At 71.2% G+C, this 55,616-nt stretch carries 54 protein-coding genes (1 of these 54 cut by a window edge); 25 read left to right on the top strand and 29 right to left on the bottom strand.

Annotated features, from left to right (window positions below; genetic code table 11):
- A protein-coding gene (locus ACFU97_RS01635) for a beta-galactosidase (RefSeq protein ID WP_384249381.1) crosses the window boundary here: on the bottom strand, nt 1-754 show its 5' portion. Its footprint begins 2,192 nt before the window's first position; only the first 754 of its 2,946 coding nucleotides appear in the window; its start codon is at nt 752-754; its stop codon lies beyond the left edge, outside the window.
- A gap of 75 nt (nt 755-829) precedes the next feature.
- On the opposite strand from ACFU97_RS01635, the gene ACFU97_RS01630 reads away from it, so the two are divergent.
- The 3 genes from ACFU97_RS01630 to ACFU97_RS01620 all read left to right on the top strand — a co-directional run bounded on the left by ACFU97_RS01630 (nt 830) and on the right by ACFU97_RS01620 (nt 3,199).
- Nucleotides 830-1,288 carry an RrF2 family transcriptional regulator gene (locus tag ACFU97_RS01630; RefSeq protein ID WP_384249379.1) on the top strand — a complete coding sequence of 153 codons (459 nt, stop codon included), beginning with the start codon at nt 830-832 and terminating at the stop codon, nt 1,286-1,288.
- A gap of 141 nt (nt 1,289-1,429) precedes the next feature.
- Nucleotides 1,430-2,338 (top strand): sulfite exporter TauE/SafE family protein, encoded by a 909-nt coding sequence (locus ACFU97_RS01625; RefSeq protein WP_384249376.1) that lies wholly within the window; start codon nt 1,430-1,432, stop codon nt 2,336-2,338.
- A 210-nt stretch (nt 2,339-2,548) separates the two neighbouring features.
- Nucleotides 2,549-3,199 carry a DUF4360 domain-containing protein gene (locus ACFU97_RS01620; RefSeq protein ID WP_384249373.1) on the top strand — a complete coding sequence of 217 codons (651 nt, stop codon included), beginning with the start codon at nt 2,549-2,551 and terminating at the stop codon, nt 3,197-3,199.
- A 54-nt stretch (nt 3,200-3,253) separates the two neighbouring features.
- Here ACFU97_RS01620 and ACFU97_RS01615 read toward each other — a convergent pair whose 3' ends face one another.
- Nucleotides 3,254-4,024 carry an intradiol ring-cleavage dioxygenase gene (locus ACFU97_RS01615; protein WP_384249371.1) on the bottom strand — a complete coding sequence of 257 codons (771 nt, stop codon included), beginning with the start codon at nt 4,022-4,024 and terminating at the stop codon, nt 3,254-3,256.
- A gap of 206 nt (nt 4,025-4,230) precedes the next feature.
- On the opposite strand from ACFU97_RS01615, the gene ACFU97_RS01610 reads away from it, so the two are divergent.
- Both ACFU97_RS01610 and ACFU97_RS01605 read left to right on the top strand, forming a co-directional pair.
- Nucleotides 4,231-4,557 carry a hypothetical protein gene (locus ACFU97_RS01610; protein ID WP_384249368.1) on the top strand — a complete coding sequence of 109 codons (327 nt, stop codon included), beginning with the start codon at nt 4,231-4,233 and terminating at the stop codon, nt 4,555-4,557.
- A 170-nt stretch (nt 4,558-4,727) separates the two neighbouring features.
- The gene (locus ACFU97_RS01605; RefSeq protein WP_384249366.1) at nt 4,728-5,696 is read left to right on the top strand and encodes an ArsR/SmtB family transcription factor; all 969 of its coding nucleotides are present in this window, start codon (nt 4,728-4,730) and stop codon (nt 5,694-5,696) included.
- A gap of 225 nt (nt 5,697-5,921) precedes the next feature.
- Here ACFU97_RS01605 and ACFU97_RS01600 read toward each other — a convergent pair whose 3' ends face one another.
- The gene (locus ACFU97_RS01600; RefSeq protein ID WP_384249364.1) at nt 5,922-6,347 is read right to left on the bottom strand and encodes a DUF4328 domain-containing protein; all 426 of its coding nucleotides are present in this window, start codon (nt 6,345-6,347) and stop codon (nt 5,922-5,924) included.
- A gap of 158 nt (nt 6,348-6,505) precedes the next feature.
- On the opposite strand from ACFU97_RS01600, the gene ACFU97_RS01595 reads away from it, so the two are divergent.
- The 3 genes from ACFU97_RS01595 to ACFU97_RS01585 all read left to right on the top strand — a co-directional run bounded on the left by ACFU97_RS01595 (nt 6,506) and on the right by ACFU97_RS01585 (nt 10,514).
- Nucleotides 6,506-7,504: an arabinan endo-1,5-alpha-L-arabinosidase gene (locus ACFU97_RS01595; protein ID WP_384249362.1), complete on the top strand. Its 999-nt coding sequence runs from the start codon at nt 6,506-6,508 to the stop codon at nt 7,502-7,504.
- A 112-nt stretch (nt 7,505-7,616) separates the two neighbouring features.
- Entirely contained in the window at nt 7,617-8,792 is a 1,176-nt protein-coding gene (locus ACFU97_RS01590) for a 4-hydroxybenzoate 3-monooxygenase (RefSeq protein ID WP_384249360.1), read from the top strand.
- A gap of 81 nt (nt 8,793-8,873) precedes the next feature.
- A complete protein-coding gene (locus ACFU97_RS01585; protein WP_384249357.1) occupies nt 8,874-10,514 on the top strand; it encodes a methyltransferase in 1,641 nt (546 codons plus the stop codon).
- A gap of 79 nt (nt 10,515-10,593) precedes the next feature.
- On the opposite strand, the gene ACFU97_RS01580 is transcribed toward ACFU97_RS01585, so the two are convergent.
- From ACFU97_RS01580 to ACFU97_RS01545, 8 genes are all read right to left on the bottom strand, one after another.
- A complete protein-coding gene (locus tag ACFU97_RS01580; RefSeq protein WP_384249355.1) occupies nt 10,594-12,216 on the bottom strand; it encodes a pyridoxal phosphate-dependent aminotransferase in 1,623 nt (540 codons plus the stop codon).
- Nucleotides 12,217-12,403: 187 nt separating this feature from the next.
- Entirely contained in the window at nt 12,404-13,558 is a 1,155-nt protein-coding gene (locus ACFU97_RS01575) for an aldose epimerase family protein (RefSeq protein WP_384249352.1), read from the bottom strand.
- A 60-nt stretch (nt 13,559-13,618) separates the two neighbouring features.
- Complete coding sequence (gene mmsB, locus ACFU97_RS01570) at nt 13,619-14,863, bottom strand: multiple monosaccharide ABC transporter permease (protein WP_384249350.1); 1,245 nt, start codon at nt 14,861-14,863, stop codon at nt 13,619-13,621.
- Nucleotides 14,860-16,410 carry a multiple monosaccharide ABC transporter ATP-binding protein gene (gene mmsA / locus ACFU97_RS01565; protein WP_384249347.1) on the bottom strand — a complete coding sequence of 517 codons (1,551 nt, stop codon included), beginning with the start codon at nt 16,408-16,410 and terminating at the stop codon, nt 14,860-14,862. Before mmsA ends, mmsB begins: the two co-directional genes overlap by 4 nt.
- Nucleotides 16,411-16,455: 45 nt before the next feature.
- Entirely contained in the window at nt 16,456-17,562 is a 1,107-nt protein-coding gene (gene chvE, locus ACFU97_RS01560) for a multiple monosaccharide ABC transporter substrate-binding protein (RefSeq protein WP_384249345.1), read from the bottom strand.
- 128 nt (nt 17,563-17,690) lie between these two features.
- Nucleotides 17,691-18,671 (bottom strand): hypothetical protein, encoded by a 981-nt coding sequence (locus ACFU97_RS01555; protein ID WP_384249343.1) that lies wholly within the window; start codon nt 18,669-18,671, stop codon nt 17,691-17,693.
- Between the two features lie 114 nt (nt 18,672-18,785).
- A complete protein-coding gene (locus tag ACFU97_RS01550; RefSeq protein WP_384249341.1) occupies nt 18,786-19,790 on the bottom strand; it encodes a zinc-binding dehydrogenase in 1,005 nt (334 codons plus the stop codon).
- Complete coding sequence (locus ACFU97_RS01545) at nt 19,787-20,950, bottom strand: mandelate racemase/muconate lactonizing enzyme family protein (RefSeq protein WP_384249339.1); 1,164 nt, start codon at nt 20,948-20,950, stop codon at nt 19,787-19,789. Before ACFU97_RS01545 ends, ACFU97_RS01550 begins: the two co-directional genes overlap by 4 nt.
- A 312-nt stretch (nt 20,951-21,262) precedes the next feature.
- Here ACFU97_RS01545 and ACFU97_RS01540 point away from each other — a divergent pair, with 312 nt between their 5' ends.
- Nucleotides 21,263-22,066 carry a hypothetical protein gene (locus ACFU97_RS01540; RefSeq protein WP_384249336.1) on the top strand — a complete coding sequence of 268 codons (804 nt, stop codon included), beginning with the start codon at nt 21,263-21,265 and terminating at the stop codon, nt 22,064-22,066.
- A gap of 131 nt (nt 22,067-22,197) precedes the next feature.
- On the opposite strand, the gene ACFU97_RS01535 is transcribed toward ACFU97_RS01540, so the two are convergent.
- Complete coding sequence (locus ACFU97_RS01535; RefSeq protein WP_384249334.1) at nt 22,198-22,635, bottom strand: MarR family winged helix-turn-helix transcriptional regulator; 438 nt, start codon at nt 22,633-22,635, stop codon at nt 22,198-22,200.
- A gap of 99 nt (nt 22,636-22,734) precedes the next feature.
- On the opposite strand from ACFU97_RS01535, the gene ACFU97_RS01530 reads away from it, so the two are divergent.
- A complete protein-coding gene (locus ACFU97_RS01530; RefSeq protein WP_384249331.1) occupies nt 22,735-23,733 on the top strand; it encodes an NADP-dependent oxidoreductase in 999 nt (332 codons plus the stop codon).
- 97 nt (nt 23,734-23,830) lie between these two features.
- Nucleotides 23,831-24,250, top strand: a complete 420-nt coding sequence (locus tag ACFU97_RS01525) for an organic hydroperoxide resistance protein (RefSeq protein ID WP_384249329.1) — start codon at nt 23,831-23,833, stop codon at nt 24,248-24,250.
- 80 nt (nt 24,251-24,330) lie between these two features.
- Here ACFU97_RS01525 and ACFU97_RS01520 read toward each other — a convergent pair whose 3' ends face one another.
- Nucleotides 24,331-25,482, bottom strand: coding sequence for a serine hydrolase domain-containing protein (locus tag ACFU97_RS01520; RefSeq protein WP_384249327.1), 1,152 nt, complete (start codon nt 25,480-25,482; stop codon nt 24,331-24,333).
- A gap of 197 nt (nt 25,483-25,679) precedes the next feature.
- On the opposite strand from ACFU97_RS01520, the gene ACFU97_RS01515 reads away from it, so the two are divergent.
- Both ACFU97_RS01515 and ACFU97_RS01510 read left to right on the top strand, forming a co-directional pair.
- On the top strand, nt 25,680-26,543 hold the full coding sequence (locus ACFU97_RS01515; RefSeq protein ID WP_384249324.1) for a hypothetical protein: 864 nt from the start codon (nt 25,680-25,682) through the stop codon (nt 26,541-26,543).
- 43 nt (nt 26,544-26,586) lie between these two features.
- Entirely contained in the window at nt 26,587-27,372 is a 786-nt protein-coding gene (locus tag ACFU97_RS01510) for an EI24 domain-containing protein (RefSeq protein WP_384249321.1), read from the top strand.
- Here the strand turns inward: ACFU97_RS01510 and ACFU97_RS01505 are convergent.
- Entirely contained in the window at nt 27,362-28,603 is a 1,242-nt protein-coding gene (locus ACFU97_RS01505; RefSeq protein ID WP_384249318.1) for a pyroglutamyl peptidase, read from the bottom strand. The genes ACFU97_RS01510 and ACFU97_RS01505 overlap by 11 nt on opposite strands.
- A 75-nt stretch (nt 28,604-28,678) precedes the next feature.
- Complete coding sequence (locus tag ACFU97_RS01500; protein ID WP_384249315.1) at nt 28,679-29,635, bottom strand: LysR family transcriptional regulator; 957 nt, start codon at nt 29,633-29,635, stop codon at nt 28,679-28,681.
- A gap of 49 nt (nt 29,636-29,684) precedes the next feature.
- Here ACFU97_RS01500 and ACFU97_RS01495 point away from each other — a divergent pair, with 49 nt between their 5' ends.
- A complete protein-coding gene (locus tag ACFU97_RS01495) occupies nt 29,685-30,074 on the top strand; it encodes a RidA family protein (RefSeq protein ID WP_384249312.1) in 390 nt (129 codons plus the stop codon).
- A 24-nt stretch (nt 30,075-30,098) separates the two neighbouring features.
- Complete coding sequence (locus ACFU97_RS01490) at nt 30,099-30,428, top strand: YrdB family protein (RefSeq protein ID WP_384249309.1); 330 nt, start codon at nt 30,099-30,101, stop codon at nt 30,426-30,428.
- A gap of 9 nt (nt 30,429-30,437) precedes the next feature.
- Here ACFU97_RS01490 and ACFU97_RS01485 read toward each other — a convergent pair whose 3' ends face one another.
- Nucleotides 30,438-31,016, bottom strand: coding sequence for a TetR/AcrR family transcriptional regulator (locus tag ACFU97_RS01485; protein WP_384249306.1), 579 nt, complete (start codon nt 31,014-31,016; stop codon nt 30,438-30,440).
- A gap of 105 nt (nt 31,017-31,121) precedes the next feature.
- Here ACFU97_RS01485 and ACFU97_RS01480 point away from each other — a divergent pair, with 105 nt between their 5' ends.
- Entirely contained in the window at nt 31,122-33,566 is a 2,445-nt protein-coding gene (locus ACFU97_RS01480) for a beta-glucosidase (protein WP_384249303.1), read from the top strand.
- Nucleotides 33,567-33,645: 79 nt separating this feature from the next.
- Here the strand turns inward: ACFU97_RS01480 and ACFU97_RS01475 are convergent, their stop codons facing one another.
- Complete coding sequence (locus tag ACFU97_RS01475; protein WP_384249301.1) at nt 33,646-34,626, bottom strand: aldose epimerase family protein; 981 nt, start codon at nt 34,624-34,626, stop codon at nt 33,646-33,648.
- Nucleotides 34,627-34,676: 50 nt separating this feature from the next.
- Nucleotides 34,677-35,564 (bottom strand): SGNH/GDSL hydrolase family protein, encoded by an 888-nt coding sequence (locus ACFU97_RS01470; RefSeq protein ID WP_384249298.1) that lies wholly within the window; start codon nt 35,562-35,564, stop codon nt 34,677-34,679.
- Between the two features lie 257 nt (nt 35,565-35,821).
- On the opposite strand from ACFU97_RS01470, the gene ACFU97_RS01465 reads away from it, so the two are divergent.
- A complete protein-coding gene (locus ACFU97_RS01465) occupies nt 35,822-36,316 on the top strand; it encodes a DUF3145 domain-containing protein (protein ID WP_384249295.1) in 495 nt (164 codons plus the stop codon).
- A gap of 96 nt (nt 36,317-36,412) precedes the next feature.
- On the opposite strand, the gene fabF is transcribed toward ACFU97_RS01465, so the two are convergent.
- The 5 genes from fabF to ACFU97_RS01440 form a co-directional block, all read right to left on the bottom strand.
- A complete protein-coding gene (gene fabF / locus ACFU97_RS01460; protein ID WP_384249292.1) occupies nt 36,413-37,684 on the bottom strand; it encodes a beta-ketoacyl-ACP synthase II in 1,272 nt (423 codons plus the stop codon).
- Nucleotides 37,685-37,762: 78 nt separating this feature from the next.
- On the bottom strand, nt 37,763-38,011 hold the full coding sequence (locus tag ACFU97_RS01455) for an acyl carrier protein (protein WP_015660680.1): 249 nt from the start codon (nt 38,009-38,011) through the stop codon (nt 37,763-37,765).
- Between the two features lie 106 nt (nt 38,012-38,117).
- A complete protein-coding gene (locus ACFU97_RS01450) occupies nt 38,118-39,149 on the bottom strand; it encodes a ketoacyl-ACP synthase III (RefSeq protein ID WP_384249289.1) in 1,032 nt (343 codons plus the stop codon).
- Nucleotides 39,150-39,170: 21 nt separating this feature from the next.
- Nucleotides 39,171-40,115 carry an ACP S-malonyltransferase gene (locus tag ACFU97_RS01445; RefSeq protein WP_384249286.1) on the bottom strand — a complete coding sequence of 315 codons (945 nt, stop codon included), beginning with the start codon at nt 40,113-40,115 and terminating at the stop codon, nt 39,171-39,173.
- 89 nt (nt 40,116-40,204) lie between these two features.
- Nucleotides 40,205-41,410: a PucR family transcriptional regulator gene (locus tag ACFU97_RS01440; protein ID WP_384249283.1), complete on the bottom strand. Its 1,206-nt coding sequence runs from the start codon at nt 41,408-41,410 to the stop codon at nt 40,205-40,207.
- A 95-nt stretch (nt 41,411-41,505) separates the two neighbouring features.
- Here ACFU97_RS01440 and ACFU97_RS01435 point away from each other — a divergent pair, with 95 nt between their 5' ends.
- On the top strand, nt 41,506-42,162 hold the full coding sequence (locus ACFU97_RS01435) for a pirin family protein (protein WP_384249497.1): 657 nt from the start codon (nt 41,506-41,508) through the stop codon (nt 42,160-42,162).
- 31 nt (nt 42,163-42,193) lie between these two features.
- Here ACFU97_RS01435 and ACFU97_RS01430 read toward each other — a convergent pair whose 3' ends face one another.
- Complete coding sequence (locus ACFU97_RS01430) at nt 42,194-43,012, bottom strand: serine hydrolase domain-containing protein (RefSeq protein WP_384249280.1); 819 nt, start codon at nt 43,010-43,012, stop codon at nt 42,194-42,196.
- Between the two features lie 133 nt (nt 43,013-43,145).
- On the opposite strand from ACFU97_RS01430, the gene ACFU97_RS01425 reads away from it, so the two are divergent.
- Nucleotides 43,146-43,616, top strand: coding sequence for a MerR family transcriptional regulator (locus ACFU97_RS01425; protein WP_384249277.1), 471 nt, complete (start codon nt 43,146-43,148; stop codon nt 43,614-43,616).
- Complete coding sequence (locus tag ACFU97_RS01420; protein WP_384249274.1) at nt 43,613-44,629, top strand: aldo/keto reductase; 1,017 nt, start codon at nt 43,613-43,615, stop codon at nt 44,627-44,629. The genes ACFU97_RS01425 and ACFU97_RS01420 overlap by 4 nt, the downstream gene beginning before the upstream one ends.
- A gap of 22 nt (nt 44,630-44,651) precedes the next feature.
- Here the strand turns inward: ACFU97_RS01420 and ACFU97_RS01415 are convergent, their stop codons facing one another.
- The 3 genes from ACFU97_RS01415 to ACFU97_RS01405 form a co-directional block, all read right to left on the bottom strand.
- Complete coding sequence (locus tag ACFU97_RS01415) at nt 44,652-45,509, bottom strand: DUF4429 domain-containing protein (protein WP_384249271.1); 858 nt, start codon at nt 45,507-45,509, stop codon at nt 44,652-44,654.
- A gap of 57 nt (nt 45,510-45,566) precedes the next feature.
- Nucleotides 45,567-46,784 carry an alpha/beta hydrolase gene (locus ACFU97_RS01410; protein ID WP_384249268.1) on the bottom strand — a complete coding sequence of 406 codons (1,218 nt, stop codon included), beginning with the start codon at nt 46,782-46,784 and terminating at the stop codon, nt 45,567-45,569.
- A gap of 101 nt (nt 46,785-46,885) precedes the next feature.
- Complete coding sequence (locus tag ACFU97_RS01405; RefSeq protein ID WP_384249265.1) at nt 46,886-47,512, bottom strand: TetR family transcriptional regulator; 627 nt, start codon at nt 47,510-47,512, stop codon at nt 46,886-46,888.
- A 66-nt stretch (nt 47,513-47,578) separates the two neighbouring features.
- Between ACFU97_RS01405 and ACFU97_RS01400 the strand changes: the two genes are divergently transcribed.
- Complete coding sequence (locus tag ACFU97_RS01400) at nt 47,579-49,198, top strand: MFS transporter (protein ID WP_384249262.1); 1,620 nt, start codon at nt 47,579-47,581, stop codon at nt 49,196-49,198.
- A gap of 290 nt (nt 49,199-49,488) precedes the next feature.
- Nucleotides 49,489-49,797, top strand: a complete 309-nt coding sequence (locus ACFU97_RS01395) for a small hydrophobic protein (RefSeq protein ID WP_384249494.1) — start codon at nt 49,489-49,491, stop codon at nt 49,795-49,797.
- A gap of 53 nt (nt 49,798-49,850) precedes the next feature.
- Here the strand turns inward: ACFU97_RS01395 and ACFU97_RS01390 are convergent, their stop codons facing one another.
- The gene (locus tag ACFU97_RS01390) at nt 49,851-50,597 is read right to left on the bottom strand and encodes a potassium channel family protein (RefSeq protein WP_384249260.1); all 747 of its coding nucleotides are present in this window, start codon (nt 50,595-50,597) and stop codon (nt 49,851-49,853) included.
- 69 nt (nt 50,598-50,666) lie between these two features.
- Complete coding sequence (gene aceE / locus ACFU97_RS01385; protein WP_384249257.1) at nt 50,667-53,414, bottom strand: pyruvate dehydrogenase (acetyl-transferring), homodimeric type; 2,748 nt, start codon at nt 53,412-53,414, stop codon at nt 50,667-50,669.
- Nucleotides 53,415-53,799: 385 nt separating this feature from the next.
- On the opposite strand from aceE, the gene ACFU97_RS01380 reads away from it, so the two are divergent.
- From ACFU97_RS01380 to ACFU97_RS01370, 3 genes are all read left to right on the top strand, one after another.
- A complete protein-coding gene (locus tag ACFU97_RS01380) occupies nt 53,800-54,231 on the top strand; it encodes a DUF3052 domain-containing protein (RefSeq protein WP_181362360.1) in 432 nt (143 codons plus the stop codon).
- A gap of 108 nt (nt 54,232-54,339) precedes the next feature.
- Complete coding sequence (locus ACFU97_RS01375) at nt 54,340-54,798, top strand: peroxiredoxin (RefSeq protein WP_384249253.1); 459 nt, start codon at nt 54,340-54,342, stop codon at nt 54,796-54,798.
- A 114-nt stretch (nt 54,799-54,912) separates the two neighbouring features.
- A complete protein-coding gene (locus tag ACFU97_RS01370) occupies nt 54,913-55,488 on the top strand; it encodes a calcium homeostasis/redox stress adaptation protein (RefSeq protein WP_384249250.1) in 576 nt (191 codons plus the stop codon).
- Nucleotides 55,489-55,616: the final 128 nt, after the last annotated feature.

Below are 55,616 nucleotides of genomic sequence, written 5' to 3'. Positions count from 1 at the left end.
GGATCCAGTAGCCGTTCCTGCTCTTGTCGTTGTGGAAGAGGGGCACGTCGATGCCGTCGGCGCGCACCTTCCGGTACAGGTGCGCCATGTAGTCGCGGCCGGCCGGCTCGGTGACGTGGGAGTCGTACTCGTTCTCGATCTGGTAGAGCAGGACCGTGCCGCCGCCGTCGGTGAGGAGGTGGCGGGCGACGATGGCGTTGACCTGGGTGAGCCACTCGTCGACGTACGACAGGTAGGTGGGGTCGGCCATCCGCGCGCTGCCCTCGGTGGCGCTCAGCCAGCCGGGGAAGCCGCCGCCGTCGAGCTCGGCGTTGCAGTAGGGGCCGGGCCGCAGGATGACGTAGAGGCCGGTCTCGGCGGCCGTGCGCAGGAAGAGGTCCAGGTCCCGGACGCCCGTGAAGTCGTAGTGGCCGGGGGCGGGGGAGTGGTAGTTCCAGGGCACGTAGATGCTGACCGTGTTGTAGCCGTGGGCGCGCATCTTCTGCAGGACGTCCCGCCACAGGGACGGGCTCGGCAGCCGGCAGGGGTGCAGCTCGCCCGACCAGACGACCAGGCGCCTGCCGTCGACGAGGAGCGAGTAGCGGTCGTAGCCGATGGTGTGCCGGCGGCCGTCCGCGCGCGGCGGGGCGGGAGCGGGGCCCGTCGGGACGGTGTGGGCGGCGTAGGCGCAGCTCGCCGCGGCGCTGCCGCCGAGGGCGAGTCCGAGCGCCGTGGTGCCGGCGAGCGCGCTGAAGGTACGTCTGCTGAGCCCCATGGGAGCCTCCCGTCGTGCCGGTCGGTCGGCGCGTGCGAGGTCATTGTGTACGGCTCCAGCCAGCACAATGGTCGTATGAGGATCTCGGCACGGGCGGATTACGCGGTACGGGCGGTTCTTGAACTCGCCGTTCGGCAGGACGGCGGACCGGTGAAGGCGGAGGCGATCGCCGCCGCGCAGGACATTCCGCACAAGTTCCTCGAGGGCATCCTCGGTGACCTGCGGCGGGGCGGCGTCGTCGACAGCCGGCGCGGCGGCAACGGCGGCTACCGCCTGGCGCGCGAGGCGTCGAGGATCACGGTCGCGGACGTCATCCGCGCCGTCGACGGCCCGATCGTCTCCGTCCGCGGCGAGCGCCCCACAGGTCTGGAGTACACCGGCTCCGCCCAGCCGCTGCTCCCGCTGTGGATCGCGCTGCGCGCCAACGTGCGCCGCATCCTGGAGGGCGTCACGATCGCCGACATCGCGGCCGACGCCCTGCCCACGCAGGTGCGCGAGCTGGCCTCGGAGCCCGCGGCGTGGGAGAACCCGTAGGCGCCGTGTGCGCCGGCGCACCGCCGCCGTCTCACAGTGTGTCCTCAGCTTGACGTCCTAGCATCGGGCGGCGTTGATTCCTACTTGGCCGATGGGAAAACCAGGGAATCAACGGGACGACGACACACGACGGGACCTCCTATGCAGACGCTGATCCTGCTCGCTCTCGCGGGGTTGGGCGCCCAGCTCGTCGACGGCAGCCTCGGGATGGCGCACGGGGTGATCTCGACCGTACTGCTGCTGGGGCTGGGGGCGAGCCCGGCCGCCGCCTCGGCCGTCGTCCACTTCGCGCAGATAGGCACCGGGCTGGTGTCGGGCGTCTCGCACGCGCGGTTCGGGAACGTCGACTGGAAGGTCGTGGCGCGGATCGGGGTGCCGGGGGCGGTGGGGGCGTTCGTGGGGGCGACCCTGCTGGCGGGGATGTCGACGGCGGTCGCGGAGCCCGTCATGGCTGTGATCCTGCTCGCACTCGGCCTGTACGTGACCTACCACTTCACCGTGCACGGGGTGCCGCGCGGCAAGATCGGCCGGCCCCTGCGCAAGCGGTTCCTCGTCCCGGTCGGCCTCGCCGCCGGCTTCCTCGGCGCCACCGGCGGGGGCGGCTGGGGGCTGATCGGCACCCCGGCCCTGCTGGCCAGCGGTCGGCTCGAACCGCGCAAGGTGATCGGCTCCGTCGACGCCAGCAAGGCGCTGGTGGCCGTCGCCGCGAGCCTCGGCTTCCTCCTCTCCCTCGGCTCGCACGGGGTGAACTGGTCGTGGGTGCTCGCGTTCCTCCTCGGCGGCATGGTCATCGCCCCGGTCGCCGCCTGGCTGGCCCGCTTCGTCGCCCCGCGCATCCTGGGCTCGGCGGTCGGCGGCCTCATCGTGCTGCTCAACGCCCGCACCCTGCTGGACGCCTGGGGCGCCGCGTCCGGCGCGCCGAGCGTGTGCGCGTACGTCGTCCTCTACGCCCTGTGGGCCGCCGCCCTGATCCACTCGGCCCGCGCCCACCGCAGGGAGAAGGCGCGCCGCAGCCGGCCCGCCGACGAGCGCGAGCCCGTCGTCGCCTAGCCGTTCGAGGCGTCAACTGCCTCTCGTTCCAACACAGTTCGGTCACACCGGCGTTCTGTGAAATGCGCGTTTGTGAATGGCTTGAGTTCACCCTGACCGCTCCTTCCGCGCTTTCCTACGATGCGTTCGCCTCCGGTCTTCACAGGAACCTCACGGGTTCTCCATAGGCCGCGGGCGAGCCACCCCCCACTCACAGAAGCCGGAGAGACCATGGCTGGTGGACTCCTTCTGAGCGGCGCGGTAGCCGCTCTGCTCGCCACCGCGATACCCGCGCACAACCCTTCGGGCGGGTTCGACGACCCGCCCCCGGACAAGATCATCATCAAGGTCGCCACGGTGAACGGCTCGGGCTGCCCGCAGGGCACGACGGCGGTCGCCGTCTCCGAGGACAACACGGCCTTCACGGTCACCTACAGCGCGTACCTCGCCCAGGCGGGCGGCGGCTCCGACCCTACGGCGTTCCGCAGAAACTGCCAGCTCAACCTGGTCGTGCACGTCCCGCAGGGCTTCACCTACGCGATCGCCAGCGCCGACTACCGGGGCTTCGCCTCGCTCCAGTCCGGTGCGAACGGCACGCAGAAGGCCTCGTACTACTTCCAGGGCTCACCGAACACCGCGCAGAAGACCCATCCCTTCAACGGCCCCTACGACGACAACTGGCAGGCCACCGACTCCACCGACTGGGCCCAGCTGGTGTGGGCGCCCTGCGGGGTCCAGCGCAACTTCAACATCAACACGGAGCTGCGGGTGACGGCCGGCTCCACCTCCGCGGACAAGGTCAGCTTCATGACCATGGACTCGACGGACGGTGACATCAGCACGGTCTACCACCTCGCGTGGAAGGAGTGCCCGGGTTCCTGACGCACGGCGAAGGGGTGGCCCGCGCGCCGCGGGCCACCCCGGCCGGATGCCGGCTCAGGACCGTTCGACGCCCAGGGTCAGGGCGGCGCGGTACCCGGCGGAGGGGGTGCTGCCCACGGGGGTGAGGGTGAGCAGACCGGAGGAGGCACCTGCGTCGTCGTAGATCCCGTCCTGCGCGAGGGTCGTGCGGGTGACCGTGTTGGTCGAGTACGGCGAGACCTTGGCGACCTGGGCCGTGATCGTCTCGTCGCAGAAGAGCTGTCCGGTGTGGAGCTCCTGACCGCCCTCGAACGAGCCGTCGGAGGTCAGTGTGACGCCGGTGTGCACCTTGACGTGGATGTGGACGCACCGGCCGCGGTACCAGCCCGGGTAGACGGTGGTGAGGCTCGCGACCCCGGCGGAGTCGGTGAGCACGCCGCCGCGCAGGAAGGTGCCGTCGTCCGGCTCGCTGTGGCCGTTGTTGCCGACGTAGCCGGAGTACTCGCCGAGGGCGTCGCAGTGCCAGATCTCGACCAGCGCGTCGGCGATGGCGGCGCAGGTGTCGTCGTCGACGACGGTGAGGGCGAGCTGGAGGGGGACGCCCGCCTTGCCTTCCGTGACGTCGGAGCGCACGAGCGCTCCGTCGAGGTAGTAGGGGCCTTCGGTCATCTCCTTCGTGAGGGTGCAGACGGCCGCCGCGGCGGCGGGTCGGGTCTGGGCCGCGTCGGCCGCGGCCGCGGTGGGGGCCTCGGGCGCGGCGGCGGAGACGGCGAGGGTCGCGGCCGCGGCGCCCGTGGCGATCAGTACGGTTCTGCGCCCGATCCCGGGCTCTGTGGTTTCTGTCATGAGCACGGCACCGTAGGGAGCGAGCCTGTAGGCGAGCTGTCAGTTGGGCAAAGTGACGCGCCGTCAAGTTCCCTGCCGGTCATCCGGGCGGGTGCGCGGATTCGGCCGGGATCGAACCCGGGCGAGGGGATTCGACCCGGATCGAAGCCGGGTGCGGGCCGGGCCGCCGCGGCGCCAGGCTGGTCCCCGTTCGCGCGGGCGACCGCATGTGGTCGCCGGCGACCGCAAGCAACGGGGGAGGAAGACCACCATGGCCCTCGGCAAGAGTCGCCTCGCCCTCGGACCGGCCGCGCTCGCCGGGAGCGCCGGCTTGCTCGCGCTGCCCGCGTCCGCGCAGGCGGCCCCTGGCCTCCTCCGACCCGGCCACCTGGCCGTGCGACCCGTCGGAGTTCTGCATCCACCGCGACAATCAGGACCGCGGCGCCCACTCCTCGCTGGCGGACGGCGCCTCCAACCTGGGCGTCCTGGACGGCCAGGCCGTCGACCTCTCCTCACCCGTCCGCGACCAGGTCGGCTCCGTGGCGGAGTGCTGAGGAGGTTCCTCCGGGACCCCTCCCGGACACCTCCGGGACCCGGTCCCCGCCGCGCGCGTCCGCGCGGCGGGGACGGACGTGCCCGCGCCGACCCCCTGACATCTGAGGGTGGCAAGCGGCCCGCACGCGCCGATCATGTCAGTGACACTGCCGAACGGGGATGGCACGACATGGCGGTACGCATTCACTTCACCGACGACGACCTCGCCCAGACCAGGCTCGCGCAGGCGCCCGATCCCATGTGGGAGGCGCTGCTGAGCATGCACATGCTCCAGACGGACACCGCGTCCTTCGTCTTCGGCGGCTGGCGGCAGGCGGTACGCCGCCGCCTGACCGCCCCCTTGGGCGCGCTGCTCCGGTTCGCGCCGCCCGCCGGCTACTCGGCGGACTTCCTGACTCCGGCGGCCGGTGCGGGCGGCCTGGAGGCCGGGGCCGGCGCCCTGCTGTCCACACCGCGTCGGCGACTCGCGCACGATCTCGCCGAACTGGCCCGTGCGGGGCGCCGGTTGCCGTCCTGGGCCGGGCGCCTGGCCGCCGGGGACGCCGACGCCGTCAGGCACCTCGGCCGCCTGCACCGGCACTGGTTCGCGACCGCGCTGGCCCCCTGGTGGAGCCGGATCCGCAGCCGCTTCGACACCGAACGCGCCCTGCACGGACGCTACTTGGCCGAAGGCGACCTCGAGGGTCTGCTCAACACCCTGCACCCCGGGCTGGTCTGGCGCCGGCCGGTCCTGGAGCTCACCGGCCTGGGCGTCGACCGCGACGTGCACCTCGACGGGCGCGGACTGCTGGTGCTGCCCTCGTACTTCTGCTGGCGCCGGCCCACGCTGCTCAAGGACCCGGCGCTGCCGTGCGTCGTCGTCTACCCCATGCCGCACGAGTCGGCCCTGAACGCCACGACCGGCCTGCGCTCCCTGAACGCGCTGCTCGGCCGCACCCGCGCCGAGATCCTGGAGACGGTAGCCGGCCGGGGCGTGACGACGACCGAACTCGCCCACGACACGGGCATCGCCCCGGCCACCGCCAGCCACCACATCGGCATCCTGCGCAAGGCGGGCCTGCTCAGCACCTGCCGCGCGGGACGCGTCGTGCTGCACACGGTGACCCCACTGGGCCTGGCGCTGCTGGACGGCCGGTGACGCACCGACCTGACGGAGACGGCGGCCGACGGAACCTCGAGCCCCTTGTGGGACCGCCCGTTCGGCGCCGAACGCGCTGCTCTGCAGCGAGGTGATCCGCCGGACCACGCAGACGGCCAGGACCGCGGCGGTGATGTTCAGTGCCTGCGTCACGACCAGGAGGGGCAGCGAGGTGGAGGACCGGCCGAGCGTGGCGATCACCATGTGCGCCGCCCGTGCCGGCCATCAGGCGTTCACCAGTGTGTCGTCGCGGCCCTCGTCCATCTTCCGCGCGCCGCTTGCCCGTTGGGCGCCGAGGAGCAGTCCGCGCGGGACCCGCAGGTTGACCACCGGGACGAGCCACGCGACGACGGCCCAGAGGTCGGAGCCGAGGTCCGCGTCGGGTGAGACGAGCCGGGCGTTGCTCCGGCAGCGATGGAACCACGTCAGGAACAGGATCGCCGCCAGGGTGACGGCGTAGACGGACACCGTCGACACCAGCCCCGACCGGCTCACCGGGGTCTCCCCGGGATCCAGGAGATGAGCCCTCAACGTCACGGCCCGGACCACCTCCACGACGGCCGCCACGGCTATCGCGGCCTGCGCCAGACGGGCGAGGAGACGGGGTGTCCCGGAGGCGGCGGGGCCGACGGGTCTGGCGGGTTCGGTCATGAGGCGGAGCGTGTTCGCGCACAGGTTCGCCGGAGTTCGAATCGGCTGTTGCCGCGCGGGCCATTGACGCGCAAGTGGTTCGATTCTACGTTCCGTTCGAGCTTGCGAGCATCGTTCGAAATGTCGGACAGCGAACCCCCACCGCAAGGAGGATCCGCATGAGCCGCACCTCCGGCACCGCCCGCCCCGCCCGAACCTCCCGCAGGCGCACCGCACTTGCCGCCGTCCCCGCCGCCCTCCTGCTCGCCCTCATTCCGGGCACGGCCTCGGCGTACCCGAATCCCGGCGCCGTCACCGGGGACGTCGTCGTCCACGATCCGACGATGATCCGCACCTCCGCCGGCCGCTATCTGCTGTACTCCACCGGCGGCGGCCTCGGCCACAAGACCTCCACCGACCGGATCGCGTTCACACAGGGCGGCGACGCCTTCTCGGCCAGGCCGAGTTGGTGGTCGTCGTACGCCACCGAGGCGTGGGCACCCGACATCTCGTACCACGGCGGCAAGTACCTGATGTACTACGCCGTCTCGACCTTCGGCTCCAACAAGTCCGCTATAGGGCTGGCGAGTTCGCCGACCGGATTGCCCGGCTCGTGGACGGACTACGGCGCCGTCTACACCTCCACCACCTCCAGCGACTACAACGCCATCGACCCGAACCTCTTCGTCGACGGCAACGGCAGGTGGTGGCTGTCGTTCGGCAGTTGGTGGACCGGGATCAAGATGATCCAGATCGATCCGGGCACCGGGAAGCAGCTCGCCTCCGACACCACCCGGTACTCCCTCGCCTCCCGCCCGACCGGGACCAAGGCGGTCGAGGCGCCGTACGTGGTCAAGCGCGACGGCTACTACTACCTCTTCGCCTCCTACGACACCTGCTGCGCCGGCACCAGCTCGACGTACAAGGTGAAGGTGGGGCGGGCCACCGCTGTCACCGGGCCGTACTACGACAGGAGCGGCGTGGCGATGATGAGCAACGGCGGCACGCCGGTGCTGGAGTCGCACGGCAGCATCATCGGCCCCGGCGGCCAGTCGGTCATGAACGACTCCGACGGCGACCTGATCGTCTACCACTACTACGACGGCAACGACAACGGCACGCCCAAGCTCGGCATCAACCTGCTGAACTGGAGCAGCGGTTGGCCGGTGGCGTACTGACCCGCGGCCCGCGCTCCACCCTTACGGGTTAATCGGCCCGCTTTGTGTGCCTTCGGTGAAGAACAGGGTGATATGAAACCCTTTGGCCGAAAGCACAACTTCAGAGGCGGGCATGGGGAAACGGTTCGACACGGGGGAACAGTTCGGTGTGGTGATCGTCGGGGCCGGTCCCGCGGGGCTGGTCCTGGGGAATCTGCTGCTGGACCGGGGCGTCGACTGCGTGATCCTGGAGCGCCGGGACCGCGAGGCCGTGGAGGGGCGGGCCAGGGCCGGTTTCCTCGCGGCCCACTCCGTGCGCGTCCTCACGGAGAACGGCCTGGCCGCCGGGGTGCGGGCCCGTGGGCGGGAGCACGGAACCTGTCTGTTCCGCAGCGGGCAGGGGGAGTTCACCCTCGACTACGGGCGGCTCGGGCGCGGCGAGGTGCACACCGTCTACCCCCAGCAGGAACTGGTGCGGGACCTGGTGGCCGAGTATCTGCGGCGCGGCGGTGAACTCCGGTTCGGGGTCGAGGCCGAGGAGATCGCCGAAGGCCGGGTGCGGGTGCGCGGCGCCGCGGACGTGACCGGACGGTACGTCGCCGGCTGCGACGGCCATCGGGGCGTCGCCCGCCGGGCCCTCACCGCGCAGGGGGTGCCGACCGCCCGCCGGGACCACGGCGTCTCCTGGCTGGCCGTGCTCGCCGCGGCCCCGCCCAGCCTCTCGGCCGTCGGATACGCCCTGCACGAGCGGGGGTTCGCGGGACACATGGCGCGGACGCGGACCGTCACCCGCTACTACCTCCAGTGCCCGCGCGGCACCGATCCCGCCGACTGGGACGAGGACCGGATCTGGGCCGAGCTCGCGACGCGGATGCGGACCGCCGAGTTCGGTCCGCTCACCTCAGGCCGCGTCCTGGAGAGGGCCGTCGTCGACCTGCGCTCGGACGTGCTGCAGAGTCCGGGCGCCGGGCGGCTGTGGCTGGCCGGGGACGCCGCCGGGCTGATCAGCCCCTCGGCCGCCAAGGGTGCCAACCTCGCCGTGCTCCAGGCCGAGCGGCTGGCCCGGGCGTTCGAGGAGGCCCTGGTGCGCGGGGACGAGGGCGGTCTGGAGCGCTACGCCGCGGACTGCCTGCCCCGCGTCTGGCGGGCCCACGAGTTCTCGCACTGGATGAGCGGCCTGCTGCACGGGCCGGCCGGCGACGACGCCGAGGCGCGCTACGGGCGGGCCCTCCAGTACGCCCGTCTGGAGAGTCTGCGCACCTCCCGCGCCCACCAGGACCACTTCGCCGAGAACTACACCGGCATCTGACCCGCGGACCACCCACCGCGGAGCACGCGCCGCGGTGACGCGCCGCGGTCCACGCACCCCCCACGATCACCGGGAACCTCATTGAACCTCCCCGTCGTACAAGCACGCCTGGCCGAAGCCGATCTGGAGCGGATCTCCCGCGCGGCCGACCACGTCCGCACCCACGACACGGACCAGGTCCTGGGCGAACTGCTGCCCGACCTGACCGCGCGGGACCGGGCCGACGTCGCGCGGCACCTCGTCTTCGACCACACCGCCGTGCTCGTCTTCCCCGACTCCCTGGACGGGCTGTGCGAGGAACTGCGCGCCCGCGGCCTGGAGCCGGGGCCGGTCACCCCGAGCGTGGTGGTGCGCGAGCGGCTGGCCCGGCGCTACGGCGCCGTCGTCGGCGAGAGCCCGGTCGGCATCGTGCACGTGGCGGTCGGCGGGCGCAGCGTCGAGATCTTCGCCCTGCCCGTACCGCCCGGCTCCCCGCTGGAGGCCGTCGCCGCCGACGAGCGCGCCGCCGGGCACGAGGCGCACCACGCCTTCGCGCTGACCTCGCCGGGCGCGGTGGTGCCGGCCGGGCTGCGCACCCTGCTCCAGGAGCGCGGCGGCGCGGTGCCCGACGGCGGCGGCTACAACGGCCACGAGGACGTGACGGTCCTGTACTTCCGCAGCCGGCGCCACCAGCGCTTCGAGGTCCGCCTGCCCGGACGGCACGAGCCGCTGCCGGACCCGGCGGTCTCCCTGCTCGGCGTGCTGACCGGCGCCTGGGCCACCCAGGCGGTCGCCACCATGGCCGCACTGGGCATCGCCGACCACCTCGCCGAGCGGCCGGGCCTGGGCGCCGACGCCCTGGCCGGTCTCACCGGCACCGACCCGGACGCACTACGACGGCTGCTGCGCTATCTGGGCTCGCTGGGCCTGCTGACGTCGGCCGACAGCACCTACCACCTCACCGCGCTCGGCCAACTCCTGTGCACCGGCGCCGAGTTCTCCCTGCACCCGCTCGCGCTGCTGTACGGCGGCCTGTTCTACGACTCCTTCGCCGGCCTCACCCACTCCGTACGCACCGGCCAGGAGGCCTTCGCCCACCGCTACGGGCAGCACCACTTCCCCTACCTCGCCGAACGCCCCGAGCTGGGCGCGCTGTTCCACCGCGCGATGGCCGCGAGCGCGGAGATGTTCACGCCCGTTCCCGCGCTGGTGGACTTCTCCGGCGTACGGCGGGTGGTCGACGTCGGCGGCGGCAACGGCGCCCTGCTCGCCCGGGTGCTGCGCGCGCACCCCGAGGTGGAGGGCGTGCTGCTGGAACGAGCGCAGGCGCTGGCGGCGGCACGGACGGAACTGGCCGCGCTGGGCCTGGACCGGCGCTGCTCCTTCGTGCCCGGCGACTTCACCGAGCAGGTGCCGGCCGGCGGCGACGTCTACCTGCTCTCCCGGGTCCTGCACGACTGGGACGACGACCGCTGCCTGACCATCCTGCGCCGGTGCGCGCAGGCGATGCGCCCGGGTGCCCGGCTCCTCGTGGTGGAGCGCCTGCTGCCGGGGCGGGAGGGGGTCCCGTCCCCGGCGGTGGCGTGGGACGTCCACATGCTGTGCAACGTGGGCGGCCGGGAGCGGGACGAGCACCACTACCGGCGGCTGCTGGCCGCGGCCGGTTTCGAGCTCACGGACTGCCACGACCTGCCCCTGGGGGCGTCGCTGCTGCACGCGGTGCGCGGCGGGGCGGCCCGCTAGGGCCTGTTGAGACATCACGTCTGCCGCCCGGCCCGCTCTTCGGGCGGACGACGGGACGTTCGCGACAGGCCCTGGCGCGTCAGCCGGTCTGCCCCATCCCGGCCGCGTTGGGCCAGCTCTGGGCGTTGGGCCAGCCGGTCGCCGGGGCGGGGGAGAGGTCCTGCGGGGGGCCGGTGGTGCCCCGGACCTGGGCTGCCGTGAGCCCGCCGCGGGCCGGGACGCCGGGCGGGGTCGGGCCGGTCGGTATGACGGGGGCCATCGGCGGGGGCACCGGGGCCGGGGCGGGTGCCTGCGGCACGGGGGCGGGGGCGGGCATCGGCGCGGGTTGCGGCGCCGGGACGCCGATCACGGGCTGCGGTCCGGTCTGGGTCATCTGGGCGGCCATCGGCATGGGCATCCCCTGATCGACCGCCTGGTGCTGCGCGGCCGCCGGCATCGGCATGCCGCTCTCGGCGGGCGCACCGCCGGCCATCGCCGCGAGGCCGTGCATGCCGGCCCCGTTGGTGGCGCTGACCAGGCGGTCCACGGCCGCCGTGCCCGAGCTGTAGCTGGTCCCTGTGCTCAGCTCGGGCACGGCGGCTCCCCTCCTGGTCCCGTAGAGCACCTGTTCCAGGCCGGACACCAGGCGACGCACATCCACCTGGGGGCGCACCACGAGCCTCAGGAAGCGGCTGGACGAACCGATCTTGTTGCCGCACTCGCGGACCAGGATGCGGTGCTCGGTGAGCATCCGGTCCCGGACCACGGTGCCTTCGGCGCCCACGGGGAGGCGCACGAAGAGGAAGTTGCCCTGGGAGGGGTAGACGGTCAGGCCGGGCAGCGCCGAGAGCTGGCCGGCCATGTCCAGGCGGTCGCGGCGCACCTGCTGGAGGCTCTGCGCGTACTCGGCGCCGTGCTCCTTCAGCATGAACACCACGTGCTCGGCGAAGGAGTTGAGGTTCCACTTGGGGAGCATCGAGCGGACCCGGCCCGCGAGGGCGGGGTTGGCGACCAGATAGCCGAAGCGTATGCCGTGCAGGCCGAAGTTCTTGCCCAGGCTGCGCAGCACGACGACGTTCGGGCGGATCATCGCGTCCTGGACGACGGACGGTTCGGCCTCGGCGTCCGCGAACTCCAGGAACGACTCGTCGACGACGATCAGGTCCAGGTCGGCCATGGCGTCCATGAACTGCACCAGCGCGTGCCGCTGCAGATAGCCGCCGTCGGGGTTGTTCGGGTTGCAGATCACCGCGACCCGGGTGCCGCGCTTGCGGATGAACTCGGCGTACTGGGCGAGGTCCAGGGCGAAGCCGCTGGACTCCTGGAGCGGGAACATGTCGACCCGCTTGCCGGTCTCCATGGGCTGGTCGGTCCAGCGGCCGAAGGTGGGGACGGGGATGGCGAGCGACTCGCGGACCATCAGATGGTCGATCCAGGTGATCAGTTCCGTCGAGCCGTTGCCCATCGCCACGCACTGGGGCGGCAGCTGCAGCAGACTGCACAGCTCGGCGGTGATCGTGTCGGCGCTGCTCGGGTAGTACGTGACGATCTCGCGCAGCCGGACCGCCATCTCCTCGAACATGGCCGGGGTGGGGAAGTAGGGATTGCAGGGAATGCAGAAGTCGACCGGACCCGTGCCGTCGCCGCCCTCCCGTGTCAACGCCGCCATCGAAGGGCTGTGTGCCGCATTGCTGCGGAACAGCGAGGTGACGTTGTCGGCCATGGAACCTCCGTATGAGGCGGGCCCGGCGGTCGCGTCCGGGCCCGTCGTGTTTCGGGTGGCCCGCGCGGGGGAGCACGGGCCACCCGTACATACGAAGTGGTGCGTGGCGCTGTTCAACGGATGTGAAACTAGTGTGACTTCGGGAACCGGAAGGCCTAGCTCACCGTCCCCGCGCGAGTGCCCGGCGTCACACGCCGAACGAGTGCACCGTCGTGGTGCGGTACGTCTGCCCCGGACGCAGCACCGTGGTGGGCCACGACGGCTCGTTCGGGGAGTCCGGGAAGTGCTGCGTCTCCAGGCACAGCCCGTCGCCCTGCCGGTAGGTGCGGCCGGAGGTGCCGACGAGGGTGCCGTCCAGGAAGTTCCCGGAGTAGAACTGCAGGCCGGGCTGGTCGGTGGCGATCTTCAGGGTGCGGCCGGAGCGCGGGTCGCGCAGGGTGGCGATGTGTTCGGGCCGGGTGGTGACGCCCTTGTCCAGGACCCAGTTGTGGTCGAAGCCCTTGGCCTGCACCTGCTGGGGGTGGCCTGCGCGGATGTCCCGGCCGACCGGCTTGCCCCGGCGGAAGTCGAAGGGGGTGCCCGCGACCTTCGCCAGCTCGCCCGTGGGGATCAGCCCCGTGTCGGTCGGCGTGTAGCGGGAGGCGGCGATCGTGAGCTCGTGGTCCTCGATCGTGCCGTTGCCCTCGCCGGCGAGGTTCCAGTACGTGTGGTTGGTGAGGTTCACCACGGTCGGCTTGTCGGTGGTGGCCTCGTAGTCGATGCGCCACTCGCCGTGCCGGTTCAGCGTGAAGGTCACCTTGGTCCGCAGCGTGCCGGGGTAGCCCATCTCGCCGTCGACACTCGTGTAGTACAGGTGCAGGCCGACGTCGGAGCCGGAGGTGAAGCCCTCCACGTCCCACACCTTGGTGTTGAAGCCCTTGGCGCCGCCGTGCAGGCTGTTGACGCCGTCGTTGACGCTGAGCTGGTACTTCTTGCCGTCCAGGGTGAACTGGCCCTTGGCGATGCGGTTGCCGTAGCGGCCGATCGTGGCGCCGAAGAACGTGGTGCCGGCGACGTAGGCCGCGAGGTTGTCGTAACCGAGCGAGACGTTGACGTAGCGGCCGTGGCGGTCGGGGATCTCCAGCGACTGGATGATGCCGCCGTAGGAGAGGACCTTCAGCCTGGTGCCGCCGTTCTCCAGGGACCAGCGGTAGACCTTGGTGCCGTCGTCCAGCTTGCCGAAGAGCTCCTTGACCGGCCCCCGGCCGCCCGAGGAGGCCTCGGCGGTGCCCGTGCCGAGCGTGGTCGCGGCGATGCCTGCCGCCGCGGCGCCTGCGATGACTGTGCGTCTGTTCAGTTCCATGTGTGCGGCTCCCGTGAAGGGGTGGTGCCCCGCCGCGGTGGCGGGGCCCGAGCTGACTACTTACGAACCGGACTTGCGCTTGTTCCACACGTCGAAGCCGACCGCGGCCAGCAGGGCGAGGCCCTTGATGACCTGTTGCCAGTCGGTGCCGACGCTCAGGAGGTTCATGCCGTTGTTCAGCACGCCGAGGACGAGACCACCGATGATCGCGCCGAGGACGGTGCCCACACCGCCGCTCATGGACGCGCCACCGATGAACGACGAGGCGATGGCCTCGAGTTCGAAGTTCAGGCCCGCCTTCGGAGACGCCGCGTTCAGACGGGCTGCGACCACCAGACCCGCCAGGGCCGCGAGCACGCCCATGTTCAGGAAGACAAGGAAGGTGACCTTCTTGTCCTTGACGCCGGACAGCTTGGCCGCCGGCAGGTTGCCGCCGATGGCGTAGATGTGGCGGCCGAAGACCGCGTTGCGCATGACGTAGCCGTAACCGACCACCAGCACACCGAGGATGATCAGGATGATCGGCGCGCCCTGGTAGCTGGCGAGCAGCAGGGTGACCGCCAGGATCGCGGCGGTGATGGCCGCGAGCTTGAGCAGGAAGGCGTTGCGCGGCAGCACGTCCAGCGAGAACTCCTGCTCGCGCCTGCGGTCGCGGACCTCCTGGTAGATCACGAAGGCCAGCAGCACGATGCCGAGCAGCAGCGTGAGGTTGTGGTAGTTGGTCTTCGGGCCGACCTCCGGCAGGAAGCCGTTGCCGAGCTTCTGCAGACCGTCCGGGAACGGGCCGAGGGTCTGCCCCTGCAGGAAGATCTCCGTCAGACCGCGGAAGAGCAGCATGCCCGCCAGGGTCACGATGAAGGACGGTATGCCGAGATAGGCGATCAGATACCCCTGCACCGAGCCCGCGACCGCGCCCACCAGCAGGGACAGGACGAGGGCGATCGGCCAGGCCACGCCGTGCTGCACCGTCAGCACGGCCGCGAACGCGCCCACGAACGCCGTCAGCGAGCCGACCGACAGGTCGATGTGGCCCGCGATGATCACGAGCATCATGCCGATCGCGAGGATCAGGATGTAGCTGTTCTGCAGCACCAGGTTGGAGACGTTGCGCGGCAGCAGCAGGTCGCCGCCGGTCCACACCTGGAACAGAACCACGATCAGGCCGAGCGCGATCAGCATGCCGTACTGCCGCATGTTGCGCCTGAGGCCGCCCAGCATCAGCTGCAGCAGGCCCTCGGAGTGCGCACCCCCGCTCCCGCCGGGCGGCGCCGAGGCCGGGACCTTGTCCGTCACATCCGTGCTCATCGGGTTACCTCTTTGTCCTTCGTCATCTGGCGCATCAGCACTTCCTGCGTGGCCTCGGCCCGCGGAACCTCACCCGTGAGCCGCCCGGCGGCCATGGTGTAGATGCGGTCGCACATGCCGAGCAGTTCGGGCAGCTCGGAGGAGATGAAGACGACCGCCTTGCCCTCGGCGGCCAGCTGGTCGATGACCGTGTAGATCTCGTACTTGGCGCCCACGTCGATGCCGCGGGTCGGCTCGTCGAGGATCAGCACCTCGGGACCCGCGAAGATCCACTTGCTGAGGACGACCTTCTGCTGGTTGCCGCCCGAGAGCTTGCCCGCGGGCTCGAAGACGGTCGGCGCCTTGATGTTCATCGACTTGCGGAAGCGCTCGGCGACCTGCCGCTCCTCGTGCTCGTCGACCACGCCCCGCTTCGCGACCTTGTCCAGCGCGGTCAGTGAGATGTTGCGGTTGATGGTGTCGATGAGGTTGAGGCCGTAGTGCTTGCGGTCCTCGGTGACGTACGCGATGCCGTGCCCGACCGCCTCCGCGACGGTCTTGGTGCGGATCTCCGTGCCGTCCTTGAGGACCGTGCCGCTCGCGTGCCGGCCGTAACTGCGCCCGAAGACGCTCATCGCGAGCTCGGTGCGGCCGGCGCCCATCAGGCCCGCGATGCCGACGATCTCCCCGCGCCGCACGTGGACCGACACGTCGTCGACGACCTTGCGCTGCTGGTCGATCGGGTGGTGCACGCTCCAGTTGCGGATCTCCAGCGCCGGGGCCGCGTCCACCTCTCCCTCGTACGGCGTGCGGTCGGGGAAGCGGTGGTCGAGATCGCGGCCGACCATGCCCGAGATGATCCGGTCCTCGGTGGTCTCCGGCGCCTTCACGTCGAGCGTCTCGATCGACCTGCCGTCGCGGATGATCGTCACCGAGTCGGCGACCCTGCGGATCTCGTTCAGCTTGTGGGAGATGATGATCGAGGTGATGCCCTGCTTCTTCAACTCCAGGATGAGATCGAGGAGTTTGCCGCTGTCCTCGTCGTTCAGAGCCGCGGTCGGCTCGTCGAGGATGAGCAGCTTCACCTTCTTCGACAGCGCCTTGGCGATCTCCACCAGCTGCTGCTTGCCCACGCCGATGTCGGCGATCCGGGTCTCCGGGTGGTCGGACAGACCGACCCGGCGCAGCACCTCGGTGGCGTGCTTCAGCGTCTCCCGCCAGTCGATCAGCCCGCGCGAGGCGTGCTCGTTGCCGAGGAAGATGTTCTCCGCGATCGACAGGAAGGGCACCAGCGCCAGTTCCTGATGGATGATCACGATTCCGCGCTGCTCGCTCGCCCGGATGTCCTTGAACTCGCAGACCTCTCCCTCGAAGAGGATCTCGCCCTCGTACGTGCCGTGCGGATGGACGCCGGAGAGCACCTTCATCAAGGTGGACTTACCGGCGCCGTTCTCACCGCAGATGGCATGGACCTCGCCCTGACGGACCGTCAGCGTGACGTCCGACAGCGCTTTGACGCCGGGAAAGGTCTTGACGATCGAGCGCATTTCCAGGACGGGTCCCGCCATGGTCGTGCCCTTCCAATCCGTAGGTATGACCGACAACGACCAGGGCTACTGAAGCTCGCTCGCCTTGTAGTAGCCGGTGTCGACCAGTTCCTTCTGGTAGTTGGTCTTGTCGACGCTCACCGGCTGGAGCAGCATCGCCGGGACGACCTTGGTGCCGTTGTCGTAGGTCTTGGTGTCGTTGGTCTGCGGCTTCTTGCCGTTGAGCACGTCGTCGACCATGCCCGCGGCCACGTCGGCGAGCTTGCGGGTGTCCTTGTAGACGGTCTGCGTCTGCTGCCCGGCGATGATCGACTTCACCGAGGCGAGCTCGGCGTCCTGGCCGGTGATGACCGGCAGCGGCTTGCTCGAGGAGCCGTAACCGTCGGACTTCAGCGCGGAGATGATGCCGATGGAGATGCCGTCGTAGGGCGAGAGCACCGCGTCGACCCGGCCGCTCTTGTACGACGAGGTGAGTATGTCCTCCATGCGGTGCTGGGCGGTGGTGCCGTCCCAGCGCAGCGTGGTGACCTTGGTGAGCGCGGTCTGGCCGGACTTGACGACGAGCTTCTTCTTGTCGATGTACGGCTGGAGCACGCTCATCGCGCCGTTGAAGAAGTACTTGGTGTTGTTGTCGTCGTTGGAGCCGGCGAACAGCTCGATGTTGAAGGGGCCCTTGCCGTTCTCCAGGCCCAGCTTGTCGACGATGTAGTTGGCCTGCAGCTCGCCGACCTTGGTGTTGTCGAACGACGCGTAGTAGTCGACGTTCTTGGTGCCGAGGATCAGGCGGTCGTAGGAGATCACCGGGATCTTCGCGTCGGCGGCCTGCTGGAGCACGTTGTTCAGCGACTTGTTGTCGATGGCCGCGACGATCAGGCCCTTGACGCCCTGCGTGATCAGGTTCTCGATCTGCGAGACCTGCTGGTCGGGGTCGTCCTCGCCGTAGACCAGCTTGGTCTTGTAGCCCTTGGCCTGGAGGTCCTTGACGACGTTGTTGCCGTCCGCGATCCAGCGCTCGGACGACTTGGTCGGCATCGCGATGCCGATGGTGCCGCCCTTGGCGCTGCCCGTGTCCTCCTTGCTGCCGCCCTCGCTGTTCTGACCGCAGGCGGTCAGCGTGAGCGCGAGGGAGGCGGCTCCGGCTATGAGGGTGAGGGCGCTTCTACGAGTGCGCATGGTGATCGTCCCTGTTCTTCTCTTCGGTGAGATGTTCGAGCGAGGTCGGTGAGCGCCCCGAGGGGCAACGCCCCAAGGGGCGCGGGGAACTGCGCGACCAGCCACGCACGGCCCGCAGCCCCCATCGGTCATCCGGTGGCACCGCCGGCGGGGAAGCGGTTCAAGCCCCCCGGCATCCGGGATCCGAGCGGAGCCATGTCGCCGTCCGCCCCGTGCCGGGCAAGAAGGTCAAGCGCCAAACGCCCCCTCCGCACCCGCTCCCGGGCGGTGTCCAGGGTCACGTCCCGCAGGTGGGTGCCCCACGGGTAGATGCCGGGAGCCTTGGACAGGCCGAACTTCAGATAGAGCGGTGCGCCGCGCCGGATCAGCTCGGCGACCTCGTACATCCGGACGTAGCCGCCGAGGTCGTCGGGGGCCTCGATGTACATGTCCATGGGGGCGGCGGAGACCCGCCGTATCTCGGTGAGGTGATCGAGCGTCAGGTCGCTGGGCACGTTGACCGAGTCGGCGCCCAGGTGCTCGAAGACCGCGTAACTGGCCGGGTTGACCGGCCCGATGAGCGCGGACACCTTCAGGGTGGTGTCGGCCGGGATGATCCCGGCGATGCGCGCCCGGTGCAGCGTCCACAGCACGCCCTCGTCGGCCACGAGCAGGCACTTGACGCCCAACTCCGTTGCTCGGACGGCGTCTTCGACGCAGCCGGCGACGGCGTCGTGGCCCCGTGCGCGCAGTCCGGCCCCCCGCGAGTCGGAGCGCACGGAGGCGCCGATGTCCCAGCTGCCGCGCGGGCCCGTGAACAGACAGAGCTCGATGTCGCGTTCGGCCGTGGCCTCGACCATCTCGGTGATCTCGGCGTCGGTCAGCATCCATACGCCGCTGCCCTGGCTGATCCGGTGGATCGGCACGTCCAGGCGCGAGGACTCCTTGAGCACGACGGCCAGCGCTTCGGGACCCTCGCACGAGGGGATCTCGGTGCGCCAGCGGCCGCCGCCGGGGAAGGTGTGCGGCGAGGCGTCGGCGGGGTCGAGGGCGGGCGCGCCCAGGCCGAGCGCGGAGAGCACCTGCTCACCAGGTCGGCGGGCCGCCGTGGCGGAAGCGTCGGTCGTCACAAGCTGTCCTTCGTGTTCGATATTTCGGACAAGGTTCGCGGCTCGGGGTGAAAAAAAGGACTTGGGTGTACGCCGGTACGGGGACCGTCAGGTCGCCCCCGTACCGGCGTACGGCTAGGGGCGGAGCAGCACCTTGCCCACCTTCGGATCACCGGACCCGACCAGCTCGATGGCCTGCGGGAAGGCGTCCAGCGGCAGTTCGTGCGTGACGAGCGGCAGCGGGTCGAGCAGACCGGCCGCGAACACCCGCACCGTGTGCGCCCAGGCGTCCGGCGGCGCCCCGAAGACGGTGTGCACCTCCAGCTGCCGGACGACCAGGTCGGTCGGGTCGAGGCCCTCGGCGCCGGGCGCCGGGATGCCCGTCAGGACCAGGCGACCACCGCGCCGCAGCAGACCGGCGGCGGTACGGGCCGCGTCCGCGGAGCCGGCGGTCTCGATCACCACGTCGAGGTCGCCGGGCAGCTCCTGGTCCTTGGTACGGAACTCGGTGGCACCGAAAGTTCTCGAAAGCTCCGCGCGGTCGGGTCGCGTCCCCACCACGAGCAGCTCGCCGGGCGAACCGGCCCGCAGGAACTGCACGGCGAACATGCCGAGCGTCCCCGTGCCCACGACGCCGACCCGCTCGCCGGGCCGGGCGTTCGCCTTGATCGCCGCGGCGGCGATGCATGCGGCGGGCTCCAGCAGGGCGGCGGCCGTCAGGTCGGCGTCGTCCGGCAGGACGTGCAGCAGCCGGGCCGGCAGGGTCAGCGTGCCGGCCATCGCGCCCGGCTGGGTGAACCCGGTCTCCTCGTACCCCGCGGTGCACAGCGTGGTCTCGCCCGCGTGACAGCGGTCGCACACCTGGCAGTTGCGGAATCCCTCGCCGACGACCTTGCGGCCCACGAGACCCGACGGCACCCCCGCGCCGACCGCCGCCACCGTCCCGGACCACTCGTGGCCGGGCGTGAGCGGGTAACGCACGTACCCCTCGGGCCGGTTGCCCTGGTACACCTCGCGGTCGCTGCCGCAGATGCCGACCGCGTGGACGCGGACGAGGGCCTCGCCGGGGCCGGGGTCACCGGGCGTGTGGCCGGTGAGCCGGTGCTCGCCGGGTCCCTCGACGACGATCGCCGTGCTCACTGGGCGCCCTTCGGGCTGCGCTTCTCCCAGCCCTCGGCCCACAGGTCGAACCGGGCCTGCTGCTGCGGGAACTCGGCCGCCGCGTCGACGTCCAGCTCGACGCCGAGGCCGGGCGCGTGCGAGAGGTGGAAGCAGCCGTCCTCCGGGTCCACCTGCGGCGCGCCCTTGACCACCTTCTTGATCTCCGCGTCCGCGAAGTCGTTGAAGTGCTCCAGGATCTTGAAGTTGGGGGAGGTGAAGCCGACCTGGAGCGAGGCGGCGGTGAGCACGGACCCGCCCACGTTGTGCGGCGCGACGAGCATGTAGTGGGTCTCGGCGGTCGCGGCGAGCTTGCGGGTCTCCCAGATGCCGCCGATGTGGCCGACGTCCGGCTGGATGATGTCGACGGCCTGGCTCTCGAACAGCTCGCGGAACTCGATGCGGTCGTGAATGCGCTCACCGGTGGCGACCGGCATGTCGACCTTGGCGGCTACCTTCTCCAGTGCCTTGAGGTTCTCCGGCGGTACGGGCTCCTCCAGCCACGCGGGCTTGAAGGGGGCGAGCTCCCTCGCCAGCCGGACGGCGGTGGCGGGGGAGAACCGGCCGTGCATCTCCAGCATCAGCTCGGCCTCGGGCCCGATCGCGTCGCGCACGGCCTCGATCAGGGAGACGGCGTAGAGGGTCTGCTCGTGGTCGAGTTCGAAGTGCCCGGTGCCGAAGGGGTCGATCTTCAGGGCCCGGTAGCCGCGCTCCATGACGCCCTGGGCGGCCTTGTGGTACGCCTCGGGCGTCCGCTCGGTGGTGTACCAGCCGTTGGCGTACGCCTTGACCTTGTCGGTCACCTTGCCGCCCAGCAGCTGCCAGACGGGCACGCCGAGGGCCTTGCCCTTGATGTCCCAGCACGCCATCTCGATCACCGCGATGCCGGACATCACGATCTCGCCGGCCCGGCCGTAGTCGCCGTACTTCATCCGGCGGACGAGGTCTTCCACGGCGAACGGATCGGAGCCGAGAATGTGGTTGGCCTCCGCCTCCCGCAGGTAGCCGATCAGCGCGTCGGTGTGGCCCAGCATGCGGGTCTCGCCGACTCCCGTGATCCCTTCGTCGGTGTGCACCTGGACGTAGGTCAGGTTGCGCCAGGGCGTCCCGACCACGTGTGTGCTGATTCCGGTGATGCGCACGGCAGTTGTCCCTCGCTGGTTCGGCGTCTCTTCGATGTCCTGTCGAGCATGTTCGATATTTCGTCACACGTTCGAAATGCTGGCGTGACAGTAAGGACGGGGCGGTAGGGGTGTCAATGGGTCGAACAGATAACGGTTTCGACACTGCTTTCGGTGCGCTTTTCGGCGGCGGTTTCGGTGCCATCGGGGGAGATGCCCGACACGCCCTGCCGGACGACCTCAACTCGCCGCGCCGGAACGGGTAGTTCCCCACACAACTTTCACAGCTGTGACTATGACCGTTACCAGAGAGGAACTTAGTCTTCCGGCGTCATGGATTACTGCCACCCGTGCCGACGGCACCTCAATGGCGCCCTCGCCTGCCCGGGGTGCGGCGCGCAGCTCGAAGAACTCCGCGCGCACGCGGAGCAGACCGGTGTGCGCGAGCACGGGGGTGTGGCGTACGGGACGGGTCCCGAGGACCCGTACAGCGGCGCGGAGAGTCATGCCTCCGGCGAGGAGGACGACGAGGACGCGGGCGCGGACGACGCGGATGCGCCGGTCGGCCGTGCGGCCGCGCGGCGCGCGCAGGGGCGGGGCCGCGGACGCGGGCGTGGCGGCCCGGCCGCCGAGGGCCCCGCGGGTGCCGCCAGTCGCCGTGACCGCAAGGCGGCCGCCCATCGCCGCAGGCGCCGCCGGATTCTGCTGATCACCGTGGCCTGCGCGCTCGCGGCCGGCGGTCTCAGCCTCGCCGAACTGGGCGTCGACGCCCCCTTCTCGGCCCCCAAGCCGGCCGCGGCCGGCGACGAGTCGGCGGAGGGTGCGGCGGCGTCGGAGGTGGGCAAGACCAAGCCGGGTGACGGCAAGGCGGGAGCGGGTTCGGCGACGGACGTCCCGTCCACGGGTGCGTCCCCCTCCCCGTCGAAGTCCGCGAAGGACAAGGCGGACAAGGACAAGACCGACAAGGACACGCAGTCCGCCACGGCGACCGTGAACCCGGCCCCCGCGACCTCGGCCCCGGCGGCCTCGCATCCCGCGACGACCCCGACCCCGACCGCGGCCCCCACCACGGCGGCCCCGACCCCGACCCCCACCCCGACCCACACGTGCAAGCGGTTCCTGTGGTGGTGCAGCTGAGGCGACTGGTCGCCTCGGCCCGTCCGGCGTTTGAGGGCGAGGTCCGTCCAGGGCCGAAGCGGGGGTCCGGGGGCGGTGGCCCCCGGGTCACGGCCACTGCAGCGCAGGGTGCCGCCACGACCGCCGGACGGCTACGCCGCCAGCATCCGCCGTAGCAAATCCCGCAAAGACCGGCGCTCCTCGTCCGACAGGCCGGCCAGCGGCTCGCGGGCGAAGCGGAGGCCGTCACGCAGCTCGCGGGCGACCCGCAGGCCGTCGTCCGTCGCGGCGGCCAGCTTCACCCGCCGGTCGGCCGGGTCCGGCCGGCGCTCGACGAGACCTCGCGACTCCAGGCGGTCCACGATCCCGGTGACGTTCGACGGCTCGCACTTCAGCTTCTGCGCCAGCTTCCGCATCGGCAGCGGCTCCAGCGACAGCAGGCTCAGCAGCCGCGCCTGTGCGCCGGTCAGCGCGTGCTCGCCGGCCGCCTCCTCGTAGTCCGCGTAGAACCGGGACACGACGTCGCCGATCAGCTCGACGACCTCCATGGTCAGCGCGTCGGGACGGCGGGTCTTCTCAGGCGTGGGCATGGCACCAGGATACCTCGTTACTTGACAACCTGAAATATTCAGGCGCATGGTTGTTTCAGTTACTGAAACATTTCCCCCACGTCCGGAAAGGCGCTCCTCATGATCAACCGCGAATGGCACCTGCTCAGCCGTCCCGTCGGCTGGCCCAAGCCCGAGGACTTCGCCCTGGTCGAGACCGAGGTCCCGACGCCGGGTCCGGGTCAGGTGCTGGTGCGGAACAAGTACCTCTCGGTCGACCCGTACATGCGCGGCCGCATGAGCGACGCCAAGTCCTACGTCGCCCCCTTCGAGCTCGGCAAGGTCATGCAGGGCGGCGCGGTCGGCGAGGTCGTCGCCTCGAACGCCGACGGGATCGCGGCCGGCGACCACGTCCTGCACGTCTTCGGCTGGCGCGAGTACGCGGTCATGGACGCCAAGAACGCCGTCAAGGTCGACCCGGAGGCCGCGCCGCTGAGCACGTACCTCGGCGTCCTCGGCATGACGGGCCTGACGGCGTACGCGGGCCTGCTGCGGGTCGGCGCCTTCAAGGAGGGCGACGCGGTCTTCGTCTCCGGCGCCGCGGGTGCCGTCGGCAGCCAGGTCGGCCAGATCGCGAAGCTCAAGGGCGCCTCGCGGGTCATCGGCTCGGCCGGCTCCGACGAGAAGGTCAAGCTGCTCGTCGAGGAGTACGGCTTCGACGCCGCCTTCAACTACAAGAACGGCCCCGTGTGGGAGCAGCTGAAGCAGGCCGCCCCGGACGGCATCGACGTCTACTTCGACAACGTCGGCGGTGAGCACCTGGAGGCCGCGATCGGCGCCCTCAACCTCAAGGGCCGCGCCGTGATCTGCGGCATGATCTCGCAGTACAACGCGACCGAGCCGACTCCCGGCCCGCGCAACATGGTCAAGATCCTGCAGAACCGCCTGCGCGTCGAGGGCGTTCTCGTCGGCGACCACTACGACCTGCAGCCCCAGTTCGTCCAGGAGGTCGGCCCCTGGGTCGCCTCGGGGCAGCTGAAGTACCGCGAGACCGTCGTCGAGGGCATCGGCAACAACCTGGAGGCGTTCCTCGGCGTCCTGCGCGGCGACAACACCGGGAAGATGATCGTCAAGCTCTGAGCCCTTCTCCTAGTTTCCGGCATGCGGTAACTTCTTTCCGAAACCGTCGTCGATCGTGGGCGCGAGTCGCGGCGGATCCGAGGAGGAAGACAACCGCATGTCCATCCAGCAGACCGACGTCCTCTACACCGCCGTCGCCACCGCCGAGAACGGCCGCGACGGCCGGGTCGCCACCGACGACGGCAAGCTCCACGTCGTCGTCAACCCGCCCAAGGAGATGGGCGGCAGCGGCGCCGGCACCAACCCGGAGCAGCTGTTCGCGGCCGGCTACAGCGCCTGCTTCCAGGGCGCGCTGGGCGTCGTCGCGCGCCAGGAGAACGCCGACATCTCCGGCTCGACGGTCACCGCGAAGGTCGGCATCGGCAAGAACGACGACGGCTTCGGCATCATCGTCGAGATCTCGGCCGAGATCCCGAACGTCGACGCCGCCGCCGCGCGGGGCCTGCTCGAGAAGGCCCACCAGGTCTGCCCGTACTCGAAGGCGACGCGCGGCAACATCACCGTGACGCTGGTCTGACACCGTCGTTGCTACGACGGGGGCCGCACCCTTGGACGTGGGGTGCGGCCCTTTTCGTCGCCCGCGGAGCGCGCGCCGGGTCAGAGGTTCAGCGCCGCCGTGTGCGCCGCGCGCACCAGCCGCTCGTTCTCCGGCGCCGCCCCCTCCGGGCAGGCGCGACGGCGCCGGGTGTAGCCGTAGGCCAGGCCGCTGCGCGGGTCCGCGAACGCCTGTGACCCGCCCGAGCCGCTGTGCCCGAACGCGCCCGCGCCCAGGAACGGGTACCAGGTCTCGGCCGTCGCCTGGAAGCCGAGGCCGAACGCCAGATGGGTGCGGGTCACCAGGTCGTGGCCGACCGAGTGGATCTGCCCGACCTCGGCGACGGCGTCCGGCTTCAGCAGCGGCGGCCGCCCGGCCACCTCGCTGATCGCCGCGGCGTACATCCCGGCGAGCCCGCGCGCCGCGGCCACCCCGCCCGCCGACGCCGGCCCCCTGGCGCGTACGCGACGGGAGTTGGGGTGCTCCGCCGGCTCGCCCGCCCCGGGCACATGGGTGTTGAAGGCGATCGAGGCGAGCATGTGCGGCCCCTGCGGCGTCGCGTCCAGCACGGCCTGCTGCTTGGGCGTCGGGGCCATCGGCTGCACGGACCGGAAGCGCGGCTCCAGGGCCTCGGGCAGTCCCAGGTGGAAGTCCAGGGCGTACGGCGCCCGTATCCGGTCCTCGTAGACCTCCTGGAGGGTGTGGCCGGTGGCGCGGCGCACCACCTCGCCGGTGAGCGCGCCGATGACGAACACGTGGTGGCCGAAGGCCGTGCCCGGACGCCAGAACGGGCGCTGGTCGGCGAGCCGTTCGGCGATCACGCGGTCGTCGGCCAGCTCCGACTCGGTGAACCCGCCGTCGAGGCCGATCAGTCCGGCGCGATGCGTGAGCAGGTCGCGCAGGGTCAGCGCCGCCTTGCCCTCCGCCCCGAACTCCGGCCAGTAGTACGTGACTCTGCGGTCCAGTTCGAGCGTGCCGTCCTGCACGAGCAGCGCGACGACCAGGTGGGCGGCGCCCTGGGTGGAGGCGAGCACGCCGTACAGGGACTCGGCGTCGTTGCCCTCGCCCGCCCACAGGTCGACGGCCTTGCGCCCGTGCACATAGGCGCACAGCTGTCCTTCGTAGTCCGGCAGTTCCCCCGCGACGAACGCGGCGAACTCCTCCCGCACCGCTTCGAAGCCGGTCGCGACGGTGCCGTGAATCTCTCGCGTCATCCGTTCTCCTCAACCTCGGCCGCCGTTCACCTGCGCCGGGCAGCACGTAGACCCGTACGGCGAGGCGGGCCGGATCGACTCAACCGCACCAACCGGGAGTTCGGGTCACGGATGCCCCGGGCGGCACGTCGCCGGGCTGTGAATGGGGGCATCCTGAGGTCGAACGCCGGCCGCCGACCGTGAGCCGAGGAGAGCCCATGGCAACGATCCCTTCGCTCCCGAGCAGGGACGACATGCTGCGCATGGCCCGCAGCACCACCGACATCACCGGCCAGCTCCTGGACACGGCCGGGAACATCACGAAGATCGCCATCAACACCTTCGACCCGCGCGACGGTTCGGGCACCGAGGTGCTGCGCGTGTTGCGCGAGACCACCGCGGAACTGGCCGAGGCGAGCGCGTCGCCCCAGGCGCAGGAGGCGTTCTACCGGATCGTCGACACCCTGACCCGGCTGGGCACGAGCGGGGCGCCGCTGGCGGTGCATCCGGTGAGCGAACCGGCGCAGGCGCTGCTGACCGCGCTCGGCGACAGCCTGCTGCCGGTGCTGGACGCGGTGGAGCCGGCCGTCGAGGAGTTCGCGGACGCGCTGGGCGACCTGGTCGAGGCGACCTCGCCGCTGCTGCCCGCGGCGGCGGGCGTGGCCGCCGGGGCGCTGCTCGCCGTGACGCCGGTGCTGCGGACCGCGGCGGACGTGCTGCGCGACTCTTCTCCCGAACTACGGCGCGTCGCCGACGCGTTGACGGCCGCGCTGGCTCCGCTGATGCCGCTGCAGGTGGCCCTCGCGGAGCGGGCGGCCGCCGCCGGGGCGGGGCTCGTGCGGGCCACGCTGCCGCCGCTGGCCGATCTCGCGGAGGCGGCGGCCGCCACCACCAAGGCGGCGCGGCCGCTGCTGGTGGCGGGGGAGGAGATGCTGGTGTCGGGGCTGGAGCAGATCCAGCCGGCGCTGCTCGCGGCCGCGGCCCGGGCGGGGCGGGTCGTACGGGCGGGGGCGGTGCGGGTGTCCGCGGCGGTGTCGCCCGCGGCGGAGCAGGGGGTCGTGGTGGCCGTGACGCCCGTGTAGTGCTCCTCGCGGACCGGCAGGCCGGCCTCGGTAGAGTTTCCCCATGCGCGATCTTGGGGCCGGCTTCACCTATCTCCTGAAGGGCCAGCGATGGGTGGCCCGGCACGGGAAGCAGTACGGGTTCGGGCTGCTGCCCGGGCTGATAACCCTCGTCCTGTACGCGGCGGCGCTGGTCGCGCTCGGGATGTGGGGGGAGGACGGCGTCGCCTGGGCGACGCCCTTCGCGGACGGCTGGGCCAGTCCGTGGCAGGGGCTGTTCCGCGGGTTCCTCACCGCCGTCCTGTTCGCCCTCGGCCTGCTCCTCGCGGTCGTCACGTTCACCGCGGTCACGCTGCTGATCGGCCAGCCCTTCTACGAGAACCTCTCCGAGAAGGTCGACCGTGACGTCTCCCCGGACGGCACCGCCCCCGAGTCCGGCCTGCCCCTGTGGCGCGAACTGTGGATCTCGGGCCGCGACAGCCTGCGGATCGTGGTCCGCGCGCTGCTGTGGGCCGTCCTGCTCTTCGCCCTGGGCTTCCTCCCGTTCGTCGGGCAGACCGTCGTCCCGGTGATCGGCTTCTTCGTCACCGGCTTCTTCCTCACCGAGGAGCTCGCCTCGGTGGCCCTCCAGCGCCGCGGGGTCGACCTGCGCGAGCGCCTGGGCCTGCTGCGCTCCCGCAAGACCCTGGTCTGGGGCTTCGGCACGCCCCTCGGGCTCGCCTTCCTTGTCCCCTTCGTCGCGGTGTTCCTGATGCCGGGCGCGGTCGCGGGTGCCACGCTGCTGGCACGGGAGCTGCTGGGCGAGGAGATCCAGGAGGACGAGTCCGAAGGCGAGCGGGTCACTTCCTGAGGGTCGCGTCCGCCGCCACGATGATGATCGCCCGGGCCTGGGCGACGATGTCCAGCCGGTTCCGCACGAACTCGGGGTCGGTGATCTCCGTCGTGTTCCCGCTCGCGAACTGCAGCACGGGCGTGTGCACATGGCCGCCCGGCAGCATGTCGTGCAGCCCCAGCCGGTCCCGCAGCAGCGTCGCGCGATAGGCGATCTCGTTGGAGAGGTAGTCGCCGCCGCCTCCGGCCCGCGCCGTCGAGCCGGGCGTCGGCCCGTCCGGCCGTACGACCGGATCGGTGCCGCCCGCCGGGATCTCGGTGACCTCCGTGTGGTCGAACACCGGGAAGCGGCCCGTGTCCGCCGCCACGATCTGCCGGTACGGCAGGGTCGTCGTCGTCCACTGCGGCTGTGTGGCCGGGTCGGTCACCGGGACGGTCTCCGTGCGGCCGACGTTGTCGTTGTCCGGGAAGCCGCCCCGCCAGGCCCCGTTGGTCCGCTCGACGTCGAACCGGCCGACCCGCCCCTGGCTGATGGTCGTGAAGAGGTCCACCTTCCCGAGGTACGGCCGCAGCGTCCGCTCCACGGTCCCCTCGGTGAAGTCCTGCCAGCGCACCGGGAACACGACCGTCTCGATCCGCGCCGGACCGTGCGCGGTCCGGATCACCGTGCCGTCGAGGGCGAGCGCGGTGGCGCCGGAGGGGTTGGAGATACGGATGTCCCGGTCCAGCGTGAAGGGGTCGAAGCCGGTGACCAGGATCCGCTTGACCGCCTTGGCGTGCGGGAGGCGCACGTCCGTCTGCCCGCGCGAGGTCCGCTCCAACTCGTCCAGCAGGCGGGAGCGTTGGCTGTCGGTCAGGGCGAACCCCGGCTCCCAGGTGCGGACCTCCCGCGTCAGGCCGAGCCGCGCCCAGTACAGCGGGCGGTCGTCGTCGCGGCTGAGGTCGCCGCCCGCCGGGCCCCGGCCCTGCACCCGGTCCACGGCCCGCCGCCACAGCGCCGATCCCTCGCGGACGATCGTGCGGCGGGCGTCGCCGTAGGAGCGTGCCGTGCCCAACTCGGCCGCCAGGCGCGGTGCCGCGTCGTCGAAGCCGGAGCGGCGGAGGATCTCCTGGGGTGCCGCCTTGTCGAGGCGCTGCTCCTCGACGGTCGGTGACGGGGCGGTCCGCGCCGTCGCGGTGGTCGCCGGGGCCGCGAAGGCGGCCATGAGTGTGAGTCCGAGAATGCCGATCCGAACGCGTAGGGAGTTCAAGGCCTTCGGGTCCTTCCGTCGCCGTCGTGGGGGAGCGTGGTGCGGACGGTCGGAGTATCACCCGGGCGGAGTGGTCTACGCCATGGGGCCGTTGAGGCATGTGGGAATCCTGGCCACCGCCTCCCGCAGCGCCCCGACGAACGCCTCCGCGGCCGGGGACGCCGAGCGGCCCCGCACCGTCGCCGCGTACACGGCCCGCGCCGGGGCTCCCTCGTCGAGCACCGGCAGCAGGGCGACGTCCGGGCGTACGGACTCGGCGGCCAGGGCCGGGACCAGGGTGACGCCCAGGCCGGCCGCGACGTAGCCCTGCTTGGCGGTCCACTCGCCGACGACATGCGCCACGCGCGGGCGGAAGCCCTGGCGCAGGGCCGCGTCCAGCAGGGTGCCCTCGGGACGCGGGCTGCCCGATATCCAGTCGGCGTCGGCGAGTTGGCCGAGGCGCACCGGATGCCCGCGGGCGGCCAGGGGGTGGCCGGCGGGGACCGCGACGTACAGCGACTCGTCGAGGAGGTGGTGGAGTGCGTACGCGTCCAGGGGCGCGCCGCCGGTCGTCGAGACGACCGCCAGGTCGAGGTGGCCCGCGGTGAGGCGCTCCAGCAGCCCGGGGGTGAAGCCCTCCTCGCGGGCGATCCGGACCTGGGGGTGGCGGGTGCGGAACGCGGCCAGCGCGTGCGGGACCAGGGCCGCGTCGGCCGTGGCGAACGCCCCGAACCGCAGCCGTCCGCCCGCCACTTCTTGCAGCTGCCTCAGGTCACGCGCGGCGCCGTGCACCGTCTCGACGACCGTCTCCGCGCGCGGGACCAGCACCCGGCCGGCCTCCGTGAGGCGCACACCGCGCGGCAGCCGGTCGAAGAGCTGCGTCCCGCCCAACGCCGCCTCCAGCGCGGCGACTTGGCGGGAGACCGCGGACTGCGTCCAGCCGAGCTGCCGCGCCGCCACCGTGAACGAACCGGTGCGGGCGACCTCCAGGAACACCCGCAGCCACAGGGTGGACAGATCCGGTTCGTGATGCGTCTTCGGCATGCCAGCCATGCTAGACATTCGCTTGTGGCATCACGCGGCGCCCGCCTAGCGTCGGCGTATGAAGGTCACTCTCGACAATCCGCCCGGCGCGCCCCAGCCCGCCAGCCCCTACTACTCGCAGGTCGCCCGCGTCGAACACGGCGACGGCAGTGCCCTGTTGTTCGTCTCGGGCCAGATCGCCGAGGGCGACACGCTCGCCACGCAGACGCGGGGCATCTTCGAGAGCCTCGTCGCGCTGCTCGCGGCACACGGCGCGACCCTCGAGCACGTCATCAGCATCCGCTCGTACCTCACCGACATCGGCAAGCTGCAGGAATACGGCTCCGTACGACGGGAGTTCCTCACCGGGACGCCGCCCACGAGCATGACCTTCGAGGCCGCGCGGCTGTTCCGCCCCGAGGCGCAGATCGAGATCGAGATCGTCGCCGCCGTGCCCGCCCCGGAGTGATCCCTTCCGGGCGATACTTCGGCCATGAAGGCTGCGAACCTCGGGGTCCTCTTCCTCATCGAGCTCGGCGCCCTCGCGGCCGTCGGGTTCTGGGGCTTCACGCTTGACGTGGCGACCCCGCTCGGCTGGCTGCTGGGCCTCGGCGGCCCGGCCGTACTCGTCGTGCTGTGGGCGCTGTTCGGCTCGCAGAAGGCCACGTACAAGACGCGCGGCGCGGTCCGCGTCGGCTTCGAACTGCTCTGGTTCGGGGCCGGCGTGGCCGCTCTGTGGGCCGCCGGGGCGGTGGGCTGGGCGATCGCCTTCGCCGCCGTGTGCGCCGTCAGCAAGACCCTCGCCGTCGTCTGGCACCAGTAGCGCGGCGGTTCAGGTCTCCTCGCCCAGCAGCGCCAAAAAGTCCCGGAACGCACCCGGCATGTCCACCGACTCCGGGTCCAGCAGCCACTGGTACTGCAGGCCGTCCATGACGGCGACGAGGAGCGGGGCGGTGCGCTCCGGCGTGAGGCCGTTCGGCAGCCGCTCGCCGTACTCGGCGCGCAGCACCCCCGCCATGCTCGCGCGCACCTGGCGGTAGCGGCCGGTGAAGTACTCCCGTGCCGGGTGCCCCTCGGTGACGCTCTCGCCCAGCAGCGCGGAGAAGGTCTGGATGATGCCGGGCCGCATCGCGTTGTACTCCACCAGTGAGGCGAGCAGGTCGACCCGCCACTGCGTGGCCGGCACCGCGTCCCACTGGTCGCGCTCCTCCAGCACGGCGACCAGCAGCGCCTCCTTGGTCGGGAAGTGGTGCAGCAGGCCCTGCTGGGTGAGCCCGACCCGCTCCGCGACCGCGGCCAGGCTGGTGCCCCGGTAACCGCGCTCGGCGATCACCTCCAGCGCCGCCCGGACGATCTCCGCGCGCCGCTCCTCGCTCCTGACCCTGGCGTTCATGGCGTCACCGTACGGCATCCCGATTCACCCGATATTACGGCACGATAACGAAACCTACCGCGTTACAGGTAGCGGGTGCACGATGTGTCCCAGCACGACAGGACTCGACGAGGAGGCAGCCCGATGGCGGGAAACCCTGGAACCTCTCCGGCCGACCAGGCGCGCGAGGCCGCCGTCGAGGCGGCGCTCGGCAAGCTGGACCTGGACGCGAAGACCCGGCTGCTGGCCGGCCAGGACACCTGGTCGCTGCCGGCCCTGCCGGAGATCGGCCTGCGGTCCCTCGTCATGTCCGACGGGCCGATCGGCGTTCGAGGCGTGCGCTGGACCGCCGACGACCCGTCCGTCGCGCTGCCCTCCCCGACCGCGCTCGCCGCCACCTGGGACCCCGAACTCGCCCGCCGCGCGGGCACGCTGCTCGCGCAGGAGGCCCGCCGCAAGGGCGTGCACGTGCTCCTCGCCCCGACCGTCAACCTCCACCGCTCCCCGCTCGGCGGCCGGCACTTCGAGGCCTACAGCGAGGACCCGTATCTGACCGGCGTGATCGGCGCGGCCTATGTGAACGGCGTGCAGGCGGGCGGCGTCGGCACCACCGTGAAGCACTTCGTCGCCAACGACGCCGAGACCGACCGCTTCACCGTGAACAACCTGGTCTCCGAGCGCGCCCTGCGCGAGCTGTACCTCGCCCCCTTCGAGTTCATCGTCGCCAACGCCCACCCCTGGGGCATCATGACCGCCTACAACACGGTCAACGGCACGACGATGAGCGAGCACCGCTACCTGGTGAACGAGGTCCTGCGCGGCGAATGGGGCTTCGACGGCTACAACGTCTCGGACTGGACGGCCGCCCGCTCCACGACCGGCGCGATCCACGGCGGCCTCGACGTCGCCATGCCCGGCCCGCACACCGTCTACGGCCCGCCCCTCGCCCAGGCCGTGCGGGACGGCGAGGTCGAGGAGGCGGTCGTCGACGAGGCCGTACGCAACGTGCTGCGGCTCGCCGCCCGCGTCGGCGCCCTGGAGAGCGCCGAGCCGGCCGTCACCGACCTCCCCGCGGGCGTCGACGGCGCCGCGCTGGCCCGCGAGATCGCCCGCCGCGCCTTCGTCCTGGTGAAGAACGACGCCGGGGCGCTGCCGCTGAAGCCGGGCACGGTCGCGCTCGTCGGCGCCGCCGCCCGTGACGCCCGCGTCCTCGGCGGCGGTTCCGCCACCGTCTTCCCCGCCCGCGTCGTCTCGCCGCTCGACGGCCTCGCCGCCGCCCTCCCCGAGGGCACGCTCCGCTACGCCGTGGGCGCCGACCCGGCCACCGAACTCGCCGTCGCCGACAAGGGGTTCGCACTGCGCGCCGTGTGCCGGGACGCGGACGGGAACGTCATCGGCACCGGCTCGGCCCCCAACGGCGCGATCCAGTGGATGGGTTCGGACCTGCCCGAGGGCGTCACCCACGACCGGCTGCACACCGTCGAGCTGACCGGCACCTTCACCCCGCGCGAGAGCGGCCCGCACACCTTCGGCACCAAGGGCAGCGGGCACTTCACCCTCACCGTCGCCGGTACGACGTACTACGACGAGGTCCAGCACCCCGCCGAGGACGGCGACCGCTTCGAGGCGTTCTTCGGCGCCCCGGTACCGCGCGCCGAGGTCGACCTCACCGCGGGCGAACCGGTCGAGGTCTCCCTCACCTTCGTCGTCGCGCTGCCGGACGACATCCCCTTCAAGGTCGTCGCCTTCGCGCTCTGCCACCAGGAGCCGCAGCGCGACGCCGACGAGCTGATCGCCGAGGCCGTCGAGGCGGCCCGCGCCGCCGACACGGCCGTCGTCGTGGTCGCCACCACCGAGCGGGTGGAGTCCGAGGGCTTCGACCGCAAGGACCTCGCCCTGCCCGGACGCCAGGACGACCTGGTCCGCGCGGTCGCCGCCGCCAACCCCCGCACCGTCGTGGTCGTCAACTCCGGCTCCCCGGTGGAGCTGCCCTGGCGCGACGAGGTGGCCGCGGTCCTGCTCAGCTGGTTCCCCGGACAGGAGGGCGGCGCGGCCCTCGCCGAGGTCCTCACCGGAGTGCACGAGCCGGGCGGCCGCCTGCCCACCACCTGGGGCCCCCTCGCCGACGCCCCGGTCACCCAGGTGGTGCCGGAGAACGGCGAACTGCCGTACACGGAGGACCTCTTCATCGGCTACCGCGCCTGGGAGAAGGCGGGCAGTACACCCTCGTACCCCTTCGGCCACGGCCTGGGCTACACCGAGTGGACCTACGACTCCGTCGAGGTCGACGGCACCACCGCCAAGGTCCGCCTGCGCAACACCGGTGAGCGCCCGGGCCGCGAGGTCGTCCAGATCTATCTGGCCCCGGCCCGCACCGACCCCGACCGCCCGGCGCGCCGGCTGGCCGGCTTCGCGGGCGTCCAGGCCGGGCCCGGCGAGAGCGCCGAGGCGGTCGTCGAGCTGCCGCGCCGCGCCTTCGAGGTCTGGGACGAGGCGAGCAGCGCCTGGTCGTTTGTGAAGGGTTCGTACGAGATCCAGGTCGGGCGCTCGATCACGGACCGCAGGATCACGGTGACGATTAACGTCTGATCAGGGACAAGCCTCCCCACGAACAGCCCCGGCCCGGGACCTGACCCCTGGGCCGGGGCTCGTGACGTGTACGGCCCGGTCAGCGGGTGCCGAACCGGTACGTCGTCCGGGACCTGAACACCTCGCCCGGCCGCAGCACCGTGCTCGGGAAGTCCGGCCGGTTCGGGGAGTCCGGGTAGTGCTGGGTCTCCAGCGCGATGCCGTCGCCGGGGGCGAAGGGCTCGCCCAGATGGTCGGCGGTGTAGAGCTGCAGGCCGGGTTCGGTGGTCTCCACGGTCACCACCCGCCCGGACGCCGGGTCGTGCAGCTCGGCGACCTCCCGGGGGGTCTCGGTGCCCCCGCCGTCGAGCGCGAAGTTGTGGTCGTAGCCCCCGCCGGTCTTGCGCGCCTGGCGGAAGTCGAACCGGGTGCCCGCCACGTCGGCGAGGCCGCCGCTCGGGATCAGGTTCTCGTCGACCGGGGTGAAGCGGGAGGCGGCGAGCCGCAGTTCGTGCCCGCCCGCGTTCCCCGACCCGCCGAGGTTGAAGTAGCTGTGGTTGGTCAGGTTCACCACGGTCGGCGCGTCGGTCACCGCCTCGTACGCCAGCGCCAGCGCGCCGTCCTCCTCCAGCGTGTACGTCGCGGAGACCTCCAGGCGGCCCGGGAAGCCCTCCTCGCCGTGCGGGCTGACGCGGCTCAGCCGCAGCCCGTGCGTCCCGTCCTCCAGTGGCGTCACGTCCCACACCCGCTTGTCGAAGCCGCCGTCGCCGCCGTGCAGGGAGTTCGGGCCGTTGTTCTGGGCGAGCGCGTAGACCGCGCCGTCCAGCGGGAAGCGGCCGCCCGCGATCCGGTTGGCGTACCGGCCGATCAGGGCACCCAGGTACGGCTCCGGGTGGGTGAGATAACCGTCCAGGTCGGCGAACCCCAGCACCACGTTCGCGGCGCGCCCGTCCCGGTCCGGGACCTCCAGCGACTGCACGATCCCGCCGTACGACAGGATCCGGACCCGTATGCCCGCCCGCTCCAGGGTCCAGCGATGGACCGGAGTGCCGTCGGAAAGTGTGCCGAAGAGTTCGTTCATGTTCGGAACTTTAAGTCACGCCCCTGTGCGGCGCCTGCCCCGGACCTGCTTCAGGCCTTCTTCGCGGTGACCTTGCGGTAGGCGATCTCCGCCAGCCGCGCCTGGCCGTTCACACTCGGGTGGAACCAGTCCCACTTGCTCAACTGCTGCGTGCCGAAGCGGTAGTCGTAGACCGCGCCGTCGTCGAAGCGGCACCGGCGGTCCTTCGCGCAGACCTCCTTCAGGGCCGTGTTGTACGCCTCCACCCGCTTCTGCACCGTGTCCCGCCGCAGCGTCGCCGCCGAGTCCAGCGCGTCCGCGTCGCTCAGCATCGAGGGGCAGATGCCGAGCTTCCACACCTGCTTGCCCAGCGGGTTGGTGCGCCCCTGGGACCACAGCCGCTTGAGGTTCGGCACGCTCGCCACGTAGACCTGGGTCTTGGGCAGGGACTCACGCAGCGTGCTCAGCGCGTCCTCGAAGTCGGCGCGGAAGCTCTCCACCGACGTCATGGCCGAGGTGCTGGCCCGGCAGGCGTCGTTCGCCCCCGCCATGACCGTCACCAGCTGGGGCCGGCGTGTCGCCGCCTGGGCCATCTGGCCGGGCAGATCAGCCATACGGGCGCCTGTCATCGCGTAGTTCCAGCTGCGCTCCGCCGCGTGCGTCCGGCCCAGCAGCCGGACCGCGAGGCTGTCCACGTCGGAGCTGGTGCCGGTCGCCCAGGAGACCTCGGGGCAGTCGGACAGGACCGTGCAGGCGTCGAAGCCGCGCGTGATGGAGTCGCCGACGGCGGCGATGGAGCGGGGGCTGACGTCCCACGCGGGCGTCGGCTTCGCCTTGTGCGCCGAGGAGTTCGCCGGTCCGGAGGAGTTGCCACCGACGGCGTCGCACCCGGCGAGGCCCAGCACGGTCGCCGCGACGGCGGCGAGAACGGTCCGTGAGCGGTGGCTTGTCTTCGGCATGCGCCGGCGATCCCCTCGGTAGTCGTACGAACGTGTCCCCTCATGACAACGTGCGAGGGTTCCCGATCCGCGCCCTCCTGGAACGGTTCACACCCGTACAAGCGTCCTGCCGGGTGAATGGCGGACGTTTCAGCGCATCGGGACCGACGGTACGTCACACTCCTTGCGCCGCCGCACGGTAGCCTCGCCATCAACGTGGCTGCCCGGCCACGCGTCCGCCAGTTCGCCAGATCGACCAGCTCTGCCCGGAGGTGCCGGTGACGACACGTGGGGTTCTGTACGTGCACTCCGCGCCGCGCGCGCTGTGCCCGCACGTCGAGTGGGCCGTCGCCGGAGTGCTCGGCACGCGCGTCAACCTCGACTGGATCCGGCAGCCCGCCGCGCCCGGAACCTGGCGCTCGGAGTTCTCCTGGCAGGGCGAGGCCGGCACGGCCTCCAAACTGGCCTCCGCGCTGCGCGGCTGGCATCTGCTGCGCTTCGAGGTGACCGCCGAGCCCTGCCCCACCGCGGAGGGCGAGCGCTACAGCTGCACCCCCGACCTCGGCATCTTCCACGCCGTCACCGGCATCCACGGCGACATCCTGATCCCCGAGGACCGCCTGCGCGCCGCCCTCGGCCGCGCCCAGCAGGGCGAGACCGAGTTGGAGGCCGAGATCGCCAAGCTCCTGGGCAAGCCCTGGGACGACGAGTTGGAACCTTTCAGATACGCGGGCGAGGGAGCACCGGTGCGCTGGCTGCACCAGGTCGTCTGACACCCGGACACGCCGGCCGGCGGACACACGGACACACGGACACGCGAAGGGCCCCCACCGTCCGGTGGGGGCCCTTCGGTTGCGTACGGGCGCCGCTCAGACCGTGCGGAAGGCCAGCACCACGTTGTGGCCGCCGAAGCCGAACGAGTCGTTCAGCGCGGCGATCCGGCCCTCGACGGGAAGCTTGCGGGCCTCGCCGCGGACGATGTCCGCGTTGGCCTCGGCCTCCGGGTCGAGGTTCTCGACGTTGATGGTCGGCGGTGCGACCCGGTGGTACAGCGCGAGGATCGTCGCCACGGACTCCACGCCGCCCGCGCCGCCCAGCAGGTGACCGGTCATCGACTTCGTCGCGGAGACCGCCATGTGGTCGGCGTCGTCGCCGAACACCTTGCGCAGCGCCTTCAGCTCGGCCACGTCACCGGCCGGCGTCGAGGTGGCGTGCGCGTTCACGTGCACGATCTCGGCCGCGTTCAGGTCGGTGCGCTCCAGCAGGTTCTGCAGGGCGTGCGAGATGCCCTTGCCCTCGGGCTCAGGCTGCACGATGTCGTGGCTGTCGGCGGAGATGCCCTGGCCGACCGCCTCGGCGTACACCCGGGCGCCGCGCGCGGCGGCGTGCTCGGCGGACTCCAGGACCAGGACGCCGGCGCCCTCGCCGAGGACGAAGCCGTCACGGTCGACGTCGTAGGGACGGGAGGCACCCTGGGGGTTCTCGTTGTTCTTGGACATCGCCATCATGTTGCCGAACGCGGCGATGGGCAGCGGGTGGATCGCCGCCTCCGTGCCACCCGCGACGACGACGTCGGCGCGGCCGGTGCGGATCATCTCGATGGCGTAGCCGATGGCCTCGGCACCCGACGCGCACGCCGAGACCGGCGTGTGCACGCCCGCACGTGCGCCCACCAGCAGGCCCACGTTGGCCGAGGGGCTGTTCGGCATCAGCATCGGGACGGTGTGCGGGGAGACGCGGCGGACGCCCTTCTCCTTGAGCACGTCGTACTGGTCGAGCAGGGTGGTCACGCCGCCGATGCCGGAGGCGATGACCGCGCCGAGCCGGTCGGGGTCGACGTGGCTGTCCTCGCCCGCCTTGTCGGTGAAGCCGGCGTCCGCCCACGCCTCCTTGGCCGCGATCAGCGCGAACTGCGCCGAGCGGTCCAGCCGGCGGGCCTGCGGCCGGGGAATGACCTCGGTCGGCTCCACGGCGACGGGCGCGGCGATACGGACCGCCTGTTCGGCGGCCCACTCCTGCTCGAGGGGCTTCACGCCGGACTTGCCGGCGATCAGACCTTCCCAGGTAGAGGCTGCGTCGCCACCCAGCGGTGTGGTTGCGCCGATACCGGTGACGACCACGGTGCGATTGGTCGGGCTCACGGGAATTCTTTCTCCAACGGATCGGGATTCAGCGGCGCCACCGCCGGGTGGCGGGGCAAGGCAACCGGACCTGGAAGATCAGGCCTGGTGCTTGAGGATGTAGTCGGTCGCGTCGCCGACCGTCTTGAGGTTCTTGACGTCCTCGTCCGGGATCTTGACGTCGAAGCGCTCTTCGGCGGCGACGACGACCTCGACCATGGACAGCGAGTCGACGTCCAGGTCGTCGGTGAAGGACTTGTCCAGCTGGACGTCCTCAACCGGGATGCCGGCGATCTCGTTCACGATGTCGGCGAGACCGGCGACGATCTCTTCCTGAGTGGCGGCCATGTCAGGCGCTCCTTCTTTGTGATCCAGAGGGTTTGGCGACCCGCCGCGTCAGCGGCAGGTGAGTACTGCCCGTACGGACCGGTGGCCCCGGCCCGGCACGGAGTGCCTAGGGGAGAGTAACGACCGTCGCGGCATACACGAGACCCGCCCCGAAGCCGATGACGAGCGCGGTGTCGCCGCTCTTCGCCTCGCCGGTCGCCAGGAGCCGCTCCATCGCGAGCGGAATCGAGGCGGCCGAGGTGTTGCCGGTGGTGCGTACGTCACGCGCGACCGTGACGTGCTCCGGCAGTTTCAGCGTCTTCACCATCGAGTCGATGATCCGCTCGTTGGCCTGGTGGGGAATGAAGACGTCCAGGTCGTCCGGGGTGATTCCGGCCGCGTCCAGCGCCTGCTGGGCGACCTTCGCCATCTCGAACACGGCCCAGCGGAACACCGCCTGGCCCTCCTGCGTGATCGCAGGGAACTTGACGTTGCCCTCGCTGTCGAGGGGCAGGTTGGACGCGTTGCCGATCTGGAACTCGTTCCACGGCACGGTCTGCTTGATCGTCTCGGACTTGTCGCCCTCGGAGCCCCAGACGGTCGGGCCGATGTGCGGCTCCTCGGCCGGGCCCACCACGACGGCGCCCGCGCCGTCGCCGAACAGGAAGGCCGTGGCGCGGTCCTCCAGGTCGGTGAGGTCGGACAGCCGCTCCACGCCGATGACGAGGACGTACTGCGCGGACCCCTCGACGATCATGCCCTTGGCGAGCGTGAGGCCGTAGCCGAAGCCGGCGCAGCCCGCCGAGATGTCGAAGGCGGCGGCCTTGGCCGTGCCGAGCTTGTCGGCGATCTCGGTGGCGACGGCCGGGGTCTGGCGGAAGTGCGAGACGGTCGAGACGATCACGCCGCCGATCTGCTCGGCGGAGATACCGGCGTCGGCGATCGCCTTGCCGGAGGCCTCGATCGACATCGCGGCCACGGTCTCCTCGTCCGAGGCCCAGTGGCGGGTCTCGATGCCGGAGCGCGAACGGATCCACTCGTCGGACGAGTCGATCTTCTCGAGGATCACCTCGTTGGGCACCACCCGGGTCGGGCGGTAGCCGCCCACGCCGAGGATGCGCGCGTACGGGGCACCCTTGCTGGGCTTGATCTTCGACATGTTCGTACGGCTCCTTAGGGCTCAGGCTTCGGCGCCCGCTGCGGCAGCAGCAGAATCAGATGCTGCGGCGATGAGCGCGCGGGCCGCGTCGAGGTCGTCGGGGGTCTTCAGCGCCAGGGTCTGCACACCCGGCAGCGCGCGCTTGGCGAGGCCGACCAGCGTGCCGCCGGGGGAGACCTCGATGATCGCGGTCACGCCGAGCTCCTTGAAGGTCTCCATGCACAGATCCCAGCGGACCGGGTTGGCGACCTGGCCGACCAGCCGCTCGACGATCTCGGCGCCGGTGGCGACGGTCCGACCGTCCTTGTTGGAGACGTAGGTGAGCCGCGGGTCGGCGGGCACGAGCTCCTTGGCGGCCTCGGCGAGCTTGTCGACCGCGGGGGCCATGTGGTGCGTGTGGAAGGCGCCGGCGACCTTCAGCGGGACCACCTTGCGGACGCCCTCGGGCTTGTCCTCGTTCAGCGCGGCGAGCTGCTCCAGCGTGCCCGCGGCGACGATCTGGCCCGCGCCGTTGACGTTCGCCGGCGTCAGGCCCAGCTTCTCCAGGTGCGCGACGGAGACCTCGGGGTCGCCGCCCAGCAGCGCCGACATGCCGGTCTCGGTGATCGCGGCCGCCTCGGCCATCGCCAGACCGCGCTTGCGTACGAGGGTCAGCGCGGCCGTGTCGTCGAGGACGCCGGCGAAGGACGCGGCGGTGATCTCGCCGACGCTGTGACCGGCGACGGCGCCCGGCGTCACGGCACCGAGTGCCGCGGCGGACAGGATGCCGGCGGCGACCAGCAGCGGCTGGGCCACCGCGGTGTCGCGGATGGCGTCCGCGTCGGCCTGGGTGCCGTAGTGGGCGAGGTCCAGTCCGATGGCATCGGACCAGGCACCGACACGGTCGGTGGCGCCGGGCAGTTCGAGCCAGGGGGTCAGGAAGCCGGGCGTCTGGGCGCCCTGGCCGGGAGCGACGAGTACGAGCACTCTCACACTCTCTCTTGAGGGCGGCCCAAGCCGCCCGTGGGGACAGGGACGAAGAACACGAGGGGGTTTTGTAGGCCCCCGACAAAAGCCTAGGCCGGGAGATCTCCGTCGGCCAGACGCCCCAGGATCAGCGCGATCCGCAGCGTGAAGGCGGAGCGTACATCGGAAGGCGACCAGCCGGTGACGTCAGTCACACGTCGGAGCCGGTAGCGCACGGTGTTGGGGTGAACGAAGAGCATCCGCGCGGCGCCCTCCAGACTGCTCGCCTGCTCCAGATAGACCGCGAGCGTCTCCAGGAGCGCGGATCCGGCCTCCTCCAGTGGTCTGTAGATCTCCTCCACCAGCTGCTCGCGCGCGCTCGGGTCGCCGGCGATGGCGCGCTCCGGCAGCAGATCGTCGGCGAGCACCGGCCGCGGGGCGTCCTGCCAGGCGAAACACGCCTTGAGGCCGGCGGCGGCGGCCTGCGCGGAGCGGGTCGCGGTGAGCAGATCGGCCACCACGGGACCGGCCACGACGGGCCCTGCGGCGTACGGGCCGATCAGCGACTTGGCCACGCCGAGCGGGTTGTCGCTGCCGCCGGCGATGACCACGAGGCGGTCGCCGAGCACGCCGGTGAGCACCTGGAGCTTGGCGTGCCGGGCGGCGCGCCGGATGGCCTCCACGGTCAGCTCGGAGTCCCCGTCGGGCGCGGTCCCGAGGACGACGCACACATGCTCGGGCGCGTTCCAGCCCAGGGCGGCGGCCCTGCTGACCGCGCCCTCGTCGGCCTCGCCGCTGAGCACGGCGTTGACGACGAGGGACTCCAGCCGGGCGTCCCAGGCACCGCGTGCCTCGGCGGCCTGGGCGTAGACCTGGGCGGTGGCGAAGGCGATCTCGCGGGCGTAGACGAGCAGCGCCTCGCGCAGCACCCTCTCGTCGCCGGGAGCCGCCACCTCGTCGATGGCGCTCTCCATGACCTCGATGGTGGTGCGCACCATCTCCACGGTCTGCCGCAGGGTGATCGCCCGGGTCAGCTCGCGCGGGGCCGTGCCGAACACGTCCGTCGAGATGGCCTGGGGGGCGTCGGGATGCCGGAACCACTCGGTGAAGGCGGCGATACCGGCCTGCGCCACCAACCCGATCCAGGAACGGTTCTCCGGCGGCATCGCCCGGTACCACGACAGCGTCTCGTCCATGCGCGCGATGGCCTGCGCGGCGAGGGAACCGGAGGACTTCTCCAGTCGCTTCAGGGTTCCGGCATGCGGGTGCACATCGGGAGCAACGGTTTCGGGCTTGCTCGTTTCGGGTTCGGGCACGGGACAAGACTGCCTTATCCGGACGGGAGTGCGCGTCGCCGGGTCGCCGGTGCGCCCCACGGCGGGGTTCGCGCGCCGCTACCGTGGGGTGCGTGATGGACGTACGGCGCGCTGCGGAGCGCTATCCGGGAGGCGACGCGGCGGCCGGTATCGAGTCCCGGCACGCCTTCTCCTTCGGCCCGCACTACGACCCCGACAACCTCCGCTTCGGCGCGATGATCGCCTGCAACGAGGAGCGGCTGGCCCCCGGCGCCGGCTTCGACGAACACCCGCACAGCCACACGGAGATCGTGACCTGGGTGGTCGAGGGCGAGCTGACGCACCGCGACTCCGCGGGCCACCGGACCGTGGTGCGCCCCGGCGACGTGCAGCGCCTGAGCTCCGCGGCGGGCGTACGGCACGTGGAGCGCAACGACGACGACCGGCCGCTGGTCTTCGTGCAGATGTGGCTGGCCCCCCGCGAGCCGGGCGGCGACCCCGCCTACGAGATCGTCCACGGCATCGCCGACTCGACGCCGTACGCGGTCCCGGAGGCGGGCGCGATGCTGCACGTCCGCCGCCTGCGGGCCGGGGAGCGGACGGCGGTCCCGGACGCCGCCCACGTCTACGTCCACGTCGTGCGCGGCGGCGTCCAGCTCGATGCCGAGCGGCTGACGCAGGGCGACGCGGCCCGCATCACGGACGCCAAGCACCTGGAGGCGGAGGCCCTGACGGAGGCGGAGCTGCTGATGTGGGAGATGGCGGGGGACTGACTGGCTTTTCGAGGGGCGCGGGGACCGGGGATCAGCGGGTTTCCGCCAGCACCGCGTCCGTGAACGCCGGCCACGCCTCCACGGCCCACGGCCCGAAGGCCCGGTCCGTCAGGGCCGTGCACGCGATGCCCGCGTCGGGGTCGATCCACAGGAACGTGCCCGACTGGCCGAAGTGGCCGAAGGTGCGCGGCGAGGAGGAACCGCCCGTCCAGTGCGGCGACTTGGAGTCGCGGATCTCGAAGCCGAGGCCCCAGTCGTTCGGGTTCTGGTGGCCGTAGCCCGGCAGGACGCCCTTGGTGCCCGGGTACTGCACCGTCATCGTCTCGGCGACCGTGCGCGGATCCAGCAGGCGCGGTGCCTGGATCTCGGCCGCGAACCGCAGCAGGTCCGCCACCGTCGAGACGCCGTCCTTCGCCGGGGAGCCCTCCAGCGACGTCCCCGTCATGCCGAGCGGTTCGAGGACCGCCTGGCGCAGATACTCCGCGAACGGCATGTCCGCCGCCTTCGCGATGTGGTCGCCGAGCTGCTCGAAGCCGGCGTTGGAGTACAGCCGGCGCTCCCCGGGCGGGGCCGTCACCCGGTGCTCGTCGAAGGCGAGGCCCGAGGTGTGGGCGAGCAGATGGCGCACCGTGGAGCCCGCGGGGCCGGCCGGCTCGTCGAGCTCGATCGCCCCCTCCTCGTACGCGACGAGGGCGGCGTACGCTGCGAGCGGCTTGGTGACCGAGGCCAGCGGAAAGCGCCGGTCGACGGGTCCGTGGGTACCGAGGACCGTCCCGTCGGCACGCACCACGCCCGCCGCGGCAGCGGGAACCGGCCAGTTTTCGATCAACGCGAGGCTCTGCAAGGACATGCCGACGAGCCTAAGCGGCCGGGCGGACCGGGAGCACCCAGGGGTGCGCCCGCCGCTCCCGGGGGTGCGGCCCGCCGATTTCTTACCTCTTCCGCTTGCTTGGAGTGCACTCCAAGGCCATAGCGTTGAGGGCATGACGGTGATGGAGACCACGCCCACCAGGACCGACGCCTGCGGCGCCCCACCCCACCCGCACAGGCGCCCCGAAGGACAGGACAGCTACACGATCAGCGAGGTCGTCGCCTTCACCGGGCTGACCGCGCACACCCTGCGCTGGTACGAGCGGATCGGTCTGATGCCGCACGTCGACCGCTCGCACACCGGTCAGCGGCGCTACAGCAACCGCGACCTCGACTGGCTGGACCTCGTCGGCAAGCTCCGGCTCACCGGCATGCCGGTCGCCGACATGGTGCGGTACGCGGAGCTGGTGCGCGAGGGCGACCACACCTTCGGCCAGCGCTTCGAGCTGCTGGAGGCCACCCGCAGGGACGTGCTGACCCGGATCGCCGAGCTCCAGGACACCCTCGCGGTGCTCGACCGGAAGATCAGTTTCTATGCGGACGCCGACCGCGCCCGCGCCTACGAGGCAGAGAAGGTTCGATGACGGACAGCACGATTCCGACCGCACGGCTCGGCGCGACCGGCCCGGAGGTCGGCGTACAGGGCCTGGGCTGCATGGGCATGAGCTTCGCCTACGGCCCGGTCGACGCGAAGGCCTCGCGCGCCACCCTGGAGCGGGCCCTGGAGCTGGGCGTCACGCTGTACGACACCGCGGACGCCTACGGCATGGGCGAGAACGAGAAGTTCCTGTCGCCGTTCTTCAAGTCCCACCGCGACCGGCTGGTCATCGCGACCAAGTTCGCCCTGTCGATCCCGGCGGACGACCCCACCCGCCGCGTCATCCGCAACGACGCGCCGTACATCCGGCAGGCCGTCGAGGCGAGCCTGAAGCGCCTCGACGTCGACGTGATCGACCTCTACTACATGCACCGGCGCGATGTGAACGTGCCGATCGAGGAGACCGTCGCGACCATGGCCGAGCTGGTGCGCGAGGGCAAGGTCAAGCACCTGGGCCTGAGCGAGGTCACGGCGCAGGAGCTGCATGCGGCCCAGGCCGTGCACCCCATCGCCGCGGTGCAGTCCGAGTGGTCGCTGTTCAGCCGGGACATCGAGGCGAACGTGGTGCCGGCCGCGCGTGAGCTGGGTGTGGCCCTGGTGCCGTACTCCCCGCTCGGCCGCGGCTTCCTCACCGGCTCGTTCACCAACGCCGACAAGGAGCTGTCCTCGGACGACTTCCGCCGTCAGCAGCCCCGCTTCACCGGTGACAACGCCGCCGCCAACGCGGCCCTGCTGGAGCCGGTCCGCTCGGTGGCCGAGGCCCACGACGCGTCGCCGGGCCAGATCGCCCTGGCCTGGGTCCAGCAGCGGTCGGCCGTCCACGGCCTGCCGGTGATCCCGATCCCCGGCACCCGCAAGCCCACCCGCGTGGAGGAGAACGCGGCGGCCACCCATATCGTCCTCACGGAGGCGGAACTGGCCCTCCTGGAGCCGATCGCGGCCAAGGTCGCGGGCGAGCGGTACGCGGACATGACGTTCACGTCCGCGGGCCGGGAGTGAGCCAGGGCCGGTCCTTCCGGCCCTAGAGCTCGGCGAGCAGCTCGGCCTTCTTCACCGAGAACTCCTCGTCCGTCACCAGCCCCGCCTGGTGCAGCTCCCCGAGATGACGGATGCGGTCGGCGATGTCGGCGGGGTCGCGCCGCACCGGCCCGGAGGGCACCGCCGCCGCGCCGTTCTGCCGCACCGCGGCCAGGACGGCGGCGGCGAACGGGAGCGACTCGTGGACCGGCCCGTACCCGAGCCCGAAGACCACGGCGGCCGGATCCTGGTCGGGCTGCGCGGGCGCCGAGCAACCGTCACGGCGTATCAGCCGCAGATGTCCCTCGAAGACCTCGGGGGAGCGCCACTCGACCCCGCTGAGCTCGGCGACCGGGAAGCTCTGGTCGCCCGCCTTCCACTTCGCCGACGACGCGCCCGTCCAGAACCAGCGGAAGTTCACGGTCCTGCCGTCGAAGGACGCCTTCGCGTCGTACGCCTTGAACTGGCGGGGCGCCTCGGGGGCGTCCACCAGATGGCGCTCGGCGGGCTCGCCGTCGTCCTTCAGCCGGGTCCGCAGCTCGTCGGCGTAGTACTCGGCGAGGGTCTCGCGCTCCTCGGGCAGCACCAGCCGGTACGGGTCGCACCCCTCCTTCAGCTGCCCCGCGGCCGCCTCCAGGAGGGGATCGGCGCCGGGCCGCAGCTCGGCGCGCAGGACGACCGTGCCGCGTCTGCCGGGGGCCAGCGTCACCCCGGAGATCGCCTCGATCGGAACACGGCGCTCACCCAGTGCCTGGAAGAGCTTGGGTGTTCGAATCCCCCGTTCGTAGCGGATGAGCACGGAGTCGGACTCGAACTCCCAGGCGGCATGAAATCCGGCCAGTACGTCACCCATGCGGCTCATCGTATGCGGGTCCTGCTCTTTCGTCGCCACCCTGCGCAGACCGCAGTTTCTGCGCCTCTACGCGCGTCCGACGGCGGCGGCGCCGGACAAACCCGTCCGGCACGCGCCGTCGTCCCGTGCACAGTGCACCGAGCGGTATGCGCCAACACCGATCTCGGCGAAGTTCTCCAGACTCTGCGTGCCCGGCTCGAAGTAGCCGGCGTGTCCCTTCGCACCCTGCGCCGACAGCACCCGCGCGCCGAACCCGGCCGACACCGGGTCGGCCCCGTGGCCCAGCCCGCCGACCTCCATGTACGGCACGTCCTGGATCCAGTCCGTGGCGTCCCGCATCGCCCACACCTGGGCGGAGGTGCGCAGGTGGGTGGCGTTCTCCACGCGCATGCCGGGGCTGGCGGCCACGGCGATGTCGGCCACTCGGCGCGGCAGCTCGTGCGCCGCGACCCCGCACACCACGGAGCCGTAGCTGTGGCAGAACAGCGACACCGGCGCCTTGCCGGGCAGGCTGCGCACGAGGGCGTTGAGCCGCACCGCGCCGTCCTCGGCGCGCATCGCCGTCGCCGACTCGATGCCGAGCCCGGCGGGCGCGGTGTAGTCGGCCCAGGCGATCACGGCGGTACGCGTGGAGGGGCTCGCCTCCTGCTCGGCGCCGTAGAGCGACTTGGCCATGCCGACCGGTGCCGAGTACTGGCGGTTGGTCTTCTGGAAGGTGAGCAGGTCGGTGTCGACACCGGGGACGACGACCGACACGCGCTCGGCCTTGTCGAGATCCCCGAACACCTCCGCGACCCGCCCCGCCCCCGCGGGGTCGAAGGCGAGGATGTGCCGGTCGCCGCTCATCAGCGCCTCGTAGCGGTGCATACGGCGGCCCGCGTCCTGCTGCCCGGTGGGCGACAGACGGCTGTCGTGCATGCGCTTGAGCTCGACCTTGCGCTGCTCGGCGAGCGCGTGGTGGTTGGCGCGGTAGCGCAGCTCGACGGGGGCGCCGTTCATGTTGCCGACCGCCAGGGAGTAGCGGTGCGCGAGGTGCGTGCGCTCCTGGGCGGTGAGCGAGGCGAAGAAGCGGGCCAGGCGGGCGGGGGAGGCGTCGGCGTCCGGCAGGTGGTGTCCGTGGATGCGGCCGTGCTGCCAGGAGGAGACCGACGCCTGGAGCGGCGTGTCCACACGATGGCTGCGCAGGGCCGTCCAGCCGGTGGTGGCCAGCATGACGAACACGACCGCCAGGGCGAGCAGTGCTCGCCCGACGCTCAGTTGCGGGGGAGTTTCGAAAGAAGTCACTGGGAGGACACACTAGGAGAACGGGCGGGTCTCGCGTGAGCCGAGTGACAGGGATCACGTTTCGATAACGCGGTGATGACCTCGGCGTGTCCGTATGTGTATCAGGTTGTCCGCCAGTTCTGTGTAAGGGCGGGTCCCACCTGTTCGAGGTACGCGATCGTCAACGCGCGCATCGCGTCCAGGCCGAGGTCCCCGCCCGCGCTCCAGCGCCGCTCCGTCACCCGCATCACCCCGCCGAACACCGCCACGGCCAGCCGCGGCCGCGGGTCGGCGTCCACGTCGACGCCCTCGCGCGCGGCCAGCACGCGCGCCAGTGTGTCCTCGATCTCCTCGTTGCGCCGCAGGTGCGCGGCGAGCAGCACCGGCGTCGACTCGATCACCCGGTACATGCGCAGGTACAGCTCGACGGGAACGACGGATTCGATGACCTCGCCGAGCGTGTCCCACCCCTCCAGGACCGCCTGGCGCAGCGCCTCCATCGGCGCCTCGCCGGCCGGCCGCTCGCGCACGGCCGCGACGAACCGCGCCACGGCCAGCTCCTGGAGGGCCAGGGCGGCCTCCTCCTTGCCGGCGAAGTAGCGGAAGAAGGTGCGCTGCGAGACGTCGACGGCCTCGGCGATCTCGTCGACGGTCGTCCGCTCGTAGCCGCGCGTGGTGAACAGTTCGACGGCGGCCCGCAGCAGTGCGTCCCGGGTGCGCTGCTTCTTGCGTTCGCGGAGTGTTTCCATACGCGTCAGTTACTGACTTGTGATTTGGTTTGTCAATTGTCAGCGGCTGTCATTAGCCTCGAACGCATGACTAGTCAGACCACCATCGACACGACGGGGCCGGGGGACAAGGCACCAGCAGCCCCGTCGGACGCGCCGCAGGCCTCCGGGCTGCGCGGCCACCCCTGGTTCACGCTCATAACCGTCGCCGTCGGGGTCATGATGGTGGCCCTCGACGGCACCATCGTGGCCATCGCCAACCCGGCCATCCAGAAGGACCTCAAGGCGAGCTTCGCCGACGTCCAGTGGATCACCAACGGGTACTTCCTCGCCCTCGCGGTCTCCCTGATCACCGCGGGCAAGCTCGGCGACCGCTTCGGGCACCGCCAGACCTTCCTGATCGGCGTCACCGGCTTCGCCGCCGCCTCCGGTGCCATCGGGCTGTCCAGCAGCATCGCCGCGGTCGTCACCTTCCGCGTCCTGCAGGGCCTGTTCGGCGCGCTGCTGATGCCGGCCGCGCTCGGCCTGCTGCGCGCGACCTTCCCGGCCGAGAAGCTGAACATGGCGATCGGCATCTGGGGCATGGTCATCGGCGCCTCCACCGCGGGCGGCCCGATCCTCGGCGGCGTCCTGGTCGAGCACGTCAACTGGCAGTCGGTGTTCTTCATCAACGTCCCGGTCGGCGCCCTCGCACTGGTCCTGGGCCTGCTGATCCTGCGCGACCACCGCGCCGAGAAGGCCCCGCGCTCCTTCGACCTGCTGGGCATCGCGCTGCTCTCCGGCGCGATGTTCTGCCTGGTCTGGGCCCTGATCAAGGCCCCGGCGTGGGGCTGGGGCGACGGCAAGACGTGGGCCTTCATCGGCGCCTCGGCGGTCGGCTTCGTCCTCTTCTCCGTCTGGGAGACGAAGGTCAGGGAGCCGCTGATCCCGCTCGGCCTGTTCCGCTCGGTCCCGCTGTCGGCGGGCGTGGTGCTGATGGTCCTGATGGCCATCGCGTTCATGGGCGGCCTGTTCTTCGTGACGTTCTACCTGCAGAACGTGCACGGGATGAGCCCGATCGACGCCGGCCTGCACCTGCTGCCGCTCACCGGCATGATGATCGTCGCCTCGCCGCTGGCGGGCGCCGCGATCACCAAGCTCGGCCCGCGCGTCCCGCTGGCCGGCGGCATGATCGCGACCGCGGTCGCCATGTACGGCATGTCGACGCTGAAGGTCGACACCGGCAGCGCCGTGATGTCGATCTGGTTCGCCCTGCTCGGCCTCGGCCTCGCGCCGGTCATGGTCGGCGCCACCGAGGTCATCGTCGGCAACGCCCCGATGGAGCTCTCCGGCGTCGCCGGCGGTCTCCAGCAGGCGGCGATGCAGATCGGCGGCAGCCTCGGTACGGCGGTGCTGGGCGCCGTCATGGCCTCCAAGGTCGACAGCGACCTGGCGGGCAACTGGAAGGACGCCGGACTCCCGCCGCTCACCCCGGCCCAGCTGGGCCAGGCCTCCGAGGCGGTCCAGGTCGGCGTCGCGCCGGTCGCCAAGGGCACGCCGGAGCCGATCGCCGCGAAGATCGCGGGCGTCGCGCACGACACCTTCATCTCCGGCATGAGCCTCGCGTCGCTGGTCGCCTGCGGTGTCGCGGCCGTGGCGGTCTTCGTCGCCCTGCTCACCAAGCGCGGTGCGAACGCGGAGGCGGGTGCGGGCGCCGCCCACATCTGACCCGGCGGAGGGTGTGGTGCATTCCCACACAACTCGGTGGATTTCAAACCGACTTCGCCTATCAGGGTGAAGAGGCTAAAGATCCGCCGCTCCCGGTGCGCACCGCGGGCCACAGTGGTCACACCCGCCGTACGGCATGTTCCACAGGCACGTTCGTACGGATCCCGGGCGACCGGTGCTGCGGCGCGCTGCCGGAGGGGGGCAGCGCGCCGGAGGCCCGGGGATTAGGCGGCGGATCGGGGGTACCCGCAGTGATGAACCCCGAACAGACCCCGGGGTTCAGGGAGTTGATGATGGCGGGCTTCGGACAAGGAACGCGCAGGCACCCCCGCTCGCGTGGCCGGACGTGGTCACGGTCCGGGCCGGATCGCGCAACGCTCGGAATCATCGGAGTCATCTGCGCAGTCGCGGGATTCTTCGTGCTGGGGATCATCCTCGGCCCCGTGGCGATGGTCTGCGGCTGGCTCGCAATGGGCCGCCAATGGGCACGCTCCGGTCCCATTCCGGCACTGGTCGCCCTGGTACTGGGCGCCATCGACACGCTCCTGGCGATCATCTGGCTCGCCGGAGCGGCCACCCCGGGCAACGGTCTGCTGTGACCCGGGGAGTGTGAGAGGGAAGGGCCCCCGGTGGGACGACCGGGGGCCCGCTCTCATCCCTCGACCCGTTCGACGGGCGCCGCCCTCAGCTCCGCCACCTCGGCCCGCAGCGCCCGCACCTCCTCGGTGAGCGCCTCGATGGCCTCCGTCTGCCGCCGCTCCTCCACGTCGTCCTTCTCGAACCGGGCGAGGAACCACGCGGCGATGTTCGCGGTCACCACACCGAGCAGGGCGATGCCCGAGAGCATCAGTCCGACGGCGATCATGCGGCCCAGGCCGGTGGTCGGCGCGTGGTCCCCGTACCCCACGGTCGTCATCGTCGTGAAGGACCACCACAGCGCGTCACCCAGCGTCCGGATGTTCCCGTCGGGTGCGTCGCGCTCCACCGAGAGCACGGCCAGCGAGCCGAACATCAGCAGTCCGACGACCGCCCCGGCGACGTAGGTCGTCAGCCTGATCTGCTCGGCCATCCGGGCCCGCCGCCCCACGAGCAGCAGCGTCGAGACCAGGCGCAGCAGCCGCAGCGGCTGGAGGATCGGCACCACCACGGCGCACAGGTCCAGCCAGTGCCTGCGGACGAAGTCCTTGCGGTCGCCGGCCAGCGCGAGGCGCGCCACGTAGTCCGCGGCGAACGCGCCCCACACCACCCACTCCACCACCGTGCAGACCGCGGTCAGCGAATGGCCCGCCGAACTGTCCACGATCGGCACGGCGTAGGCGACGGCGAACACCAACGCGAGCGCCAGCAGAGGCCGCTGGGTGTGGTGTTCCCAGCGTGCTTGCGCCGTTTCTTGCTCCATGCCCGCATCGTAAGGAAAACGTGAAGGGCGACGGGCCCGCAGGCCCGTCGCCCTTCGTCCGGCAACCGCTTACGCGTCGCCGCCGGCGGCCCCCGGGTCCGCCGCCGTCACGTCGAGCAGCTGGTACCGGTCGATCGCCTGCTTGAGCACCGAGCGGTCGAGCTTGCCCTCGCGGGCCAGCTCCGTCAGCACCGCCACCACGATCGACTCCGCGTCGATGTGGAAGAAGCGCCGGGCCGCACCGCGGGTGTCCGCGAAGCCGAACCCGTCGGCGCCCAGCGACTGGTACGTCCCCGGCACCCAGCGGGCGATCTGGTCCGGGACCGATCGCATCCAGTCGGAAACGGCCACGAACGGGCCCTCGGCCCCGCTCAGCTTCCGCGTCACGTACGGCACCCGCTGCTCCTCCTCCGGGTGCAGCAGGTTGTGCCGCTCGACCTCGACGGCCTCGCGCCGCAGCTCGTTCCAGGACGTCGCGGACCACACGTCGGCCCTGACGTTCCAGTCCTCGGCGAGGATGCGCTGCGCCTCGATCGCCCACGGCACGGCCACGCCCGAGGCGATGACCTGCGCCGGGATCGACCCCGACGTGCCCTCGGCGATGCGGTGGACGCCCTTGACGATGCCCTCGACGTCGACGTTCGCCGGCTCGGCCGGGTGCTGGATGGGCTCGTTGTAGACGGTGAGGTAGTAGAAGACGTCCTCGCCGTGCGGGTGCTCCTCGGAGCTGCCGTACATCCGGCGCAGCCCGTCCTGCACGATGTGCGCGATCTCGTACGAGTACGCCGGGTCGTAGGCGACGCAGGCCGGGTTGGTCGAGGCGAGCAGCTGCGAGTGGCCGTCCGCGTGCTGCAGCCCCTCACCGGTCAGGGTCGTACGGCCGGCGGTCGCACCCAGCACGAAACCGCGCGCCAGCTGGTCGGCCATCTGCCAGAACTGATCGCCGGTGCGCTGGAAACCGAACATCGAGTAGAAGACGTAGACCGGGATCAGCGGCTCGCCGTGCGTGGCGTAGGCCGAGCCCGCCGCGATCAGCGAGGCCGTGCAGCCCGCCTCCGAGATGCCGTCGTGCAGCATCTGGCCGGTCGGCGACTCCTTGTAGGCGAGCAGGAGTTCGCGGTCCACGGACTCGTACTGCTGGCCGAGCGGGTTGTAGATCTTCGCGCTCGGGAAGAACGAGTCCATGCCGAAGGTGCGGTACTCGTCGGGCGCGATCAGCACGAACCGCTTGCCGAGCTCCTTGTCCCGCATGAGGTCCTTGAGCAGTCGTACGAAGGCCATCGTGGTGGCGATCGACTGCTGACCGGAGCCCTTCTTCACGGTCGCGTACGCCTTGTCGTCCGGCAGCGCGAGCGGCTTGGAGCGCACCACGCGCGTGGGGACGTAGCCGCCGCAGCCCTTGCGGCGGTCGTGCATGTACTGGATCTCCTCGGAGCTGCGCCCCGGGTGGTAGTACGGCGGCGCGCCGCCCTCCAGCTCCTTGTCGGAGATCGGCAGGTGCAGCCGGTCGCGGAAGCCCTTGAGGTCGTCGACCGTCAGCTTCTTCATCTGGTGCGTGGCGTTGCGGCCCTCGAAGTTCGGGCCCAGCGTCCACCCCTTGATCGTCTTGGCCAGGATCACCGTCGGCTGGCCCTTGTGGGCCTTGGCCGCCGAGAACGCGGCGAAGATCTTCCTGTGGTCGTGACCGCCGCGCCCCAGGTGCAGGATCTGGTCGTCGGTCATGTTCTCGACCATCGCGCGCAGCCGCTGGTCGTCGCCGAAGAAGTGGTCGCGGATGTACCCACCGGACTCGGTGGCGTACGTCTGGAACTGGCCGTCCGGCGTGGTGTTCATCCGGTTCACGAGCAGGCCGTCGCGGTCCTGGGCCAGCAGCGGGTCCCAGGAGCGGTCCCAGATCAGCTTGACGACGTTCCAGCCGGCCCCGCGGAAGACCGACTCCAGCTCCTGGATGATCTTGCCGTTGCCGCGCACCGGGCCGTCCAGGCGCTGCAGGTTGCAGTTGACGACGAAGGTCAGGTTGTCCAGGCCCTCACGGGCGGCGATGGACAGCTGGCCGAGCGACTCCGGCTCGTCCATCTCGCCGTCGCCGAGGAAGGCCCACACGTGCGACTTCGAGGTGTCGGCGATCCCGCGCGCGTGCATGTAGCGGTTCATCCGCGCCTGGTAGATGGCGCCGATCGGGCCGAGGCCCATGGAGACCGTCGGGAACTCCCAGAAGTCCGGCATCGAGCGCGGGTGCGGGTAGCTGGACAGACCGTCGGGGTACTTCGACTTCTCCTGGCGGAAGCCGTCCAGCTGCGCCTCGCTGAGCCGGTCGAGCAGGTAGGCGCGGGCGTAGATGCCCGGGGAGGCGTGCCCCTGGAAGAAGACCTGGTCGCCGCCGTCGCCCTCGTCCTTGCCGCGGAAGAAGTGGTTGAAGCCCACGTCGTACAGCGACGCGGAGGAGGCGAACGTCGCGATGTGGCCGCCGACGCCGATCCCGGGGCGCTGGGCGCGCGAGACCATGACGGCCGCGTTCCACCGGGTCGCGTTCAGGATCTTGCGCTCGATCTCCTCGTTGCCCGGGAAGAACGGCTCGTCCTTGGTCGCGATCGTGTTGACGTAGTCCGTGCTGCGCATCTCGGGCACGGCCACACGCTTCTCGCGGGCCCGCTCGATCAGCCGCAGCATCAGATACCGGGCACGCTCACGGCCTCGCTGGTCGACGGCGGCATCGAGGGAGTCGAGCCACTCCTGGGTCTCCTCGGGGTCGAAGTCAGGAACCTGACTCGGAAGGCCGCCAATGATGATCGGGTTGCGATCGGATCCGGAAGCCACGCTGATCCTTACCTGTCAGAGGGCTGTTCGAGCTGCATTTCGGTGTCCCTGCACCGTTCCCCATCGTGTACCTCGGGCGCGCAAACGTCATCTCTACTGCGAGGTAACCGAGGCCCACCTCAGCGACTTCGGGTTCCCAAAGCCGCAAAGGGGGCACAAAGGTGTGGTGTAGCTCACGCGTGTCGGCGACCTCGTGCCTGGAGTTGCGGTGAGACGGCCAGGAACGTCACCGTTTCGGCGGTCTGGACGGCCGGGTACTTGCGCGATCCGTCCCGCCCGTGTGGACTACGGCCAATGCTTCGCGCACGCGCGTGGCTGAGATTCCCCCAAACCCGCCCCGGGCTCGGGGGAACCCCCGTTCCAAGACATGATCAGGAGGCAACCCGTGAGCGCGACCGCGGACCACGCGGAGACGAGCCCTGCCGTGAGGCTGGGGTTCCAGCCCGAGCAGGTGGTCCAGGAGATCGGCTACGACGACGACGTAGACCAGGAACTCCGCGAGTCCATCGAGGAAGTCATCGGCAGCGACCTCGTGGACGAGGACTACGACGACGTCGCCGATGCCGTGGTGCTCTGGTTCCGCGACGACGACGGCGACCTGACGGATGCGCTGGTGGACGCCACCACGTACATCGAAGAGGGTGGCTCGATCCTGCTCCTCACGCCGAAGACCGGCCGTGACGGCTACGTGGAGCCGAGCGACATCTCCGAAGCCGCGACGACGGCGGGACTGTCCGCCTCCAAGAGCGTCAGCGTGGGCAAGGACTGGAGCGGCAGCCGGCTGGTGACGCCGAAGGCTGCCAAGTCCAAGAGGTGACCTCGCCGGACGGGCCGGGCACGCCGCCCGGCCCGTCCGTCGTACCCCGGTGATCGCTGCGTAGGGTGGATGCCACCCGAACAGCCCCACCGAAAGGGACGTACTGCGATGGCCATCCAGGTCGGCGACAAGGCCCCCGACTTCGAGCTCAAGGACAACCACGGCGCCACCGTGAAGCTCTCGGACTTCCGTGGCGAGAAGAACGTGGTCCTGCTCTTCTACCCGTTCGCCTTCACCGGCGTGTGCACCGGTGAGCTGTGCGAGGTGCGCGACAACCTGCCGAAGTTCGCCGACCGCGACACCCAGGTCCTCGCCGTCTCCAACGACTCCATCCACACCCTGCGCGTCTTCGCCGAGCAGGAGGGCCTGGAGTACCCGCTGCTGAGCGACTTCTGGCCGCACGGCGAGGCCAGCCGCGCCTACGGCGTCTTCGCCGAGGACAAGGGCTGCGCGGTGCGCGGCACCTTCGTCATCGACAAGGAGGGCGTGGTCCGCTGGACCGTCGTCAACGCCCTGCCCGACGCCCGCGACCTGAACGAGTACGTCAAGGCGCTCGACACCCTGTGATTCTTCGGTGCCAAGCCCTGCGTGGTTCGGGAACCCCTCACTAGGATCGACTCGTTGATCCGATGTCAAACGCACGGCGGGGCACTCCGCCCCTGGACACCAATGGAGGGACTCGTGGGAGTCAGCCTCAGCAAGGGCGGCAACGTTTCGCTGACCAAGGAGGCCCCGGGCCTGACCGCGGTCATCGTCGGTCTGGGGTGGGACGTCCGCACCACGACCGGCACCGACTTCGACCTGGACGCCAGCGCCCTGCTCCTGAACGCCTCGGGCAAGGTCGGCAGCGACGCCAACTTCGTCTTCTTCAACAACCTCAAGAGCCCCGACGGCTCGGTCGAGCACACCGGCGACAACATCACCGGTGAGGGCGAGGGCGACGACGAGCAGATCAAGATCAACCTCGCGGCCGTCCCGGCGGACGTCGACAAGATCGTCTTCCCGGTCTCGATCTACGACGCCGAGAACCGCCAGCAGTCGTTCGGCCAGGTGCGCAACGCGTTCATCCGCGTCGTCAACCAGGCGGGCGAGGCGGAGATCGCGCGCTACGACCTCTCCGAGGACGCCTCGACGGAGACCGCCATGGTCTTCGGCGAGCTCTACCGGCACGGTGCGGAGTGGAAGTTCCGCGCCATCGGCCAGGGCTACGCCTCGGGCCTGCGCGGCATCGCGCAGGACTTCGGCGTGAACGTCTGAGCCCGGACGGCCACGTCACAGGCTCGTACCGGGCGGGGCCGCACCGTTTTTGTGTGGCGGCGGCCGCGCAAGGAAACCAAAAAACACCACCTCGGGGGGGGCAAGCATCACGGGCGTCACGCCCTCCC

The sequence above is a fragment of the Streptomyces sp. NPDC057616 genome, from assembly GCF_042800575.1.
Lineage (GTDB): Bacteria > Actinomycetota > Actinomycetes > Streptomycetales > Streptomycetaceae > Streptomyces.
The sequence above is the reverse complement of the archived record's forward strand: the minus strand, read 5'-3'. Positions and strand labels throughout refer to the sequence as shown.

Bases quoted from the DNA above. Each gene is read 5' to 3' on its own strand.
- ACFU97_RS01515 (WP_384249324.1), top strand. From the start codon at position 25,680: ATGGCAACGATCCCTTCGCTCCCGAGCAGGGACGACATGCTGCGCATG.
- ACFU97_RS01525 (WP_384249329.1), top strand. From the start codon at position 23,831: ATGTCCATCCAGCAGACCGACGTCCTCTACACCGCCGTCGCCACCGCC.
- ACFU97_RS01625 (WP_384249376.1), top strand. From the start codon at position 1,430: ATGCAGACGCTGATCCTGCTCGCTCTCGCGGGGTTGGGCGCCCAGCTC.
- ACFU97_RS01500 (WP_384249315.1), bottom strand. From the start codon at position 29,635: ATGGCTGGCATGCCGAAGACGCATCACGAACCGGATCTGTCCACCCTG.
- ACFU97_RS01395 (WP_384249494.1), top strand. From the start codon at position 49,489: ATGATGGCGGGCTTCGGACAAGGAACGCGCAGGCACCCCCGCTCGCGT.
- ACFU97_RS01455 (WP_015660680.1), bottom strand. From the start codon at position 38,011: ATGGCCGCCACTCAGGAAGAGATCGTCGCCGGTCTCGCCGACATCGTG.
- ACFU97_RS01580 (WP_384249355.1), bottom strand. From the start codon at position 12,216: ATGGCCGACAACGTCACCTCGCTGTTCCGCAGCAATGCGGCACACAGC.
- ACFU97_RS01610 (WP_384249368.1), top strand. From the start codon at position 4,231: ATGTGGTCGCCGGCGACCGCAAGCAACGGGGGAGGAAGACCACCATGG.
- ACFU97_RS01470 (WP_384249298.1), bottom strand. From the start codon at position 35,564: ATGCCGAAGACAAGCCACCGCTCACGGACCGTTCTCGCCGCCGTCGCG.
- ACFU97_RS01480 (WP_384249303.1), top strand. From the start codon at position 31,122: ATGGCGGGAAACCCTGGAACCTCTCCGGCCGACCAGGCGCGCGAGGCC.
- ACFU97_RS01520 (WP_384249327.1), bottom strand. From the start codon at position 25,482: ATGACGCGAGAGATTCACGGCACCGTCGCGACCGGCTTCGAAGCGGTG.
- ACFU97_RS01425 (WP_384249277.1), top strand. From the start codon at position 43,146: ATGACGGTGATGGAGACCACGCCCACCAGGACCGACGCCTGCGGCGCC.
- ACFU97_RS01495 (WP_384249312.1), top strand. From the start codon at position 29,685: ATGAAGGTCACTCTCGACAATCCGCCCGGCGCGCCCCAGCCCGCCAGC.
- ACFU97_RS01600 (WP_384249364.1), bottom strand. From the start codon at position 6,347: ATGACCGAACCCGCCAGACCCGTCGGCCCCGCCGCCTCCGGGACACCC.
- ACFU97_RS01420 (WP_384249274.1), top strand. From the start codon at position 43,613: ATGACGGACAGCACGATTCCGACCGCACGGCTCGGCGCGACCGGCCCG.
- ACFU97_RS01615 (WP_384249371.1), bottom strand. From the start codon at position 4,024: ATGACAGAAACCACAGAGCCCGGGATCGGGCGCAGAACCGTACTGATC.
- ACFU97_RS01510 (WP_384249321.1), top strand. From the start codon at position 26,587: ATGCGCGATCTTGGGGCCGGCTTCACCTATCTCCTGAAGGGCCAGCGA.
- chvE (WP_384249345.1), bottom strand. From the start codon at position 17,562: ATGCGCACTCGTAGAAGCGCCCTCACCCTCATAGCCGGAGCCGCCTCC.
- ACFU97_RS01575 (WP_384249352.1), bottom strand. From the start codon at position 13,558: ATGGAACTGAACAGACGCACAGTCATCGCAGGCGCCGCGGCGGCAGGC.
- ACFU97_RS01390 (WP_384249260.1), bottom strand. From the start codon at position 50,597: ATGGAGCAAGAAACGGCGCAAGCACGCTGGGAACACCACACCCAGCGG.
- ACFU97_RS01435 (WP_384249497.1), top strand. From the start codon at position 41,506: ATGGACGTACGGCGCGCTGCGGAGCGCTATCCGGGAGGCGACGCGGCG.
- ACFU97_RS01530 (WP_384249331.1), top strand. From the start codon at position 22,735: ATGATCAACCGCGAATGGCACCTGCTCAGCCGTCCCGTCGGCTGGCCC.
- ACFU97_RS01490 (WP_384249309.1), top strand. From the start codon at position 30,099: ATGAAGGCTGCGAACCTCGGGGTCCTCTTCCTCATCGAGCTCGGCGCC.
- ACFU97_RS01400 (WP_384249262.1), top strand. From the start codon at position 47,579: ATGACTAGTCAGACCACCATCGACACGACGGGGCCGGGGGACAAGGCA.
- ACFU97_RS01450 (WP_384249289.1), bottom strand. From the start codon at position 39,149: ATGTCGAAGATCAAGCCCAGCAAGGGTGCCCCGTACGCGCGCATCCTC.
- ACFU97_RS01415 (WP_384249271.1), bottom strand. From the start codon at position 45,509: ATGAGCCGCATGGGTGACGTACTGGCCGGATTTCATGCCGCCTGGGAG.
- ACFU97_RS01620 (WP_384249373.1), top strand. From the start codon at position 2,549: ATGGCTGGTGGACTCCTTCTGAGCGGCGCGGTAGCCGCTCTGCTCGCC.
- ACFU97_RS01540 (WP_384249336.1), top strand. From the start codon at position 21,263: ATGGATTACTGCCACCCGTGCCGACGGCACCTCAATGGCGCCCTCGCC.
- ACFU97_RS01485 (WP_384249306.1), bottom strand. From the start codon at position 31,016: ATGCCGTACGGTGACGCCATGAACGCCAGGGTCAGGAGCGAGGAGCGG.
- mmsB (WP_384249350.1), bottom strand. From the start codon at position 14,863: ATGAGCACGGATGTGACGGACAAGGTCCCGGCCTCGGCGCCGCCCGGC.
- mmsA (WP_384249347.1), bottom strand. From the start codon at position 16,410: ATGGCGGGACCCGTCCTGGAAATGCGCTCGATCGTCAAGACCTTTCCC.
- ACFU97_RS01595 (WP_384249362.1), top strand. From the start codon at position 6,506: ATGAGCCGCACCTCCGGCACCGCCCGCCCCGCCCGAACCTCCCGCAGG.
- ACFU97_RS01535 (WP_384249334.1), bottom strand. From the start codon at position 22,635: ATGCCCACGCCTGAGAAGACCCGCCGTCCCGACGCGCTGACCATGGAG.
- ACFU97_RS01475 (WP_384249301.1), bottom strand. From the start codon at position 34,626: ATGAACGAACTCTTCGGCACACTTTCCGACGGCACTCCGGTCCATCGC.
- ACFU97_RS01630 (WP_384249379.1), top strand. From the start codon at position 830: ATGAGGATCTCGGCACGGGCGGATTACGCGGTACGGGCGGTTCTTGAA.
- ACFU97_RS01405 (WP_384249265.1), bottom strand. From the start codon at position 47,512: ATGGAAACACTCCGCGAACGCAAGAAGCAGCGCACCCGGGACGCACTG.
- ACFU97_RS01590 (WP_384249360.1), top strand. From the start codon at position 7,617: ATGGGGAAACGGTTCGACACGGGGGAACAGTTCGGTGTGGTGATCGTC.
- ACFU97_RS01375 (WP_384249253.1), top strand. From the start codon at position 54,340: ATGGCCATCCAGGTCGGCGACAAGGCCCCCGACTTCGAGCTCAAGGAC.
- ACFU97_RS01430 (WP_384249280.1), bottom strand. From the start codon at position 43,012: ATGTCCTTGCAGAGCCTCGCGTTGATCGAAAACTGGCCGGTTCCCGCT.
- ACFU97_RS01605 (WP_384249366.1), top strand. From the start codon at position 4,728: ATGGCGGTACGCATTCACTTCACCGACGACGACCTCGCCCAGACCAGG.